At 63.3% G+C, this 57,369-nt stretch carries 51 protein-coding genes, 2 tRNA genes, 1 pseudogene and 1 riboswitch (1 of these 55 only partly in view); of the genes and pseudogenes, 26 read left to right on the top strand and 28 right to left on the bottom strand.

The window, feature by feature from the left end:
- Positions 1-2,001, bottom strand: the 5' portion of a protein-coding gene (dnaE, locus tag P9228_RS14925; protein WP_278054135.1) for a DNA polymerase III subunit alpha. The gene continues 1,527 nt to the left of window position 1, outside the view; 2,001 of the gene's 3,528 nt are visible here — the first part of the coding sequence; its start codon is at positions 1,999-2,001; its stop codon lies beyond the left edge, outside the window.
- A gap of 116 nt (positions 2,002-2,117) precedes the next feature.
- Positions 2,118-4,130 (bottom strand): acetyl/propionyl/methylcrotonyl-CoA carboxylase subunit alpha, encoded by a 2,013-nt coding sequence (locus P9228_RS14920; RefSeq protein WP_278054133.1) that lies wholly within the window; start codon positions 4,128-4,130, stop codon positions 2,118-2,120.
- Positions 4,131-4,396: 266 nt separating this feature from the next.
- Between P9228_RS14920 and P9228_RS14915 the strand changes: the two genes are divergently transcribed.
- The 9 genes from P9228_RS14915 to gcvP all read left to right on the top strand — a co-directional run bounded on the left by P9228_RS14915 (position 4,397) and on the right by gcvP (position 13,978).
- A complete protein-coding gene (locus P9228_RS14915) occupies positions 4,397-5,524 on the top strand; it encodes an S-(hydroxymethyl)glutathione dehydrogenase/class III alcohol dehydrogenase (protein WP_067328090.1) in 1,128 nt (375 codons plus the stop codon).
- Positions 5,525-5,591: 67 nt separating this feature from the next.
- Positions 5,592-6,161, top strand: coding sequence for an S-(hydroxymethyl)glutathione synthase (gene gfa, locus P9228_RS14910; RefSeq protein ID WP_067000227.1), 570 nt, complete (start codon positions 5,592-5,594; stop codon positions 6,159-6,161).
- A gap of 62 nt (positions 6,162-6,223) precedes the next feature.
- The gene (locus P9228_RS14905; protein ID WP_127217010.1) at positions 6,224-6,691 is read left to right on the top strand and encodes a YaiI/YqxD family protein; all 468 of its coding nucleotides are present in this window, start codon (positions 6,224-6,226) and stop codon (positions 6,689-6,691) included.
- 24 nt (positions 6,692-6,715) lie between these two features.
- Complete coding sequence (locus P9228_RS14900; protein ID WP_278054131.1) at positions 6,716-7,393, top strand: DUF1345 domain-containing protein; 678 nt, start codon at positions 6,716-6,718, stop codon at positions 7,391-7,393.
- Positions 7,394-7,496: 103 nt separating this feature from the next.
- Entirely contained in the window at positions 7,497-8,378 is an 882-nt protein-coding gene (locus tag P9228_RS14895; protein WP_278054130.1) for a cytochrome b/b6 domain-containing protein, read from the top strand.
- Between the two features lies 1 nt (position 8,379).
- Positions 8,380-9,171: a molybdopterin-binding protein gene (locus P9228_RS14890; protein WP_278054129.1), complete on the top strand. Its 792-nt coding sequence runs from the start codon at positions 8,380-8,382 to the stop codon at positions 9,169-9,171.
- A gap of 267 nt (positions 9,172-9,438) precedes the next feature.
- A riboswitch (glycine riboswitch) is annotated at positions 9,439-9,525 on the top strand.
- Positions 9,526-9,674: 149 nt separating this feature from the next.
- The gene (gcvT, locus tag P9228_RS14885) at positions 9,675-10,775 is read left to right on the top strand and encodes a glycine cleavage system aminomethyltransferase GcvT (RefSeq protein WP_278054128.1); all 1,101 of its coding nucleotides are present in this window, start codon (positions 9,675-9,677) and stop codon (positions 10,773-10,775) included.
- A gap of 7 nt (positions 10,776-10,782) precedes the next feature.
- The gene (gene gcvH, locus P9228_RS14880; protein WP_095802178.1) at positions 10,783-11,151 is read left to right on the top strand and encodes a glycine cleavage system protein GcvH; all 369 of its coding nucleotides are present in this window, start codon (positions 10,783-10,785) and stop codon (positions 11,149-11,151) included.
- Between the two features lie 16 nt (positions 11,152-11,167).
- Positions 11,168-13,978: an aminomethyl-transferring glycine dehydrogenase gene (gene gcvP / locus P9228_RS14875; RefSeq protein ID WP_278054127.1), complete on the top strand. Its 2,811-nt coding sequence runs from the start codon at positions 11,168-11,170 to the stop codon at positions 13,976-13,978.
- Between the two features lie 13 nt (positions 13,979-13,991).
- On the opposite strand, the gene P9228_RS14870 is transcribed toward gcvP, so the two are convergent.
- The 9 genes from P9228_RS14870 to cpaB form a co-directional block, all read right to left on the bottom strand.
- The gene (locus tag P9228_RS14870; protein WP_067328074.1) at positions 13,992-15,164 is read right to left on the bottom strand and encodes a GGDEF domain-containing protein; all 1,173 of its coding nucleotides are present in this window, start codon (positions 15,162-15,164) and stop codon (positions 13,992-13,994) included.
- A gap of 174 nt (positions 15,165-15,338) precedes the next feature.
- The gene (locus tag P9228_RS14865; protein WP_278054125.1) at positions 15,339-15,812 is read right to left on the bottom strand and encodes a hypothetical protein; all 474 of its coding nucleotides are present in this window, start codon (positions 15,810-15,812) and stop codon (positions 15,339-15,341) included.
- Between the two features lie 133 nt (positions 15,813-15,945).
- Positions 15,946-16,908, bottom strand: a complete 963-nt coding sequence (locus P9228_RS14860; RefSeq protein WP_067328072.1) for a type II secretion system F family protein — start codon at positions 16,906-16,908, stop codon at positions 15,946-15,948.
- A gap of 1 nt (position 16,909) precedes the next feature.
- A complete protein-coding gene (locus tag P9228_RS14855; RefSeq protein WP_278054124.1) occupies positions 16,910-17,875 on the bottom strand; it encodes a type II secretion system F family protein in 966 nt (321 codons plus the stop codon).
- Positions 17,876-17,878: 3 nt separating this feature from the next.
- On the bottom strand, positions 17,879-19,300 hold the full coding sequence (locus P9228_RS14850) for a CpaF family protein (RefSeq protein WP_095802174.1): 1,422 nt from the start codon (positions 19,298-19,300) through the stop codon (positions 17,879-17,881).
- Positions 19,297-20,511, bottom strand: coding sequence for a response regulator/pilus assembly protein (locus P9228_RS14845; RefSeq protein ID WP_278054123.1), 1,215 nt, complete (start codon positions 20,509-20,511; stop codon positions 19,297-19,299). The genes P9228_RS14850 and P9228_RS14845 overlap by 4 nt, the downstream gene beginning before the upstream one ends.
- Before the next feature lie 13 nt (positions 20,512-20,524).
- A complete protein-coding gene (locus tag P9228_RS14840) occupies positions 20,525-20,800 on the bottom strand; it encodes a hypothetical protein (RefSeq protein WP_067328063.1) in 276 nt (91 codons plus the stop codon).
- Positions 20,801-20,804: 4 nt separating this feature from the next.
- Positions 20,805-22,166: a type II and III secretion system protein family protein gene (locus tag P9228_RS14835; RefSeq protein ID WP_245307654.1), complete on the bottom strand. Its 1,362-nt coding sequence runs from the start codon at positions 22,164-22,166 to the stop codon at positions 20,805-20,807.
- 115 nt (positions 22,167-22,281) lie between these two features.
- Positions 22,282-23,220, bottom strand: coding sequence for a Flp pilus assembly protein CpaB (gene cpaB, locus P9228_RS14830; RefSeq protein WP_067328058.1), 939 nt, complete (start codon positions 23,218-23,220; stop codon positions 22,282-22,284).
- Between the two features lie 254 nt (positions 23,221-23,474).
- On the opposite strand from cpaB, the gene parE reads away from it, so the two are divergent.
- Positions 23,475-25,529 (top strand): DNA topoisomerase IV subunit B, encoded by a 2,055-nt coding sequence (gene parE / locus P9228_RS14825; RefSeq protein ID WP_067000178.1) that lies wholly within the window; start codon positions 23,475-23,477, stop codon positions 25,527-25,529.
- A 43-nt stretch (positions 25,530-25,572) separates the two neighbouring features.
- Complete coding sequence (locus P9228_RS14820) at positions 25,573-27,636, top strand: FUSC family protein (RefSeq protein ID WP_278054121.1); 2,064 nt, start codon at positions 25,573-25,575, stop codon at positions 27,634-27,636.
- 72 nt (positions 27,637-27,708) lie between these two features.
- On the opposite strand, the gene P9228_RS14815 is transcribed toward P9228_RS14820, so the two are convergent.
- Entirely contained in the window at positions 27,709-28,830 is a 1,122-nt protein-coding gene (locus P9228_RS14815; RefSeq protein WP_278054119.1) for a DUF2336 domain-containing protein, read from the bottom strand.
- A 150-nt stretch (positions 28,831-28,980) separates the two neighbouring features.
- Between P9228_RS14815 and P9228_RS14810 the strand changes: the two genes are divergently transcribed.
- Both P9228_RS14810 and P9228_RS14805 read left to right on the top strand, forming a co-directional pair.
- The gene (locus tag P9228_RS14810; RefSeq protein ID WP_095826116.1) at positions 28,981-29,433 is read left to right on the top strand and encodes a MaoC family dehydratase; all 453 of its coding nucleotides are present in this window, start codon (positions 28,981-28,983) and stop codon (positions 29,431-29,433) included.
- A complete protein-coding gene (locus tag P9228_RS14805; protein ID WP_278054117.1) occupies positions 29,433-30,314 on the top strand; it encodes a CoA ester lyase in 882 nt (293 codons plus the stop codon). The genes P9228_RS14810 and P9228_RS14805 overlap by 1 nt, the downstream gene beginning before the upstream one ends.
- Before the next feature lie 63 nt (positions 30,315-30,377).
- Here P9228_RS14805 and P9228_RS14800 read toward each other — a convergent pair whose 3' ends face one another.
- Positions 30,378-30,986 (bottom strand): flavin reductase family protein, encoded by a 609-nt coding sequence (locus P9228_RS14800; RefSeq protein ID WP_278054932.1) that lies wholly within the window; start codon positions 30,984-30,986, stop codon positions 30,378-30,380.
- Between the two features lies 1 nt (position 30,987).
- Entirely contained in the window at positions 30,988-31,572 is a 585-nt protein-coding gene (locus P9228_RS14795) for a nitroreductase (protein ID WP_067328052.1), read from the bottom strand.
- 163 nt (positions 31,573-31,735) lie between these two features.
- Here P9228_RS14795 and P9228_RS14790 point away from each other — a divergent pair, with 163 nt between their 5' ends.
- Complete coding sequence (locus tag P9228_RS14790; protein ID WP_278054116.1) at positions 31,736-32,701, top strand: hypothetical protein; 966 nt, start codon at positions 31,736-31,738, stop codon at positions 32,699-32,701.
- Positions 32,702-32,705: 4 nt separating this feature from the next.
- Here P9228_RS14790 and P9228_RS14785 read toward each other — a convergent pair whose 3' ends face one another.
- The 5 genes and pseudogenes from P9228_RS14785 to P9228_RS14765 all read right to left on the bottom strand — a co-directional run bounded on the left by P9228_RS14785 (position 32,706) and on the right by P9228_RS14765 (position 37,280).
- A complete protein-coding gene (locus P9228_RS14785) occupies positions 32,706-33,647 on the bottom strand; it encodes a 1-acyl-sn-glycerol-3-phosphate acyltransferase (RefSeq protein ID WP_128203021.1) in 942 nt (313 codons plus the stop codon).
- Positions 33,648-33,742: 95 nt separating this feature from the next.
- Positions 33,743-35,716 (bottom strand): threonine--tRNA ligase, encoded by a 1,974-nt coding sequence (gene thrS / locus P9228_RS14780; protein WP_278054115.1) that lies wholly within the window; start codon positions 35,714-35,716, stop codon positions 33,743-33,745.
- A gap of 229 nt (positions 35,717-35,945) precedes the next feature.
- Positions 35,946-36,137 (bottom strand): annotated as a pseudogene (locus P9228_RS14775) (class D beta-lactamase); the annotation flags it as partial.
- 142 nt (positions 36,138-36,279) lie between these two features.
- Positions 36,280-36,654, bottom strand: coding sequence for a membrane protein insertion efficiency factor YidD (yidD, locus tag P9228_RS14770; protein ID WP_127324127.1), 375 nt, complete (start codon positions 36,652-36,654; stop codon positions 36,280-36,282).
- Between the two features lie 179 nt (positions 36,655-36,833).
- Entirely contained in the window at positions 36,834-37,280 is a 447-nt protein-coding gene (locus tag P9228_RS14765) for an iron-sulfur cluster assembly scaffold protein (RefSeq protein WP_127324128.1), read from the bottom strand.
- Positions 37,281-37,515: 235 nt separating this feature from the next.
- Here P9228_RS14765 and folE point away from each other — a divergent pair, with 235 nt between their 5' ends.
- The 3 genes from folE (at position 37,516) to P9228_RS14750 (ending at position 39,750) form a co-directional block, all read left to right on the top strand.
- Complete coding sequence (gene folE / locus P9228_RS14760; RefSeq protein ID WP_278054111.1) at positions 37,516-38,142, top strand: GTP cyclohydrolase I FolE; 627 nt, start codon at positions 37,516-37,518, stop codon at positions 38,140-38,142.
- 93 nt (positions 38,143-38,235) lie between these two features.
- On the top strand, positions 38,236-38,694 hold the full coding sequence (hisI, locus tag P9228_RS14755; RefSeq protein WP_278054931.1) for a phosphoribosyl-AMP cyclohydrolase: 459 nt from the start codon (positions 38,236-38,238) through the stop codon (positions 38,692-38,694).
- 84 nt (positions 38,695-38,778) lie between these two features.
- Positions 38,779-39,750 (top strand): patatin family protein, encoded by a 972-nt coding sequence (locus P9228_RS14750; protein WP_067000906.1) that lies wholly within the window; start codon positions 38,779-38,781, stop codon positions 39,748-39,750.
- 13 nt (positions 39,751-39,763) lie between these two features.
- Here the strand turns inward: P9228_RS14750 and recJ are convergent, their stop codons facing one another.
- From recJ to P9228_RS14725, 5 genes are all read right to left on the bottom strand, one after another.
- Positions 39,764-41,548, bottom strand: coding sequence for a single-stranded-DNA-specific exonuclease RecJ (recJ, locus tag P9228_RS14745; protein ID WP_278054110.1), 1,785 nt, complete (start codon positions 41,546-41,548; stop codon positions 39,764-39,766).
- A 140-nt stretch (positions 41,549-41,688) separates the two neighbouring features.
- Positions 41,689-42,672 (bottom strand): class II fructose-bisphosphatase, encoded by a 984-nt coding sequence (gene glpX, locus P9228_RS14740; protein WP_095830154.1) that lies wholly within the window; start codon positions 42,670-42,672, stop codon positions 41,689-41,691.
- A 148-nt stretch (positions 42,673-42,820) separates the two neighbouring features.
- Positions 42,821-44,134 carry a homoserine dehydrogenase gene (locus P9228_RS14735; RefSeq protein WP_278054109.1) on the bottom strand — a complete coding sequence of 438 codons (1,314 nt, stop codon included), beginning with the start codon at positions 44,132-44,134 and terminating at the stop codon, positions 42,821-42,823.
- A gap of 47 nt (positions 44,135-44,181) precedes the next feature.
- Positions 44,182-45,399 carry an LL-diaminopimelate aminotransferase gene (locus P9228_RS14730; protein ID WP_067000132.1) on the bottom strand — a complete coding sequence of 406 codons (1,218 nt, stop codon included), beginning with the start codon at positions 45,397-45,399 and terminating at the stop codon, positions 44,182-44,184.
- A 49-nt stretch (positions 45,400-45,448) separates the two neighbouring features.
- Positions 45,449-45,859: a hypothetical protein gene (locus P9228_RS14725; RefSeq protein ID WP_164750703.1), complete on the bottom strand. Its 411-nt coding sequence runs from the start codon at positions 45,857-45,859 to the stop codon at positions 45,449-45,451.
- A 97-nt stretch (positions 45,860-45,956) separates the two neighbouring features.
- Between P9228_RS14725 and phaC the strand changes: the two genes are divergently transcribed.
- The 4 genes from phaC to P9228_RS14705 all read left to right on the top strand — a co-directional run bounded on the left by phaC (position 45,957) and on the right by P9228_RS14705 (position 50,278).
- Positions 45,957-47,798, top strand: coding sequence for a class I poly(R)-hydroxyalkanoic acid synthase (gene phaC, locus P9228_RS14720; protein ID WP_278054108.1), 1,842 nt, complete (start codon positions 45,957-45,959; stop codon positions 47,796-47,798).
- Positions 47,799-48,068: 270 nt separating this feature from the next.
- Entirely contained in the window at positions 48,069-49,295 is a 1,227-nt protein-coding gene (locus tag P9228_RS14715) for a YcbK family protein (protein ID WP_278054107.1), read from the top strand.
- A gap of 138 nt (positions 49,296-49,433) precedes the next feature.
- Positions 49,434-49,508: transfer RNA gene (locus P9228_RS14710), tRNA-Glu, on the top strand.
- 128 nt (positions 49,509-49,636) lie between these two features.
- On the top strand, positions 49,637-50,278 hold the full coding sequence (locus tag P9228_RS14705; RefSeq protein WP_278054104.1) for a hypothetical protein: 642 nt from the start codon (positions 49,637-49,639) through the stop codon (positions 50,276-50,278).
- On the opposite strand, the gene P9228_RS14700 is transcribed toward P9228_RS14705, so the two are convergent.
- A complete protein-coding gene (locus P9228_RS14700; RefSeq protein WP_278054103.1) occupies positions 50,251-51,171 on the bottom strand; it encodes a DUF4238 domain-containing protein in 921 nt (306 codons plus the stop codon). The genes P9228_RS14705 and P9228_RS14700 overlap by 28 nt on opposite strands.
- A gap of 1,005 nt (positions 51,172-52,176) precedes the next feature.
- On the opposite strand from P9228_RS14700, the gene P9228_RS14695 reads away from it, so the two are divergent.
- Entirely contained in the window at positions 52,177-52,713 is a 537-nt protein-coding gene (locus P9228_RS14695) for a hypothetical protein (RefSeq protein WP_278054102.1), read from the top strand.
- On the opposite strand, the gene P9228_RS14690 is transcribed toward P9228_RS14695, so the two are convergent.
- Positions 52,615-53,274: a hypothetical protein gene (locus P9228_RS14690; RefSeq protein WP_278054100.1), complete on the bottom strand. Its 660-nt coding sequence runs from the start codon at positions 53,272-53,274 to the stop codon at positions 52,615-52,617. The genes P9228_RS14695 and P9228_RS14690 overlap by 99 nt on opposite strands.
- 838 nt (positions 53,275-54,112) lie before the next feature.
- Positions 54,113-54,397 (bottom strand): hypothetical protein, encoded by a 285-nt coding sequence (locus tag P9228_RS14685; protein WP_278054098.1) that lies wholly within the window; start codon positions 54,395-54,397, stop codon positions 54,113-54,115.
- Between the two features lie 171 nt (positions 54,398-54,568).
- On the opposite strand from P9228_RS14685, the gene P9228_RS14680 reads away from it, so the two are divergent.
- Complete coding sequence (locus P9228_RS14680; RefSeq protein WP_278054097.1) at positions 54,569-54,835, top strand: hypothetical protein; 267 nt, start codon at positions 54,569-54,571, stop codon at positions 54,833-54,835.
- A gap of 350 nt (positions 54,836-55,185) precedes the next feature.
- Complete coding sequence (locus tag P9228_RS14675; protein ID WP_278054096.1) at positions 55,186-55,416, top strand: RNA-binding protein; 231 nt, start codon at positions 55,186-55,188, stop codon at positions 55,414-55,416.
- On the opposite strand, the gene P9228_RS14670 is transcribed toward P9228_RS14675, so the two are convergent.
- On the bottom strand, positions 55,382-56,179 hold the full coding sequence (locus P9228_RS14670) for a hypothetical protein (protein WP_278054094.1): 798 nt from the start codon (positions 56,177-56,179) through the stop codon (positions 55,382-55,384). The two genes, P9228_RS14675 and P9228_RS14670, sit on opposite strands and share 35 nt — an antisense overlap.
- A gap of 302 nt (positions 56,180-56,481) precedes the next feature.
- On the opposite strand from P9228_RS14670, the gene P9228_RS14665 reads away from it, so the two are divergent.
- Together P9228_RS14665 and P9228_RS14660 are read left to right on the top strand one after the other, a co-directional pair.
- A tRNA-Thr gene (locus P9228_RS14665) sits at positions 56,482-56,558 on the top strand.
- 110 nt (positions 56,559-56,668) lie between these two features.
- On the top strand, positions 56,669-57,369 hold a 701-nt coding region (locus P9228_RS14660), incomplete at its 3' end, for an IS1 family transposase (protein ID WP_278054093.1).

Here is a 57,369-nt window from a genome sequence, read left to right as displayed (position 1 = left end):
CGCGATGATGTCCTCGATGCAGTCCGGCCGCATGCCGATCAGCGCCTTGCGCATGCCCGCGCTTTCAACCTGGAACACGCCGACCACCTCGCCGCGCGACAGCATGGCGTAAGTCTCGGGGTCGTCGAGCGGGATGCGGGCAAGATCGATATCCACACCGCGCCGCCGGATCAGCTTCACCGCCGTTTCCAGCACCGTCAGCGTCTTCAGGCCGAGGAAGTCGAATTTCACCAGCCCGGCCTGCTCCACATATTTCATGTTGAACTGGGTGACCGGCATGTCCGAGCGCGGATCGCGGTACATCGGGACCAATTCCGACAACGGCCGGTCGCCGATGACGATGCCGGCGGCATGCGTCGAGGCATGGCGGTAGAGGCCCTCGAGCTTCTGCGCGGTGTCGAGCAGCGTCTGCACGATCGGCTCCTTTTCCGCCTCCTCGGCGAAGCGCGGCTCGTTGGCGATAGCGTCCGCCAGCTTGACCGGGTTGGCCGGGTTCTGCGGCACCATCTTGGAGAGCTTGTCGACCTGGCCATACGGCATCTGCAGGACGCGGCCGACGTCGCGCAGCACCGCACGCGCCTGCAACGTTCCGAAGGTGATGATCTGCCCGACCTGGTCGCGGCCGTATTTCTGCTGGACGTATCGGATGACCTCCTCGCGCCGGTCCTGGCAGAAGTCGATGTCGAAGTCCGGCATCGAGACGCGGTCCGGGTTGAGGAAGCGCTCGAACAGCAGCGAGAAGCGCAGTGGGTCGATGTCGGTGATGGTGGTCGAATAGGCGACAAGCGAGCCGGCGCCCGAACCGCGCCCCGGTCCGACCGGGATGCCTTGCGCCTTCGCCCATTTGATGAAGTCGGCAACGATCAGGAAGTAGCCGGGGAACTTCATCTTCTCGATGATGCCGAGCTCGAATTCGAGCCGCTCGCGATATTGCTCGACCGTGTAGCCGGGCGTCGGTCCGTGCGCGGCAAGTCGCGCCTCCAGGCCCTCGCGCGCCTGGCGCGCGAGCTCGGCGGCTTCCGCCTTCTCGGCGGCGTCCTTGTCGGCGGAGTCGGCGCCGGTGAAACGCGGCAGGATCGGGCTGCGGTTCTTCGGATAATAGGAGCAGCGCATGGCGATCTCGACCGTGTTGTCGATCGCTTCCGGCAGGTCGGAGAACAGCCGCGCCACCTCGGCCTGGCCGCGCAGAAAATTGTCAGGCGAAAGCCGCCGGCGATTGTCTGCGGCCACCACCGAGCCTTCGGCGATCGCAATCAGCGCGTCATGCGCCTCATAGTCTTCACGCTTGGAGAAGAAGGCCTCGTTTGTGGCGACCAGCGGCAGTTCGTGGGTATAGGCAAGGTCGAGCGTCGACTTTTCGACCATGCGGTCATAGCCGGCGACCCGTTCCAGCTCGACATAGAGACGGTCGCCGAAAAGCTCTTTGAGGAACAGCAGCCGCTGTTCGGCAAGGTCGCGGCGGTCCGCCTTCAGCGCGCTGCCGATCGGGCCACGCGGGCCGCCGGTCAGGCATAGCAGGCCATCGCAATGGCTCTCCAGCATGGCGCTCGTCATGTGCACCGGCTCGCCGGGCGGCGTTTCCAGATAAACCTTGCTGATCAGCCGGACCAGATTGGCATAGCCGGCCTCGCTGGCGGCGATCAGCACGATCGGCGACATCTCGGGACCGTGCCGGCGGCGGTCGCGTTGGGCGTCGCTCGTTTCGCCGGAAAAGACGAGGTCGACCTGGCAGCCGATGATCGGCTGGACGCCGTCCTTGACCGCTTTCTGGGCGAATTCGAGCGCGCCGAACAGATTGTTGGTGTCGGTCACTGCGATCGCCGGCGCTTCATCCTTGACCGCGTGGCCGACGATGGCGCCGAGCTGCAGGGCGCCCTCGAGCAGCGAATAGGCTGAATGCACGCGCAGATGGATGAACCTCCGTGCAGGCGTCTCCGGCTGCGTGGCCTTCACGAGAGCTTCGCGCTGCAAAGGGTCGCGTGGAAGTCGTTCATCCGCCATGTTTTTTCGCGCTATCTCAAGGACTCATCCGTGCAGATGTATTGTCCCGGACGCCGCGATGCCAGTCCAGTACAATCGATCGCGAACCACAAGCTTGCGGCCTATGTCGCCCTGGCTCAGGCGAACTCCATGATCACAGCGTCGACCGCCAGGCTGTCGCCCGGTTTGGCGTTTAGCTTCGCCACGGTGAGGTCGCGCTCCGCGCGCAGCACGTTCTCCATCTTCATCGCCTCGACCACGGCCAGCGTCTCGCCGGCCTTGACTTCTTGGCCCTCGGCGACGGCGATCGACACCACCAGTCCTGGCATCGGGCAAAGCAGCATTTTCGAGGTATCCGGCGGCAGCTTTTCCGGCATCAGCCTTTCCAGCTCCGCCGTCCGCGGCAGCATGGCTTGAGCCGTCACCGACATGCCCTTCCAGGCGATACAAAGGCCGTTCAGCACCGGCCGGACCTGCGCCGCGATCCGGTTGCCGCCGACCCTGCCGCGCCAGATCGCGTCGCCCGGCCGCCAGTCGGAAGCGACCGTCAGCGGCTCGCTGCCATCGATCGACAGATCGATCTCCATCGGGATCGAGACCATGCCGTCGAGGATGCCGGCGCAAAGATAGTCCGAGCCGATCTTCACCACCCAGTCGCGCTTGAGATGGCCCGAATGCGGTGCCAACCGGCCGCTGAGCCGGTCGAGCCGGTCCCGTCGCAGCAGCTCGATTGCGGTGGCGATCGCGGCAAACACCGCCATCTCCTCACCGTCCGGTTCGACCGGCGCGAAACCGTCCGGATACTCCTCGGCGATAAAGCCGGTGGAAAGCCGCCCCTCGCGCCAGCGCGGATGCTGCATCAACGCAGCGAGGAACGGAATGTTGTGCTCTATGCCGTCGACGACAAAACCGTCCAGTGCTTCGGACATGGCATCGATAGCCTCGAGCCGCGTCGGCGCCCAGGTGCAGAGCTTTGCCACCATCGGGTCGTAGAACATCGATATCTCGGCGCCTTCGGCAACGCCGGTGTCGTTGCGGATCACCACATCGCCGAACATGCCCTCTTGCGGCGGCCGGTAGCGCGTCAGCCGGCCGATCGAGGGCAGGAAATTGCGGAACGGGTCCTCGGCATAGAGACGGCTTTCCACCGCCCAGCCGTTCAGCTTCACCTCGTTTTGCCTGATGCCGAGCTTTTCGCCGGCGGCGATGCGGATCATCTGCTCGACCAGATCGATGCCGGTGACGAGCTCCGTCACCGGATGCTCGACCTGTAATCGCGTGTTCATTTCAAGGAAATAGAAGTTCCTGTCCTTGTCGACGATGAACTCGACCGTGCCGGCGCTCTGGTAATCGACGGCTTTCGCCAACGCCACAGCCTGCTCGCCCATGGCCTTGCGCGTCTTGGCGTCGAGGAACGGCGACGGCGCTTCCTCGACCACCTTCTGGTTGCGGCGCTGGATCGAGCATTCGCGCTCACCCAGATAGAGCGCATTGCCATGCGCGTCGGCCAGCACCTGGATCTCGATATGGCGCGGGTCAACGACGAATTTCTCGATGAAGACGCGGTCATCGCCGAAGGAGCTTTTCGCTTCCGAACGCGCGCGCTCGAAGCCGTCGCGCACTTCCGCGCTGCTCCAGGCGATGCGCATGCCCTTGCCGCCGCCGCCGGCCGAGGCCTTGATCATCACCGGATAGCCGATCTCGCCGGCAATCCTTTCGGCGTGGTCGGCATTTTCGATGACGCCCAGCCAGCCGGGCACGGTCGAAACCTTGGCCTGGCTGGCGAACTTCTTCGATTCGATCTTGTCGCCCATTGCGCGGATCGCCTTGGGCTTCGGTCCGATGAAGATGATGCCTTCCTTTTCCAGCGCTTCGCAGAAAGAGGCGCGTTCCGACAGGAAACCATAACCCGGGTGCACCGCTTTGGCGCAGGTTTCCTTGCAGGCGGCGATGATCTTCTCAGGCACTAGATAGCTCTGCGCCGCCGGCGACGGGCCGATATGCACGGCCTCGTCGGCCATTTCGACATGCACGGCGTCGCGGTCGGCATCCGAATAAACCGCGACCGTGGCGATCCCCATCTTGCGCGCCGTCTTGATCACGCGGCAGGCGATCTCGCCGCGATTGGCGATCAGGATCTTCTTGAACATTCGGATGTCGTTCCTCCGGCGAAGCCGTCCAGTTCTATGGACAATCCCGACGCGCCTCAAGTGTCTGCAGCCCCTGCCCTTCGGCGCTCGATGCTTTTGCAGAAGCGGCGTCGAAAAACGTCGCAACAGACGTTGGCCGCCACCTTCGAACCCGGTAAGGTGGTGGCGAGCGCAAGAAAATGGCAGGCGGTATTCGCCTCGCCGGGCAGGCTCGACGGCCTGCCATAAAGCTGAGACTTTTAAGATTGCCTTGGGAGGAATGCCTCATGAAAACGCGTGCCGCAGTTGCCGTTGGTGCCAGAAAGCCGCTGGAGATCATGGAGGTGGATCTTGAGGGGCCGCGCGAGGGCGAGGTGCTGGTCGAGGTCAAGGCGACCGGCATCTGCCACACCGACGAGTTCACGCTCTCGGGCGCCGATCCGGAAGGCATCTTTCCGGCGATCCTCGGCCATGAGGGCGCCGGCATCGTCGTCGATGTCGGCAAGGGCGTGACCTCGGTCAGGAAGGGCGACCATGTCATCCCGCTCTACACGCCCGAATGCCGGCAGTGCCCGTCCTGCCTGTCGCGCAAGACCAATCTCTGCACCGCCATCCGCGCCACGCAGGGACAGGGCCTGATGCCCGACGGCACCTCGCGCTTTTCGGTCGGCGGTGAAAAGCTGTTCCACTATATGGGCTGCTCGACCTTCTCCAACTTCACCGTGCTGCCGGAGATCGCGATCGCCAAGGTCAATCCCGACGCCCCCTTCGACAAGATCTGCTATATCGGCTGCGGCGTGACCACCGGCATCGGCGCTGTCATCAACACCGCCAAGGTCGAGCAGGGCGCTACGGCCGTCGTCTTCGGCCTCGGCGGCATTGGCCTCAACGTCATCCAGGGCCTTCGCCTGGCCGGCGCCGACATGATCATCGGCGTCGACTTGAACAACGACAAGAAGGCCTGGGGCGAGAAGTTCGGCATGACGCATTTCGTCAATCCGCAGGAGATCGACGGCGACATCGTGCCTTACCTGGTCAACCTGACCAAGCGCGGCGCCGACCAGATCGGCGGCGCCGACTACACTTTCGACTGCACCGGCAACACCAAGGTGATGCGCCAGGCGCTGGAAGCCTCGCATCGCGGCTGGGGCAAGTCGGTCATCATTGGCGTTGCCGGCGCCGGCCAGGAGATTGCGACGCGGCCCTTCCAACTGGTCACCGGCCGCACCTGGATGGGCACCGCCTTCGGCGGCGCGCGCGGCCGCACCGACGTGCCGAAGATCGTCGACTGGTACATGGAGAAAAAGATCCAGATCGATCCGATGATCACCCATACGCTGACGCTCGACGACATCAACAAGGGTTTTGACCTCATGCATGAGGGCAAGTCGATCCGCAGCGTCGTGGTTTACTGAAGCAATGCCGCATCGGTCGTGGGCTGGAGCCCGCAACCTTTGCGGCTCAACATGGGAGGAAGGACGAATGGCGGAAAAATTGCATCCGAAGATCGACAACGGGCTGCCGAAGGAAAGTGCTGCCTTTTCCGGCGGCACGCTGGTCTGTCTCTGCACCAGCAACCCGGTGAAGGTGAAGGTCAAGGGCCAGATCGCCCACAACCATGCCTGCGGCTGCACCAAATGCTGGAAGCCGGAAGGCGCGGTGTTCTCGGTCGTGGCCGTTGCCGGCACCGGCGACGTCACTGTGGCCGAGAATGGCGACAAGCTGAAGGTGGTCGACCCGGCAGCGCTGATCCAGCGCCATGCCTGCACCAGCTGCGGCGTGCACATGTACGGCCCGGTCGAGCGCGACCATCCCTTCAAGGGTCTGTCCTTCATCCATCCCGAGCGTTTCGAGGAGGACGGCTGGTCGCCGCCCGGCTTTGCCGCCTTTGTCTCCTCCATCATCGAAGCCGGCGTCGACCCGAGCCGCATGGACGGCATCCGCGGCCAGCTGAAGTCGATCGGGCTCGAACCCTATGACTGCCTCAACCCCGCCCTGATGGACTACATCGCCACCTGGACGGCGAAGAAGTCGGGAGCCTTGGCGGCCTGACGATTGCGGGATTTCTGGTAAAGGGCCGGCCAACGCCGGCCCTTTGCACATTTGGAGAGACGATGCCAGCACCCATCATCTATGTCGATGCCGATGCCTGTCCGGTGAAGGCCGAGGTCGAGAAGGTGGCGGAGCGGCACGGCGTCGTGGTTACCTATGTCTCCAATGGCGGCCTGCGCCCGTCGCGCGATCCGATGATCCGCAATGTCGTAGTCTCCAAGGGCGCGGACGCTGCGGACGACTGGATCGTCGAGAACGCCAAACTCAACGATGTCGTGGTGACGGCCGATATCCCGCTTGCCGCGCGCACGGTGGCGCTCGGCGCGCATGTGCTGGGACCCACGGGCCGTCCCCTCACGCCCGAGACCATCGGCATGGCGGTGGCGATGCGGGATTTGAAGCAGCATCTGCGCGAGACCGGCGAAAGCCGCGGCTTGAACGCCGCCTTCACGGCGAAGGACAGGTCAAACTTTCTCGGCGAGCTCGACCGCATCTTGCGGCGGGCGCTCAAATCCGCCACACCCGGCTGACCCGAAGCCCTTTGAGAACCGGCCATGGGCGACGACATATCCCTCAACACGCCGATCCACCGGCACGTGCAGTTCGCTTTGGCTGCGCCCATCGGCATTGTCGCGCTGCTTCTCGCCCTGATGCTGGGGGCGCCGCTGCCCTACTCCATCGGCGCCAACCTCTTCTTCGCCGCTTACACTCTTCTGGTGCTGGTCGCGATGCCGAGGCTCACCGTCCGTTACCTGAGCAAGAACGCGCGTGCCACGGACCTGCCGGTGCTGCTGATTTTTGCGGTCACGCTCCTGGTCGTCGGCCTCGCCATCGGCTCGCTGTTTCAACTCATCAACCAAAAGGCTGCCGCGCATCCGCTGGAGGTTCTGTTCGCGATGCTGTCGATCCCGCTTGGCTGGTTCACAATCCATGCCATGGCGGCGCTGCATTATGCGCATGTCTACTGGATGGACGGCGACGAGATCGACGAGAAAACCAGGAAGAAGAATCCGGTCGGCGGCCTCGATTTTCCCGGCGGCAAACGCCCGGAAGGCTGGGATTTCCTGTATTTCGCGACCGTCATCGGCATGACTGCGCAAACCGCCGACACTGGGATCACGACCTCGCGCATGCGCCAGGTCGTGCTCGTCCATTCGATCCTGAGCTTTTTCTTCAACACGGTGATCGTCGCCGCCGCGGTCAATCTCGCGGTCAGCCTGGGCAGTCCATAATAAATCCGTGATCGGATGAAACAACGCTTGGGCCGGAGACGTATTGGGAGGAGAACAAGGCTCTGAGAGGCCGCAGACGAGCGAGCCGGGAGGACACCAAGATATGGAGACCGTCGCCAGAAGCGAACCCTCCGCCGAGGTGGAAGCATCCGCGCCGAAGGACCCGACGCTGATTTACCGGCAATCGCGCTGGACGCGCCTGACCCATTGGCTCTGGGCGTTCTCGCTGTTCTTCATGCTGCTTTCGGGCCTGCAGATCTTCAACGCGCGCCCGCAACTCTACATCGGCAAGGAATCGGGCTTCCAATACAACAATACGATCCTCGAGATCGGCGCCGAAAACACAGACGGCGGACCGCGCGGCTTTACCAAAATCTTCGGGCATCGCTTCGACACCACCGGCGTGCTCGGCTGGTCCGGCCCTCCCGGACAGGAAACGCCGCGCGCCTTTCCGTCCTGGGCGACGATCCCGTCCTACTACGACCTCGGCACGGCCCGCGTCGTGCATTTCTTCTTCGCCTGGGTGCTGAGCGCAACCCTGCTCATTTGGCTGGTCGCGAGCCTGATCAACGGCCATATCCGCCGCGATCTTGCCCCTCGCCTGGATGACTTGCGCAAGCTGCCGCGCGACATCCTCGACCATGCGAGGCTGAAATTCCACCATGCCCGCGAGTACAACACGCTGCAGAAAATGGCCTATGGCGGCGTGCTCTTCGTGCTGTTGCCGCTGATGATCATCACCGGGCTTGCGATGTCGCCGAGCATGAACTCGGTGCTTCCCTGGCTCAATGAAATCCTGGGCGGTCGGCAGACGGCTCGCACCATCCACTTCATTGTCATGGTGTTGCTCGTGCTCTTCTTCGTCGTCCATATGCTGATGATCGTGGCTGCCGGTCCGATCAACGAGCTGCGCTCGATCATCACCGGCTGGTATCGCACCGACCCGCCCGCAAAGCACGACCAGGCAACCGAGAGGAGCGCCTGACATGGCAAAATTCCAGATTAGCCGCCGGAAGTTCTTGACCTCCGCCAGCCTCGGTCTGTCAGGCATCGCGCTGTCCGGCTGCGATGGCTTCGACAGCGGTCTGGGCGTCGGCAGCGGGCTGCGCAGCTTCCTCGAAAACGCCAACGGGCTGACATACCGCGCGCAGCGCCTGCTTGCCGGCCGGGACGCGCTGGCACCGGAATTCAGCGAGGCCGACATCCGCCAGCCGCAGCGGCCGAACGGCGTCACCGCGCCTGACGACGACACCTATAAGGGTCTTCTCGCCAACAATTTCGCCGACTGGCGCCTGGAGGTGACCGGCCTCGTCGAAAAACCGCTGTCGCTCACCCGCGAGCAGTTGCAGAACATGCCGAGCCGCACCCAGATCACCCGCCACGACTGCGTTGAAGGCTGGAGCTGCATCGCCAAATGGACCGGCACGCGGCTCTCGCTGGTGCTCGATCAGGCCATCGTCAAGCCGCAGGCGAGCTACGTCATGTTCCATTGCCTCGACACGATCGACCAAAGCCTGTCTGGCGACATCAAATATTACGGCAGCATCGACCTGATCGATGCCCGCCATCCGCAAACGATCCTGGCCTACGGCTTGAACGGCAAGCCGCTGCCGGTCGAGAACGGCGCGCCGCTGCGGGTGCGGGTCGAGCGCCAGCTCGGCTACAAGATGCCGAAATATCTCTACAAGATCGAGCTGGTCGACGGCTTCGCCAATGTCGGCGGCGGTCGCGGCGGCTATTGGGAAGACAATGGCTACGACTGGTATGCCGGTATTTGATGGCGCTTCGCCTGCAGGCCGAGCACGATCTTGCGTCAGCCGAGTTCAACGCGATTGAGAAAAGACTCACGGCGACAATCGGCCATTCCAACATCATCCTTTGCAAGACGATGGCCTCGGGCGACTAGGCCGCCTTGCTGGGCCGCCGTTCAGACCAGATCGGGTGTTGTCATCGGCGTCGGCTGCCGAGAGATATGTCGCTGGGAGGTGACAAGCTGTCGCCGACGGGCTATGGATGGCGCGTCGAGGGCTCAGGTGACTGAGTCCTACCTGTTTGCGGGAGAGAACAGCGCAAGCTGTCGCCGAAGGGGAAATCGCCCGAAATCTCTCAGGCAAAAGAACCGTGGACGGGAAAGACAACTCTGGAAAGTCGGGAATCTTCCCGCGCCGAAGGTGTAAGCGCTGCCGACAGAGTTACGGGGCGCGAGTCTCTCAGGCTTCAGACAGAGGGGCACGGACTAGACCGCTAATGGCGGTCGATTGCGTGCGACTCTGGAGAAGACATGACCGGCGAAGACACCAAACATCTACCCCTCGAGGATTTGCATAGCGCCGCGGGCGCGCGTTTCGGCGCTTTTGCCGGCTGGTCGATGCCGCTGACCTATCCGGCCGGCGTGATGAAGGAGCACCTCCACACGCGCGAGCATGCCGGCCTGTTCGACATCTCGCATATGAAGCTGTTCGAGGTCGGCGGCCCGGGCGTCGCCGCCCTACTCAACCGCGCCTGCCCGCTCGACGCCGGCGCGATGGAAATTGCCCAATCCAAATATACCTTCTTCCTGAACGAGGCCGCCGGCGTCATCGACGACTTGATCGTCACGCGTCTTGACGATGGCCGATTCATGGTGGTGGCCAACGCCGGCAATGCGGCCGAGGATGAAAGGCATCTGCGTGCGTTGGCCGCGGATTTCGATGCCAAGGTCGAGCCGCTCGACCGCGTCTTCCTGGCGATCCAGGGCCCGGATGCCTGGGCGGCCCTTTCGCGAGCCGGTATCGAAACGGGCTCGCTGCTGTTCATGCATGGTGTCGAGCCCCGGCAACACTGGTTCATGAGCCGCTCCGGCTATACCGGCGAGGATGGATTCGAGATCGGGCTGCCGGAAGCGGATGCCCGCGATCTCGTCGGCAACCTGCTGCAGGACGAGCGCGTGCAATGGATCGGCCTTGCCGCCCGCGACAGCCTGCGGCTTGAGGCAGGGCTCTGCCTGCATGGCCAGGATCTGACACCCGAGACCGATCCGGCGAGCGCCACTTTGATGTGGGCGATCCCTAAGGAGCTCCGCGCTTCCGGTCACTTCATCGGCGCCGACGCGCTGCGCTCGATCCTCGAGCGTGGGCCGTCTCAGAAGCGCGTTGGCCTAAAACCCGATGGTCGTCAGCCGGTGCGCGCCGGCGCCGCGCTTGTCGATGCCGACGGCAATGCGGCCGGCCACGTGACTTCGGGCGGCTTCGGCCCGTCGACGGGCCACCCGGTCGCCATGGGCTATGTCGACAATGCGCTGGCCAAGCCCGGCATCAGACTATTCGCCGACGTCCGCGGGACCAGCATCCCGATCGATGTCACTTCGCTGCCCTTCACGCCACATCGCTACCGCAAAGGATGATATTCCGATGGCAAATACCTATTTCACCGAGGATCATGAATGGCTGCGCGTCGAAGGCGGCGTCGCCACCGTCGGCATCACCGACTATGCGCAGGAGCAGCTCGGCGATCTCGTCTTCGTCGAACTGCCGGAAATCGGCCGCAAGCTCGCCAAGGGCGACACTGCCGTAGTCGTCGAATCCGTCAAGGCGGCCTCTGACGTCTACGCGCCGGTCGACGGCGAGATCACCGAAGCCAACACAGCACTGTCGTCGGACCCTTCATTGGTCAATTCGGCGGCGACCGGCGATGGCTGGCTCTGGAAGATGAAGCTTTCCAACGCAAGCCAACTCGACAGCCTCATGGACGAGGCCGCCTACAAAGCCCATGTCGGCTGATACCAGGATCTTGGAAATGACCGCAGCACCCATTCCTTTCTCGGCCCGTCACATCGGCCCCAGTGTCAACGATGTCAGGGCCATGCTTGCCACCATCGGCGTTCCGTCCGTCGAAACGCTGATCAGCCAGGCCGTGCCGAGATCGATCCGCCTCGACCTGCCGCTCAACCTGCCCACTCCGGCCAGCGAGGCCGAAGCACTGGCCGAATTGTCGGCGATGATGGCGAAGAACACGGTGCTGAAGAGCTTCATCGGCGCCGGTTATCACGGCGTCCATGTGCCGCCGGTCATCCAGCGCAACATGTTCGAGAACCCGGCCTGGTACACGGCCTACACGCCTTACCAAGCCGAGATCAGTCAGGGCCGGCTGGAGATGCTGTTCAATTTCCAGACCCTGGTTGCCGAGCTGACGGGCCTGCCGGTGGCGTCGGCATCGCTGCTCGACGAGGCCACCGCCGTTGCCGAAGCGGTCGGCATCGCACTGCGCCATCACCGCGACAAGCGCACCAAGGTGGCGCTTGCCGGCACGCCGCATCCGCAGACGCTCGATGTCGTGCGCACCCGCGCCGAACCGCTCGGCACCGAGGTCGACGGCGAGACCATCGACGACAACACCGCCGCCCTGCTCGTCTCCTGGCCGGACACTTTCGGCGTCTATGGCGATCACAAGGCGGCGATCGAGAAGGCCCGCGCCGCTGGCGCTCTGGTCGTCTTCATCGCCGACCCGCTCGCGCTTACGTTGACGGATGCGCCGGCCAAGCTCGGTGCCGACATCGCCGTCGGTCCGATGCAGCGCTTCGGCGTGCCGATGGGCTTTGGCGGCCCGCACGCAGCCTATTGCGCCGTCTCCGACAAGCTCACACGTCTGATGCCCGGCCGCCTCGTCGGCCAGTCGACCGACAGCAAGGGCCGCCCAGGCTATCGCCTGGCGCTGCAGACGCGCGAGCAGCACATTCGCCGCGACAAGGCGACCTCCAATATCTGCACCGCGCAGGCGCTGCTCGCCAACACGGCGACGGCCTATGCGATCTGGCACGGTCCCGCCGGTTTGCAAGCGATCGCGGAGCGCGTCCACACTCTCGCCAACCGCCTTGCGGCGGGGCTGAAGACAGCGGGCGTGGCCGTTCTCGGAGCACATCGCTTCGACACTGTGACGGCGGAAGTGAAGGGCAAGGCAGCGGCAATAGCCGCAGCCGCCGAGAAGACTGGCCGGCTGCTGCGCGTCATCGATGCCGACCACGTCGGCATCGCCTTCGACGAGACCTCGACCGAAGCCGACCTCGAAGCGATCGCGGCGCTATTCGGCGCCAAGCCCGGCACGGTGGCAGCCGGCTCGATGCCCGGTAAGCGGCGCGGCAAGGAGTTCCTCACCCAGCCGGTTTTCCACGAGAACCACTCCGAGACCGAGATGATGCGCTTCCTGCGGCGGCTGGCCGACAAGGACCTCGCGCTGGACCGCGCCATGATCCCGCTCGGATCCTGCACCATGAAGCTCAACGCCGCCGCCGAGATGATGCCCGTGAGTTGGGTGAATGTCGCCAACCTGCATCCCTTCGTGCCGGCCAGCCATTCGGCCGGCTATCGGGCCATGGTCGGCGACCTGGAGGCCTGGCTGTCGGAGATCACCGGTTTCGACGCGGTCAGCCTGCAGCCCAATGCCGGCAGCCAGGGCGAATATGCCGGCCTGCTCGCCATCCGCGCCTATCACCGCGCGCGCGGCGAAGGCCACCGCACCGTGTGCCTTATCCCGTCCTCCGCGCATGGCACCAATCCGGCGAGCGCGGCGATGGCGGGAATGAGCGTCGTCGTCGTGCGCTGCGCCGAGGACGGCAGCATCGACATGGATGACATGCGGGCCAAGGCCAACGAGCATTCCAAGAACCTCGCGGCGCTGATGTTCACCTATCCCTCGACGCATGGCGTCTACGAGGAAGGCGCGCGTCATCTCTGCGCCCTCATCCACGAGCATGGCGGCCAGGTCTATTTCGACGGCGCCAACCTCAACGCCCTGGTCGGTCTCGCCCGCCCCGGCGATATCGGCGCCGACGTCTGCCACATGAATCTGCACAAGACCTTCTGCATCCCGCATGGCGGCGGTGGCCCGGGCGTCGGCCCGATCGGCGTCAGGGCGCATCTGAAACCCTATCTGCCGGGCCATGTCATGGAAGGTTCGGCGCATGCCGTCGCCGCCGCGCCCTTCGGCAGCGCTTCGATCCTGCCGATCACCTGGATGTATATCCGCATGATGGGCGGCTCCGGGCTGAAGCAGGCCACCGAGACGGCGATCGTTTCGGCCAACTATGTGGCGACGCGGCTCGCGCCGCATTTCCCCCTCCTCTACAAGGGCAGGAGCGATCGCATCGCCCATGAGTGCATTCTCGACACGCGCGTGCTCAAGGAGAGCGCCGGCATCAGCGTCGACGACATCGCCAAGCGCCTCATTGACTACGGCTTCCACGCCCCGACCATGTCGTTTCCGGTTGCCGGCACGCTGATGGTCGAGCCGACGGAATCCGAGCCCAAGCGCGAGCTCGATCGATTCTGCGAGGCGATGATTGCGATCGCCGGCGAGGCGGCGAAGGTGGCAAAGGGCGAATGGCCGCTCGACGACAACCCGCTGGTCAACGCCCCGCACACTGCCGCCGAGGCATTGGCAGGCGCATGGCCGCATCCATACTCGCGGATGGAAGCAGCCTACCCAGCGGGTGACGTCGATCTGGCAGCAAAATACTGGCCGCCGGTTTCGCGCATCGACAATGTCGCCGGCGACCGCAACCTGGTCTGCTCCTGCCCGCCGCTGTCGGAATATCTCGGCGCCGCAGAGTAGACGGTAGGGCAAGTTAGGCCGAGCGCAGGGCTGGCCCACTATCGGGCTGGTCCTCCTGGCGTTGGGCGATCACGCGGTTTCGCCCGGCGCGCTTTGCGGCGTAGAGCGCGGCGTCCGCCTCAGCCAGCACCTCGTCCAGGGTCCGGCCATCGGGGGCGCCAAATCCCATGCCGCCGCTGACGCTGCTGCGCAACGGACCACGTTGAGTCGGAACGATTTCGGTGCCGAAAGCGACCCCGATCCTGCTTGCCATATCGTGCGCCTTTTCCGGCGTCATGCGCGATAGGACGAGCGCGAACTCCTCACCGCCTAGCCGGAAGGCATCGACCCCGGCCCTGCCATATTTCTTGATCACCGCCGCGAAGCGGCAAAGCACCTGATCGCCGACGGGATGGCCGAAGACATCGTTTGTGGTCTTGAAATGGTCGAGGTCGAACATCGCGATCGCCATGAACGGACCGAAGCTGCGACCGCCGTAAAGCTCGTTGAGCGCCCTGCGGTTCATCAGGCCGGTCAGCGGATCGGTCATCGTCGCGGCCTTGAGCTCGATCTGCGCCTGCAGATGGTGCAGCGAAAGCGTCAGCGCGCCGAAGCCGGTCATGCAGGCGACCGCGACGACGGAGTTCAACCGCTCCGCCCAGTTGTCGGGCGCGGCGCCTAGGACCCATTGCCCTTGCACCAGCAGCACCAGGCCGCACAGCGCGAAGGATATCCCGCAGGCGCCGCTGAGAAACGAAACGACGAGCAGTATCCGGCGGTCGTGATCGCCCTTCATCCAGAACATCGTTCCGATCGCGCCGAGCAGCGCCGTCACCGTCGAATAGGTGATCAGAAAGCCGACGCCATCGAAGCCGAAATAGGTGACGAGGGCGCAGGCCGCCATCGCTGCCAGCGCCGGCACGATGGCGCGGCGATAACTGCGGATGCCGAGATACTGCATCGCCGACAAACAGATGACGAGGAACCCCAGGCTGAGCAGGGCAAGCACCATCTGGCAGAGCCACGGGTTGGCGTCCTTGGTATAGCGCCAGAACAGGACGACATGGGCAACGAGCACGAGTATGCCGCAGGCGACCGTAAGCACGAAACGCGCCTGCGGCGCGGTGAGCCAGATCGCGAGCATCGTGACGCTGAGGCATGTGCCCGACAGCGCCGCCGCGAGCAGGAGCGAGCTGAAATCCAACATCTCTGAAGATCTGCCGTTGGGGAGACTCGTTGCTTCCTCAATGTAGGTTGTAGAGGCGTGGCGCAAACCCTTTTCGGCCGGTGTCCGCTGCTCGCTCGACAAAGGGTTTACAAAGCGTCGACATGTCCGCTGAAACTACGGCCCGGTTCCGCTGCGGGACGAGCCGGAAGCGGATCAGTTCTTGTCGAGCAGCGCCAGGTTGGCGTTGACCACGGTCTGGTCGGCGAGACCGGCCTTGGCTTCGAGCAGCAGCGCCCTTGCCTTCTTCTTGTTGCCGCGCAGGAGCTGGGAATAGCCCATATTGTTGACGATCTGCGGCTTGCGCCCGGCGACCCTCAGCAATTGCGCATAGGCGCGGTCGGCGAAGTCGAAGCGGCCGAGCTCGTCATAGGAGGCGGCAAGCCCCATCCAGGCTTCGGCATTGTCTGCCTTGAGCTCCACCGCTTTGCGGAAATGCTGTTCTGCGAGACCGAAATTCGCCTCCCGGAATTGCGCCTTGCCCTCCGTCAGGTCGGCGGCGCTGATATCCTTGGCCGTCGCCTGGATTGCGGTGGTCTTGGTCGTGTCGACGCTGCTGTTCGTAGTACAGCCGGTGATCATCAAGACGGCCGCCAATACCGCCGCTGCCGTGGAAAGTCTGTGACGCATGCCCTGCCCCGTCGCCCGATTTGCCGGGTCGTTCTTCAGCAAGGACCATACAGGAGAGCGATTAAGCTTCGGTGCCGAAATGCGCCTAAATTTCAGTTGCTTGCAAAGGATGCGTTAACCAGCACCGCCGGCCTCAGTGCGACGTCAGCCTTACCACGATCGGGATGATGGCGACCATCAGCACCACCGGCAGGATGCACACCGTCACCGGGACCGACATCTTGGCCGGCAAGGCATGCGCCTTCTCCTCGGCAAGCGACATGCGCTTGTGGCGCATTTCGTCGGAAAAGACACGCAGCGCTCCCGACAGGCTGGTGCCGAGCTCCTTGGACTGCTGCAGGAGCGTCGCGAAGGAGCGCACTTCGTCGAGGCTGAGGCGATCGGCGAGCGCTTTCAGCGCATCGTCTAGGCTGCGGCCGGCCCTCAACTCCAGCGACACCAGCTGCAGGTTTTGGCTGAGCGACGGATAGGTCCTGGCGAGTTCCTTCGAGACCCGCTCGATGCCGGCCTCCATGCTCATGCCCGCGTCGGAGCAGACGATCATCAAATCCATGAAGTCGGGAAAGCCATTGCGGTATTCGCGCATCTTTTCCCGCACCTTCTGCGTCAGCACCAGGCCGGGCAGGAAATAGCCGGCCGCTCCCGACAGGATGATGAAGGTCCAGCGGCTGGTCACGGTCGATTCGGCGCTGGCCGCCCAATGGTTGACCAGGAACGCCCCAAGCGCCATTCCGACCAGCGCGGCAAAACGGATCAGGAAGAACGTACCGACGGCGCGCGGCTCCATGTAACCGGCCTGGATGAGCTTCATGCGCAGTCGCGCGACATTCTCCGGATCGCTCTTGGCATAGAATTCCTGCGCCCGCCTCACCGCCTTCTCGCGCACGGCGTTCGCGTTTTTCCTGGGTGCCGGCTCGTGCTGCTCGATCGGCTGCGCCGCCTCGACCTTCAGCCGGCGCTTGACCTCGTTGCGGTCGCCCTGCGCGACGACCAGCGGCCAGGCCACCGCGCCGCCGCCCATCACCAGCAGCAGCACAGCCACCGGCATCAGCGATGTCGGCGCTAGCGAGGCAAGGAAGCGGATGACCTCGTCCATTTCAGAACCTGAAATTCGACATCTTGAACATGATGGTATTGCCGAGCAGGAGCCACAGGATCGAGCCGCCCAGCATGTACCAGGTCTTCGGTATCCCCCACACCTCGCGATAGAATTGCGGCATCAGCACCATGATGGCGGTGAACAGAAGCACCGGCACGGCGGTCAGGATATAGGCCGACATGCGGCCTTCGGTCGAAATGGCGCGCACCTTGCGCCGCAGCTTGCCGCGCTCGCGGATGGTCGACGACAGGCCGTCGAGGATCTCGCGCAGATTGCCGCCGGAGCTGCTCTGGATCGAGACTGCGGTGACGAACAGCGGCAGGTCCTCATGGCCGACGCGATCGAACAGGTTGTTGAGCGCTGAAACCAGGTCCGAGCCATAAGTCACTTCGTCGGCCACGACGCCGAACTCGGTGCCGATCGGATCGCCCATCTCGCGCGCCACCATCGCGATCGCCACCGGCACCGGGTGGCCGGCCTTGAGGCCGCGCGTGATCAGCTCCAGCGCTTCCGGCAATTGCATGCCGAAGCGCTTAAGCCGGCGCTTGCGCAGAAAACGCATCGCCATAACCGGCAAGACCGGCACCAGCACAGGAAGCAGGACCAGCCCGAACAGCAAAGGCAGGCCGTACCAGACGGCGAAAAGCGCCAGAGTGAACGCTGTCCCCGACGTGATCGTGAGGAATTTGGGCATCGGCATGATCATGCCGGACTGCGTGCGCAAGGCGCGAAAGCGATCGAAAGAAAGAAGGGGCGTGCCCTCTTCCATGCCGCGCTCCTTGCGCAGCTGGATCAGCACCTGCTCCTGGCTGATCTTGTTCTCCGCCAGCTTCATGCGGCGATTGATCGCCGTGCGCTTGTCGCTGCGGCCGGCATAGAGCAGGTAGCAGCCTTCGGCGATCATGATGCCGGTGAGCGCCGCCGCCGCGTAGACGGCATAGATCGGGCTGAATCCCTCGAGCACCGGCTACTCCTGCGGCCGGCCGGGTTCGAAATACTTGCCCGGAAATTCAATGCCCATGTTGCGCAGGTCCTCGAGGAAGCGCGGTCGGATGCCCGTTGCCTCGAAATGGCCGACGATCTTGCCGTCCGCCTCCATGCCGGTGCGAACGAAGCGGAAGATCTCCTGCATCTGGATGACGTCGCCTTCCATGCCCGTCACCTCGGCGACGCTGGTCACCTTGCGCTTGCCGTCGGACAGGCGTGTCAGCTGCACGATGATGTCGATGGCGCTCGCAATCTGGCTGCGGATCGACTGCACCGTCATCGGCATGCCGGTCATGCCGAGCATTTGTTCGAGGCGCGATATTGCGTCGCGCGGCGTGTTGGCGTGGATGGTCGCCATCGACCCTTCATGGCCGGTGTTCATAGCCTGCAGCATGTCGAAGGCTTCCTCGCCACGGCACTCGCCAAGGATGACGCGGTCGGGCCGCATGCGCAGCGCGTTCTTGACCAGATCGCGCTGCTTCAGCTCGCCATGACCCTCGATGTTTGCTGGGCGCGTTTCCATGCGCGCGACATGCGGCTGCTGCAGCTGCAATTCGGCGGCGTCCTCGATGGTGATCAGGCGCTCGTCCTCGGGAATGAAGGCCGACAAGGCATTGAGCATCGTCGTCTTGCCGGTGCCGGTGCCGCCGGAGATGATCGTCGTCTTGCGCGCATGCACGGCCGCCGCCAGCACCTCGGCCATGTTCTGGGTGATGGCGCCGAACTCTACCAGTTTGTGCAGGCCGAGCTTGTTCTTGGAGAATTTGCGGATCGATACCAGCGGCCCGTCGACGCCGACCGGCCTGATCGCGGCGTTGAAACGCGATCCGTCGAGCATGCGGGCGTCGACCATCGGCTGCGATTCATCGACGCGGCGGCCGACTGCCGCGACGATTTTATTAATGATCCGAAGCAGATGCGCCTCGTCCTTGAACGGGATATGGACCTGCTGCAGCTTGCCTCGCTTTTCGACGAAGCAGTTCTGATGGCCGTTGATCAGGATATCGTTGATCTCCGGATCCTTGAGCAGCGGCTCCAGCGGGCCGAGGCCCACCATCTCGTCGACGATGTCGTCCACCAGCGCGTCCAGCTCGGCGGTGTTGATCGCCATTCGCTCCTGACGCGTCTTTTCCGAGACGAACTCATGCACCTGGCGGCGCATTTCGTCCTTGGGCAGCCGCTCCAGAGCGACGAGGTTGATTTCTTCGAGCAGCATGCGGTGGATGCGCACGCGCGCGTCGAGCACCTTGTTGGCGCTCTTTGCGGGTGCTGCTTCCAGCTTCGGCGGCGCCGGCTTGCGGGTCGTCGGAATGACCACGGCGTGATGCGCAACGGGCGCGGGTTCGGGCGCCCGCAGCGGACGGACATCGCGATTCTGCAGGTTGGAGAAGCGACTGCTCATCCTGATTTCCTCTTCAAGAGGCCCTTGCCGAGGCCGAACAGCGACTTCGATTTTGCCGTCGTCGCCACGGCCTCCTCGGGCAGGATGATTTTCTTCAGGTCATTCACGACATTGGCGTTCGCATCGATGTCGTGCAGCGGCACGCCGCGGTCGACGGCCTCGCGCACCAGCCGGTAGTTGTTGGAGATACCGCCGACGAAGTGCTCGCCGAGGATATCCTGGACGTCGGCCTGCTTGATGCCGCTGTCGAACATCTTCTGCTCGAAACGGTTGACGATGACGTTCGGCTTCACTTCCTTGCCGGCCGTCTCGTAGATGGCCTGGATGAGACGCTGCGTGTGGCGCAGGCAAGGCACCGTCATCTCGGCCACGATATAGAGCTTGTTGGAGCCGAGCAGCACCGTCTCGGTCCACGGGAACCAGGTGCGCGGCATGTCGATGACGACATTGTCGAAATAGGCCGAGACGAGGTCGAGCATGCGCACCACGACATCGGTCTTGAACGAGCGCATTTCCGAAGGGCGCGTCGGCGCCGCCAGCACGCAGAGCCCGCTTGCATGCTTGGACAGCATGACGTCCAGCAGCTGCCGGTCGAGACGTTCGGGCTGGTTCTCGATTTCGGTGATGTCGAAGCGCGGCTCGAGGTCGAGATATTCGGCGCAGGCGCCTTGCTGGAAATTGAGGTCGACCACGCAGGTCGAGGCGCCGCGCGTCACCGAATGGTGCAGCTGGAAGGCGGTCTGCAGGGCAAGCGTGGTGGTGCCGACACCGCCGGCGGCCGGCATGAAGGTGTAGATTTGCGATTCAGTGTTTTCCTCCCGCCCCGGCCCTTGAAGCGCGCGAATGACGGAACGCACCAGATCGGCGGTCGTGATCGGCTTTACCAGGAAGTCGGCGACTTGGAGCTGCACCAGGATGCGCACCGCCGCCGCATTGAATTCCTGCGTGACGACGACCACCGGGACGCGGCCTTCGATTCGGCGCATGATGCGCTGCAGCGACTCGATCTCTTCGAGCTTGGCCGCGTCCATGTCGACAATGACGGCGCCGAAATCGGTCTCCTGGATCTCGCCGCGCAGTTCGTTGACGCTTTTCTCGACCGTCAAAAGCTCGATGACCTCCGATGCAGCGAAAGCCGTCCGCGTATCCTGCGAAAACGCCCGATCGGTCGAAACGAGCAGGATCTTCTTGGTCTTGGTGCCCGATGCCATGGTCGTCAGCCCATCAGTCTGCTGTCGTTGATACCGATGTCGTTGAAGCCGGCGCCGCGCCGGCCTTCGCGCCCGCGGCATTGGCCGTGGAGCTCGTGCTCGGAGCCGGCACCAGGAGCCTGGTGTTCTGGACGCCGTACTGCCAGGGGTCGACCATCTGCATGGCTGTGTTGGACGCCTGGGCGTTGCCGGCGGCCGGAGACACGCCTTCGGTGCGCACATAGTCGTCGCTGGTGCAGCCGGAGAGCGCGCCGGCGAGCAGCAGAGCGATGCAAGGAGCCAGACGCATGGCTTCAGTCCTTCGGCAGATCGAGGAAATGGCCCGACGTGGTCGCCGTCACCGGACGGGCCCCGCTGCCGTCGGCCAGTGCCAAGGGGCGCTTGGGAGCGGAAGCGTCGACTTCCTCGGTGTTGTTCAGGAAGTAGTCGGCATTGCTTGGCGGCCGCGTTCCGTCGGTGGGCTCGACCATCTTCTTCGACGGGTCAACCGGTTTGACCAGGTAGGGCGTGACGATGATCACCAGATCGGTCTCGCGCCGCTGATAGGATTTCGAGGAGAACAGCGGACCGAGAACCGGCAGCTTGCCGAGCCCCGGCAGGCGCGAGGTGGTGATGTCGTTCTGCGACTGCAGAAGGCCCGCGATCATGAAGCTCTGGCCGTTTTTCAAGTCGACCGACGTCTTGGCGCGACGCACGATGAAGGCAGGAATGGAAATGCCGCTGCTGACTTCGATCGACGCGGAGGGATCGATCGACGAAACTTCGGGCGCGATATCGAGGCTGACCAGTCCACCCTTGAGCACGGTCGGCGTGAAATCAAGACCGACGCCGTATTTCTTATAGCTGACGCTGATCTTGCCGTTGTCCTCGGACACCGGGATCGGGAACTCGCCGCCGGCAAGGAAGCTCGCGGTCTGGCCCGAGCGGGCGATCAGGTTGGGCTCGGCCAGCCGCCGGGCGAGACCGCGCTCTTCCAGCGCCTTGATGGCGATGTCGATCGAAACCCCGTTGGAAAGCAACCGGCCGATGATCTCGCCGGTCCCGGCGGTCGGTACCGTGCCCGGGTCGATGATGACGTCGCGACCGCCGACGCCGAAGGCAAAGTTGGCCCCGTATTTGGCGCCGAGATCCTGTCCCGCCTGCCGGTTGATCTCGACGAAACGGACATTGAGCTGAACCTGCTGCGAGGACGAGATGTTGACCGAGTTGATCACTTCCTCATTGCCGGAGAAGCGCGACGCGATCTTGCTCGCCTTGTCGGCCGCGACCGCGTCTTCCGCCTCGCCCGAAAGCACCACGCGGCCGTTGGCCGAACCGACCTTGATCTTGGCATCCGGCACGCTGGCGCGGATGGTGTTGGCCAGTTGGTCGGTGTCCAGCGTCACCTCGATGTCGATGGTGCCGACGAGCTGCTTGTTCTGATCGAACAGCGCGATGCCGGTGGTGCCGAGATTGTTGCCCAGCACATAGAAGGACTTGTCGGTCAGCGGATTGACGTTGGCGATCTCCGGATCGCCGATGACGATCTGATAGAAGGCCGCGTTCGTCATGATCGTCTTGGGCTTGCCCTTGGCGACTTTGATCGAGGCGTTCTTGGTCGCCGAGACGTATACGACGTCGTTGTTTGCCTGGGCCGGCGCTCCAAAGGCCAGCATTCCGGCGGCTGCCAGAAAGGCGCCCGCCACCATAGCACGCAGAAGGCGCCGCCCTCTCGTCGTCCGTTCTTTGTTCAACACAGGCATTGTCCCGTTCCCGGCCGGTCCCCACCGGCTATTGTTCTTGTTCCTTGGAAGGAACGACGTCTCCGTCGGCGGGCTTGGATGGAACCTTGTATTCCTCCACCTTCGTGCCACGGGACACGATCACCGTCTTGAATTTTGGCTCCTCCGGCTCCTTCGCCACCGCCTTGACCAGCGAGGCGGCGCTTGCCTCGGCGCTCGCGGCAACCGAACCGCCGAAGGAAGAGATGGTGGTAAGCCCGTTGCCGCTGGCGCTGGCATCGGCGGCGGACCGCAAAGACAGCGACAAGGAGCCGACGGTGCGGGCGAGCGCTACCTTCTGCGCCCCTTCGTTGGTGACCTCGAGGGTCACGGAATTGGCGACCTGCGGCTCGGTCTTGCGCTCGTCCGCGCCCTGCCCGACCGAAAGCACCTTGGCGTCGGACACGACGATTTCGGACGTGACCGTCGAGCCGGCTGCCCCTTGCGCGTTCTTGGACACTTCCTGGATTTCGCCGGCATCGCGCGTCAGCACGACGTCGACCCGGTCGCCCGGCGTGATGAAGCCGCCGACGCCGGCGATCTCGTCGGTGCGGATGGTGACTGCCCGCATGCCCCGCGACAGCATGTTGGAAAGTGTGGCGCGGCCATTCGGTCCCGACAGCTTGGCGAGCAGCACCGGCTCGTTGACCTCGATCGGCGACAGCACGACGCGGCTGCCTTCGGCCAGCAGCTTGTCGACGGTCGGGAAGGCGCCTTGCGGCAGAGAATCCTGCGGCCACGGAATTTCGGTGAGTTGCGACCGGTCGAGCTGCATGCCGTAGCGCAGCGGCGCATTCGCCACGACGATGGTCTTGAACTCGACTTTGGGCTCGTGCGGCACCACGATCGATGCCGTCTTCTGCTCGGACTGGGCCCTCGCCTGGCTTTTGACCCAGAAGTCCGCGGCAAAGATCGAGATCGCGCCGAAAACGGCTGCGATGCCGATCATGGTTATGGCCCTGCCCTTCACAACGAAACCCCTGACGCCCCGTGGTCTTTTGCCGTTGAGGCTCACGCTAGGCGTTAATGTTAAAGAATCAGGAATCCGAAGGGGTGGAGCCCGCCCTATTTCCGGCGGCTTGGTTATCGAATGGTTTTGGAATAAGAGACAGTTTGATCCCTGAACGGAACAGGAACTCGTTCGCCCGCCAAAAGCGTGGCAGTATCGAGGAGTGATTCGCAGTACCGGACTTAATGGCTAGCATGGACGACACCAGCGATCTTTTCGGCAACCCGGAAAAGCAGCCCCAGCAAGTACGCGCGCCCTCGCGGCCGGCCGATCCGCTGGTGCAGGCCGCGAAGCGCTCGGCCGCCGCCCGCGACGGCAGCGAGAGCTACAGCGCCGCCGACATCGAGGTTCTGGAGGGGCTGGAGCCGGTGCGGCGGCGCCCAGGCATGTATATCGGCGGCACCGACGACAAGGCGATGCATCATCTCTTCGCCGAGGTGATCGACAATTCGATGGACGAGGCGGTGGCCGGCCACGCGACCTTCATCGACGTCGAGCTTTCGGCGGACGGATTTCTTACCGTCACCGACAATGGCCGCGGCATTCCGATCGACCCGCATCCGAAGTTCAAGAAGCCTGCGCTCGAAGTCATCATGACGACGCTGCATTCGGGCGGCAAGTTCGACTCCAAGGTCTATGAGACCTCCGGCGGTCTGCACGGCGTCGGCGTATCCGTCGTCAACGCGCTGTCCGATCACCTCGAGGTCGAGGTCGCGCGCGGGCGCCAGCTCTATCGCCAGCGCTTCTCGCGCGGCGTTCCGGTGAGCGGGCTGGAGCACCTCGGCGAGGTGCACAACCGCCGCGGCACCAGGACCCGCTTCCATCCCGACGAGCAGATCTTCGGCAAGGGCGCCGCCTTCGAGCCGGCCCGGCTCTACCGCATGACTCGCTCGAAGGCCTATCTGTTCGGCGGCGTCGAGATCCGCTGGACCTGCGATCCCTCGCTGATCAAGGAAAAGGATCAAACTCCGGCCAAAGCCGAGTTCCATTTCCCGGGCGGCCTCAAAGACTACCTCAAGGCCACCCTCGGCGACGAATTCCAGGTCACGCGCGAAGTCTTCGCGGGCAAAAGCGACAAGCAGGGCGGCCACGGCTCGCTGGAGTGGGCGGTGACCTGGTTCGGCGGCGACGGCTTCCTCAACTCCTACTGCAATACGATTCCCACTCCCGAGGGCGGCACGCATGAGGCGGGCTTCCGCAACGTGCTGACGCGCGGGCTTCGCGCTTATGCCGACCTCATCGGCAACAAGCGCGCCTCGATCATCACGACCGAGGACGTCATGATCTCGGCCGCCGGCATGCTGTCGGTATTCATCCGAGAGCCGGAATTCGTCGGCCAGACCAAGGACAGGCTGGCCACCATCGAGGCGATGCGCATCGTCGAAACCGCCATCCGCGACCCGTTCGACCACTGGCTGGCCGACAACCCGCAGGAAGCCTCGAAGCTTCTCGAATGGGTGATCGCGCGCGCCGACGAGCGTGTGCGCCGGCGCCAGGAAAAGGAAGTCTCGCGCAAGAGCGCGGTACGCAAGCTGCGCCTGCCGGGCAAGCTCGCCGACTGCACGCAGAACGCCGCGGCCGGCGCCGAGATCTTCATCGTCGAGGGCGACTCGGCCGGAGGCTCGGCCAAGCAGGCGCGCGACCGCGCCAGCCAGGCGGTGCTGCCGCTGCGCGGCAAGATCCTCAACGTCGCCAGCGCCGGCAACGACAAGCTTGCCGCCAACCAGCAGATTTCCGACCTGATCCAGGCGCTCGGCTGCGGCACCCGCTCGAAATATCGCGACGAGGACCTGCGCTACGACCGCGTGATCATCATGACCGACGCCGACGTTGACGGCGCGCATATCGCTTCGCTTTTGATCACCTTCTTCTACCAGGAGATGCCGAACCTGATCCGCGGTGGCCACCTCTATATGGCCGTGCCGCCGCTCTATTCGATCCGTCAGGGCGGTAAGGTGGCCTATGCGCGTGACGACGCGCACAAGGACGAATTGCTGCGCACCGAATTCACCGGGCGCGGCAAGGTCGAGATCGGCCGCTTCAAGGGCCTTGGCGAGATGATGGCCTCGCAGCTCAAGGAAACCACGATGGACCCGAGGAAGCGCACGCTTCTCAGGGTCGACGTGATCGATGCCGAGCAGGCGACCAAGGACGCCGTCGACGCGCTGATGGGCACCAAGCCCGAGGCCCGCTTCCGCTTCATCCAGGAACGTGCCGAATTCGCCGAGGCCGACGTGCTGGATATCTGAACGCGGACTGGTCCATAACAGGCTCCGGCACGGAGACTTGCATGTGACCTGGACGCGGCTGAAGGATCTAGCCGGGACACCGTTAAGTGAGTTGACCCAGCCGACGCGTTCGGACTGGATCTTCGCGCTGCGAACGGTTTCTGCCGGGCTGATCGCGCTGCTTGCCGCTTACGCCTTAAAGCTCGATCATCCGCAGTGGGCGATGATGACCGTGTTCATCGTCGCGCAGCCGGTCGCCGGCATGGTGCTGGCGAAAGGCTTCTACCGCCTGCTCGGTACGCTGGCCGGCGGCCTGGCGGCGATCGGCATCACATCGCTGTTCGGCACCAATCCCTGGCTCTTGGTGACGGTGCTGGCACTATGGATCGGCGTCAGCACCCTCGTTTCCTCGCTGCTGCGCAATCCGGAAGCCTATGGCGCCGCCCTTGCCGGCTATACAGCGATGATCATCAGCCTGCCGGCATTCGGGCAGGCGCATCTCGTCGTCGATCTCGCTGTCGCGCGCTGCGCGGAAATTGTGCTCGGCATCGTCTGCGCCGGCGTCACCAGCCGGCTGATCCTGCCGAAGCTCGCGGCGGACGCCATCATCTCCAGGCTGAAACGCAGCATTCTCGATCTCGCCGACTACGCCTCAGGCGCCTTTTCCGACGGCGATCCGGCCGGTCTTGCCGCTCTCCAGCGCAAGCTGATCACCGATGCCCAGACACTTGCCGAAATGCGCACCTATGCGCGCCTCGAAGCGCCGAGCTTCGCGACCCGCGCCCATCCGGTCCGGCGCACGATCGGACAGCTCCTGTGGGCGCTCTCGGCGGCCCGCGCGCTGCATACCCATGTCGCGCCGGAGAATGCGACGCTCATCCCTGTTCGCAGCGAGTTGAAGGCAATCGTCGGGGAACTCGCTACGACGCGCGACGCGTTGGACGACACCGGCCCATGGGTGGCCCGGCTCGAGGCAATCGCGATCAGGGCAAGAGAAATGGCGCCGGTGGCCACCGATCCCGGTGAAGACAAGGTCGGCACCATCACCCGCCTCACCATTGCCGCCGATTTCGCGGAGGCGCTGAAGCAGGTGATGCGCGGCTTGGATGCGCTTCGCTCGCCGGTTTCCCGAACGTCTCGTGAGCGGCAGCAACCGGCCCTGGTCGTGCACCGCGACTATCATGCGGCCTGGCGCAATGCGGTGCGCGCCGCGCTCGCCACGCTTCTGGTGGCCGCCTTCTGGCTGACCACCAAATGGTCGGAGGCGGCGGGCACCGTCATTCTCGTCGCCGTCGTCTCCAGCCTGTTCGCGGCGCGTCCCGATCCGGTTCAGTCGGCCTGGGGCTTCTTCACCGGAACGCTCCTCGCTTTGCCTTTCGCTTTCCTCGGCCAGATCGCAATGCCGGCGCTGCCCGGCTTCGGCTGGTTCACCCTCTTTGTCGTGCCGATCCTGGTGCCGGCAGCGCTCGGCATGGCCAATCCGCGGCATGTCGGCGTGGCCACCGCCTTCGCCATCAATTTCTTGGCTTTCCTCAGCCCGCACCAGATGATGACCTATGATCCCGGCCCGTTCTTCGCCGGATCGGCATCGATCCTGGTCGGCATCCTGATCGCCATCGGCGTCTTCATCGTCGTTCTGCCGGCCAATCCCTGGGCCACTGTTGAGCGCATCTCGAAGGCGATGCGCGAGGACCTGGCGCGCCTTTGCCTGCATGAGCGCGTCCCCAGGCGTTCGGCCTTCGAAAGCCTGGCCTATGACCGGATGAACCAGTTGATGCCGCAACTGCAGCAGACCGGGAGGAAAGGCGACCCTATTCTTGGCGGCAGCATTGCCGCCGTGACCGTCGGCCTCGAAGTGCTCCGGCTGCGCCAGGCGCAACTGAACTCCACCGTGCCACGCGAGACGGTCGAGTCGATCGGCAACTTCCTGCGCGGCCTGGCGCGGGAATTGCTGTTCAGGAGGCATGGCGAGCCGCAGACCTCGACCATCGCCGTGGCGCGGGAATATGCGGCGAGCATCGCCGGTCGCAGCGACCGGCCGGAAATGCTTCAGGTCGCGGCCTCACTGCGCATCATCGCTGCCGCGATGCAGGATTATCCGGATTTTTTCGCGAAGGGGCACCCTTAGACGGGCCGGGCCGGGATACGTGAGCATCGAGCAGGAAGCCGCCAGGCCGGCCACACCTGGCACCGACGTGCGCTAGGCGGCGGCAATTGCCAGCGCATGCCCGCGCGCGTTCTCGCGCAGCGCGTCGAGATGGATCGACTTCACCAGTCCAGCGAGATCGCCCTCGGCCGATTGCCCGCCGAGTTCCTTCAGCATCAGCCAACTCACCTCCTGCACGCCGGCGACACGCTTGCCGTTGGCGACCTCGCGCCAGATCTTCAGCGCGCGCAGGATGATGCCGTGCGTGGCGGCGGCGAGGCCTGCGCTGCGGAACAGCGCCTGCAGCGCAACGTCGTGCCCGCCGGCCAGCGACGCCCTCACCCGCTGCTCGGATTGTTGGGCAAGCGCCACCAGGGCCGAGCCGAAGAAGTCGACCTTGCCATGCGCGACGGTGCGGATGATGAAGCTCGCGGTGAGATCGCCGCGCAGTCTGAGATGCTCGATCAGCGCGGCGTGCTCCTCGGCGCGGGTGCCCTCGATCAGCGTCACCGAAGCCTTCACGCAGGCGTCGCGCATCACGCGGTCTGCCCGTGCCGCTCCCATCAGTGCCAGTACCAGCGGCGATCCCTTCAGCGTCTCGCCGAGCTTGACCAGAAGCATGTGCCGGCAGTCCGCGGGAAGCCGCGCGTCGGCGATCAGCGCCTCGCGCACCAGCGGCAGGTGGCCGTGCCGTTCGGCCATCCGGCGGAAACTCAGCGATGCAATATCGGCGCCGCTGTTGGCGATCAGCGTGGCGCAGGCTTCCGGCTCGCCGATCTCGGCGATGGCTGCCGCCAGCGACATCGACACGACGGGACGGTTGGCTATCAGCTTTTGGGTGGCCTTCTGGCCGCAGGCGACGCGGTCGATGAGATCGGCATCGGTAAGCAAAGGCGAACGCGCCAGCACCAGCGCCGCCACTTCCGGCTGGTCGGAAGCGAGTGCTGCGATCACCTGCGGCGGGGCGTGATGGCTCATCGACAGCGCTTCGGCGAGCGCCTGCCGGACCTTGGCGGAAACGTCGTCGAGCAGCAGCGTGAGCGCCGCCTCGGCGGCGCAGCGATCCTCGAACGGCAGGTCGGAGTTGATGTAGGCGCGGGCCAGCGCGCTCGCGGCGGCGGCGCGCTCTGAAACCCTTGCCTTATCGATCCACTTTAGAAAATGCGAAACAACCATGCCGATCAGCTACGCCCTTGCCGAAACGTTTCGGCCCCGTTGGGAACGGTAAGCTGAAAATGGTTTACGAACGGTTCACCATGTTTCTTAACCGGCTTGATGGCTTTGCAACCAACGCCTATCAAACAGGAATAGCGGAGGAGATCGACCATGGCCGGGCTTTATCTGGAGGAGTTCGTCGCCGGCCGCGTCTTCCGGCACACGCTGCGCAAGACCGTCACCGAAAGCGACAACATGCTGTTCTCGGTGATGACGCTGAACCCGCAGCCGCTCCACATCGACTTCGACTTCGCCGCGAAGAGCGAATGGGGCAAGCCCTTGGTCAATTCGCTGTTCACGCTCGGCCTGATGATCGGCATCTCGGTGAACGATATCACCGTCGGCACCACTGTCGCCAATCTCGGCATGAAGGAGACCGTCTTCCCGCACCCGGTTTTCCACGGCGACACCATTCGCGTCGAGACGACGGTCGTTTCGGTGCGCGAGTCCAGGTCGAAGCCCGATCGCGGCATCGTCGAATTCGAGCACCGCGCCTATAATCAGAACGATGTTCTTGTCGCCAAATGCACGAGGCAGGCGATGATGATGAAGAAGGCGTCCTGATGCGCTCGCTGCTCTTCGTGCCGGGCGATTCCGAGCGCAAGCTGGAAAAGGGCTTTGGCGCCGGCGCCGACGTGGTCATCGTCGACCTTGAGGATTCGGTCGCTGCCGGCAACAAGGCGGCCGCCCGCAAAGTCGCGGCGAACCTCATCGCCGGCCACCGACAGCAGACCAGCTCCGACATCTACGTACGCGTCAACGATCTGTCGACCGGCCTGACCGACGATGATCTTGCGGCGCTCGTCCCGGTGAAACCCGACGGCATCATGCTGCCGAAGTCGAACAGCGGACAGGATGTCCAGCAGCTCGCGGCCAAGCTTCGGGTGCACGAGGCCGAAAGCGGCTTGCCGGATGGCGGCATAAAGATCCTGCCGATCATCACCGAAACCGCATCCGGCCTGCTGGCTGCCGCGAGCTACGCCGGAGCAAGCAGCCGGCTTGCCGGACTTACCTGGGGCGCAGAAGATCTGTCGGCCGCAATCGGCGCGCGTTCGGCGCGCGACGAGAGCGGCCGCTACACCGACGTCTTCCGCCTGGCGCGCGCGACGACCATCCTGGCGGCCGGAGCGGCGGAAATCGCCGCGATCGATACCGTCTTTCCGGATTTCCGCGACATGGCCGGTTTCGAAGCCGAATGCAGAGAAGCCGAGCGCGACGGCTTTACCGGCAAGATGGCGATCCATCCAGCGCAGGTGCCGGTCATCAACACCGCCTTCACGCCGTTGCCGGAAGCGGTCGAACGATCGCGGGCGATCGTCGACGCCTTCGCGGCGGCGGGAAATCCGGGCGTCGTCGGCATCGACGGCAAGATGTATGATCGGCCGCACCTGCGGCTTGCGGAGCGGCTGCTGGCGCGCGCGAGGGCGGCGGGACTTTCAGCCTGAACCGCCAATCACCAGACCATGGGGATCAGCTTGCAGCGGACGTGAGCCGTGTACCCCTCCCAGTTAATCCTTGCTCCAGCGCGGCCGCCGCATCGAGAAAATCTCGTTCACGCTGGCATAGTCCATATAGCCGAGCCTGGCGACATTGCCGGCCCTGATGATGTCGAACAGGCCGTCCCTGAGATAAGCATCGTCGATGTGGACCCCGACGACCTCGCCGGCGACGACGATGGCGCTGGTCTCGGCGCCGTCCAGCGCCCGCGGCCGAAATATCTCGGTCACCTTGCATTCGAGGGCGGCGGGCGCTTCCGCCACGCGCGGCGGCGCGACGAGGCGCGACGGCGCCATGGCGAGATCGGCATAGGCGAACTCGCTGACGCCGCGCGGTGCATCGACGGCGGTGCGGTTCATTTTCTCGGCAAGCTCGCGGCTGACGAGATTGGCGACGAATTCGCCGGTTTCTTCAGCGAAGGTGGCGCTGTCCTTCGCGCCTTCGGATGAGAACCAGACGATGAAAGGACGCGTCGAAACGGCATTGAAGAAGGAATAGGGCGCCAGGTTGATCTCACCGGCCTTGTTCAATGTCGAGATCCATCCGATCGGGCGGGGTGCAACGATCGCCTTCGACGGATCGTGCGGCAGGCCGTGCCCCTTGGATGGCTCGTAGAACATCTCAGCCGGCCCACGGCCCGGCATAATCGGCATAGAGCTTCGCCGGATCGGGTCGGGGCCGCTCCGGCGCCGGTCCCTGGTACGAGCCGATATGGACGAAGCCAATGACGCGCTCCTGCGGCGACAGCCCGAGGATCGCCCTGCCTTCCGCAACGTCGGAATACCAGTTGCTGATCATGTTGGTGCCATAGCCCAGCGCGTTGGCCGCGATCATCAGATTCATAGCCGCCATTCCGCCCGACAGGAACATCTCCCATTGCGGGATCTTTGGGTTCTCCCGCGGCACGGAGACGACGCCGATCACCAGCGGGGCGCGCGAGAAGCGCGCCAGTTCCTGGTTGCGGCGCCCCTCCGGCAACGGTCCTTCGCGCTGCTCGGCAAGCGCCGCGAGCTTCTTGCCAATCTCGACCCGCGCCTCGCCGCGGTAGACGATAAACCGCCACGGCTCGAGGCGGCCATGGTCTGGCACCCGCGACGCCGCGGCGATCATCGTGGCGATTTCCGCATCGCTCGGCGCCGGCTCCTTGAGGTCGGGAATCGGCGCTGAATTGCGGGTCAGCAGGAAGTCGATGATCGGCGACGCCATGGGCGCAAGTCTCCTAGCATTTCAATTTTGAGCTGAAGCGCGCCATCGGGAGGTCGGGCGGCTCGGGCAATGGCGCAATTATACGCCGGATAAAGAGCCCTGGCGGAGGGCGGCAGGCTCTTGAGCCTTGAAATTGCCACCGCCTTGGGCTTCAACGCAAGGCATGTTTGAGGGGACTCTGCGCCTTTTCGTGATCGGGCTCGTCGCCGCGTTGTTTGCGGTGCCGGTTTCGTTCGCGCTGGCCCAGAACGCCAACGATGTCGGCAATATCAAGTTGCCGGGCATTTCGAGCTATGCGACGCCGAAGAGCGAGCGGTCGCTGGCGCTTGGCAGCGGCGGAGCGATCACCCTTTCTGCGCAACTGACCGACAAGGGCGCCGACATCACCCGCGGCATCGTCTGGCGCGTCTTCAAGCCGGAACCGGCCAGCGACGGCAAGCTGCCGATGGTGGCGTCCGCGCATGGCGGCACGGCGGTGTTCCAGCTCGACCCCGGCAGCTACCTGGTCCACGCCTCTTACGGACGGGCCGGCGCCACCAAGCGCATCACCGTCGGCAAGGACGCAAAGCGAGAGAGCCTCGTTCTCGATGCCGGCGGCTTGAAGCTCGATGCGGTGACGTCCGGCGGCGCGCACATCGCGCCAAAGAAGCTCCGCTTCGCGATCTATGAGGGCCAGGCCGAGACCAATGGCGACCGCGCGCTGATCGCCCCCGATGTGGAGCCGAACACGGTGGTGCGGCTGAATGCAGGCACCTACCATGTCGTCTCCACCTATGGCGCGGTCAACGCCGTGATCCGCTCCGATATCCGCGTCGAGGCCGGCAAGCTGACCGAGGCCACCGTCGAGCACCGCGCAGCCGAGATGACGATGAAGCTGGTGCGCGAACCCGGTGGCGAAGCCATTGCCGACACCTCTTGGTCGCTGCTCAATGAATCGGGCGATCCGATCAAGGAAGCCGTCGGCGCCTTCGCCTCGATGGTGCTGGCCGAAGGCCAATACACCATCATCGCCAAGAACCGCGACCGTATCTACCAGAAGGATTTCACCGTCGTCGCCGGCCAGAACCAGGAAATCGAGGTCGTGGCCAACGAATCGTCCGCAATCGATCCCGAGGAGGGCGCGGACTAGCTGCTCAGGCGGCTTTGCGCATCCGCTTGCTTAGAAACGGTACGCGTCCGCGCCGCGCAGCCGCCGGAGCGAGATCGAAAACCGCTTGGTAGAGCTGGTCGAGCAGCGCCTTGCGGTCGCGCAACGGTTCGAGCTCGCTCCACTTCAGCACATCGCCGATGCGCACCTCGATCGCCTTGCCCGACAGCCGGGCGAATTCGCGGATTAATAGGGAGGTGCGCAGCGTCAGCGACGCCTTGCCGACGAATTTCGCCACGCGGTTGTCGCGCTCGGCCATGTTCATCGGCCCACTGACGAGATGGAACAGACGGCCGTTCTGGCCGGAGAAATGCAAAGGGATGACCGAGGCCTTGGCCTCCTGGATGAGCTTGGCCGGAAACATCTTCCACGGCAGGTCGATCGCCCGGCCGAACCCCTTCGGCGCCGTGGCGACGCCGCCGGCCGGAAAAACGACGATGGTGACGCCTGCCTTCAACAGCCGCACCGCCTCGTGGCGCACGGCCATGTTGTTCTTCAGCGCTTCCTTGGTCTCGGAAAAATCGATCGGCAGCGAATAGGCTTCCATCTCGCGGATCCTGAGCAGGTCCTTGTGGATCATGACCCGGAACGGACGGCCGAGCTGCTCGGCGAGCGACAGCACTGCAATGCCGTCGCCGATGCCGAAGGGATGGTTGGCGACGATCACCAGCGGACTAGCCGGCACATTTGCCGGCGGCCAACGGCCGGCGTGGTGCACCCTGACGTCGATCAAGTCCAGCATGCGGCTGAACACACGTTCGCCCGTTGGAGCGACCTGGCGCCGCCACAAGTCGTAGAGCACGGCAAAGCGGTCGCGGCCCGACAGGCCTTCGACGGAATGGATGAACCACCGCGTCAGCGCCGGCTGATGCCGGTTGGCGTAGGAGAGCTCGGGAAACGGCCTTCCCCGCGGTTTCAGCTTGAGCATGGCGGCTCGGTTACAAGGTTGGCGTGACAGGCGTGTGAAGATGGCGGTGGACTATGTGCCACCGCCATTCGAGAAGCGATTGGAGATTAACGATTTTAGGCCGCGCGGCGCTTGCGGTCCGGAGAGACGGCCTCGTCCGCCAGCAATTTCACGGCGTCGCCGAGCTTCAGCGATTCCTGGTCGCGGGAGCCGAGACGGCGGACATTGACGGTTTCCTCTTCCGCCTCCCGCTTGCCGCAAACGAGAATGACCGGAACCTTGGCCAGGCTGTGCTCGCGCACCTTGTAGTTGATCTTCTCGTTGCGCAGATCGGTTTCGGCGAGCAGCCCCGCAGCCTTCAGCCGCTCGACCACTGTCGTGGCATACTCATCCGCGTCGGAGGTGATCGTCGCCACCACCACCTGCAGCGGCGCGAACCACAGCGGGAAATGGCCGGAATAGTTCTCGATCAGGATGCCGAGGAAGCGTTCCATCGAGCCGCACACCGCGCGATGCACCATGACCGGCTGCTTCTTCTCCGAATCCGAGCCGATATAGAAGGCGCCGAAGCGTTCCGGCAGGTTGAAGTCGACCTGGGTGGTGCCGCACTGCCATTCGCGGCCGATGGCGTCCTTCAGCACATATTCGAACTTCGGCCCGTAGAAGGCACCCTCGCCCGGATTGACCGAGGTCTTGATGCGATTGCCGGAGCGCGTGCGGATCGTCTCCAGCACATTGCTCATGATCGCCTCGGCATGATCCCAGGCCTCGTCTGTGCCGACGCGCTTGTCGGGCCGCGTCGACAGCTTCACCGCGACCTCGTCGAAGCCGAAATCGGCATAGGTCGACAAGATTAGATCGTTGATGCGCAGGCATTCCGCGGCGAGTTGCTCCTCGGTGCAGAAGATATGCGCATCGTCCTGCGTGAAGCCGCGCACACGCATCAGCCCATGCAGTGCGCCCGACGGTTCGTAGCGATGCACATTGCCGAACTCCGCAAGCTTTACGGGCAGTTCGCGGTAAGACTTCAACCCATGCTTGAAGATCTGCACATGGCCGGGGCAGTTCATCGGCTTCAGCGCGAAGACGCGGTCGTCGTCGGTGTCGTCACCGGCGACGGTCACCTTGAACATCGCGTCGCGATACCAGCCCCAGTGGCCGGACGTCTCCCACAGGCTCTTGTCCAGCACCTGCGGCGCGTTGACTTCCTGGTAGCCGTGCTCGTCGAGGCGGCGGCGCATGTAGTTGACCAGGTTCTGGAACATCTTCCAGCCCTTGGCGTGCCAGAAGACGACGCCCGGTCCCTCCTCCTGAAAATGGAACAAATCCATCTCGCGGCCGAGCTTGCGATGATCGCGCTTCTCGGCTTCCTCCAGCAGCATCTGGTATGCCTCGAGCTGCGCCTGGTCGGCAAAGGCGGTGCCGTAGATGCGCGTCAGCATCGGGTTGTTGGAATCGCCGCGCCAATAGGCGCCCGCCACCTTCATCAACTTGAAGGCGTTGCCGATCTGCCCGGTCGAAGCCATGTGCGGACCGCGGCAGAGATCGAACCAGTCGCCCTGCGCGTAGATCTTGATATCCTGATCCTCGGGGATAGCGTCGATCAGCTCGACCTTGTAGCGCTCGCCCTTGTCGGCAAAGACCTTCTTCGCCTTCTCGCGCGACCACACTTCCTTGGTGAACGGCCTGTTGCGGGCGATGATCTCGCGCATCTTCTTCTCGATCACCGGGAAATCGTCCGGGGTGAACGGCTCGTTGCGCGCGAAGTCGTAATAGAACCCGTTCTCGATCACCGGCCCGATGGTCACCTGCGTTCCTGGCCAAAGTTCCTGCACCGCCTCGGCCAGCACGTGCGCCGCGTCGTGGCGGACGAGTTCCAGCGCGCGCGGATCCTCGCGGGTGATGATCTCGACCTTGCCGGACCCGCCGAGCGGATCGGAAAGATCGCGGACGGTGCCGTCGAGGCTATAGGCAACAGCCTTTTTCGCCAGCGATTTGGAGATCGATTCGGCAAGGGCGGCGCCGGTCATGGCCGCGTCGTACTCGCGGACGGAACCATCGGGAAATGTCAGGGACACGGAATTCAGCATCAGAGTTGTCCTATCCAGTCCCGCAAACGAGCGCGGGTGGTGAATGCATGTCGCAGGAAGTGTGCTGGAGCATGCAGGGTTGGCCGGAGGCGCCAATCACTTGGACGCTGGCGGGCGGCAGTCTTTTATGAGGAGTTTCCGCCGCCGTAAAGCCGCAAGCCGTTCTATTTGATGAGCCCGGGAAGATCGTTCAGGAAGCCGCCCGCGTCGCGAGCCCCTTCGGCAAGATCGAAGCCGGGCTGACGCGCTCGTCGCGGAAGCCATCCTGGCAAAGCGTCGAGCCGCTCGCCGAGTCCTCGATCAAAGTGCAGTGGATGTCTTTGAGCGGCGCCGACTGCGCCCGCATCGGCAGGCCGAGAATCCAGGCCAGCAGGAACAGAATAATGGCAATGAAGAACGGATAGCGGTCCATATGGCGCATCGAAGCTCACTCCGGGAAAGGGATTACGCGGAGCGGCTTAGCGAGGCCTCTTGTCTCGATTTTGTCTCAAATTGGCAGTGTTTGTGCAGGCTGACGTTAACCCTACCGGATCGTAAACACGGGCTGCGAAGCGCTGACATAGTCAGCCATCTGCGTCGCCGTGCTTCCTGCCGATCTGCCAATAGCGCCACGGCATGAACCAGACATAGCGCGGCGCAAGCGTCTCCGGCACGCGGTCGATGCCATGCGTCCCGAACGGCCCACAACGCGAGACCCGGAACAGCGCCAGCCAGCCCCCGGTCCACAATCCATGGCGGGCGATTGCCTCATGCGCGTATTCGGAACAGGTCGGCAGATGCCGGCAGCTATTGCCGACGAAGCCGGAAAGCGTCAACTGGTAGAGGCGCACGAGCGACGTGCCGAGGACGCGGCCCGGCGTCTTGCGCCAGGGTCCCTGCCAGTTTCGCCCATGCCGGACCGGCCGGACACCATGGATATGTCCTGGATGGTCTCCCATCCGCACTTCTCCGCAGCCAGCTTCCTTGTGCGTTAGATGTGGGTTTCGAGCCGGGAACGCAACGACCTTTTATCGGTCATCGCCGGGAAGGCCGGACGGGACGCCGGTCGGTCCACTCGACATGGCGCCGGGATACCAAGCGAGTTCGCCATAACAGGCAAGCAGCCAGGAGATCGCCCTCAAGCCGCCTCGCTGGCGCGCTTCTTCTCGATCTGGCCGATCGCGTCGACCACTGCATCGAAGGTCAGCATGGTCGAGGCGTGACGTGCCTTGTAGTCGCGCACCGGCTCCAGATATTTCAGATCGGCGAACCGGCCTTCCGGCGGCGCGCCGTTTTCCTTGAGCATCTTCAGCATGGTTTCGCGCACCGCGCGCAGCTCGTCGGCATTCGCGCCGATGACATGCTGGGCCATGATCGAGGAGGATGCCTGACCAAGCGCGCAGGCCTTCACGTCATGAGCGAAATCGGTCACCACGTCGCCATTCATTTTGAGGTCGACGGTAACGGTCGAGCCGCACAGTTTGGAATGCGCTCTGGCGGTCGCATCGGGGTGGTCGAGCCGGCCGATCTTGGCGATGTTTCCGGCGAAGCTCAGGATTTTCGCATTGTAGACGTCGTCGATCATCTTTTTCCAATCCGTCGCCGCCAAGCGAACAGGCTTTGCCGCTGTTGCGTCTTCCTTTCGCTGTGCACGACCATATATAATGATGGCAGCCGGGCATCGACAAGGCAACTCAAGCCATTGTCATTGCTCATCTGTTCACGCCGCTTACGGGCTGGAAACCGGGCGAGTTTCACCCGAAAGGTCGTGGTCCGTTCAACTCGTCCCACCTCTGAGTGGGACTACGGGAGACGCCTTTATGGATGCCGTCATCAAGAAACTCATGCCCCCTTCCTCCTTTATGGAGAAGCCTGTCACCGATCGCCCAAGCGAGGCCGAGGTCGAAGCCGCCGTGCGCACGCTTTTGCGCTGGACCGGCGACAACCCTGATCGCGAGGGCCTTGTCGACACGCCGAAGCGCGTCACCAAGGCTTTTCGCGAGATGTTCAACGGCTATGACATGTGCCCGGCCGAGGAGCTTGGCCGCACTTTCGAGGAAGTGGCCGGCTATGACGATCTCGTCATCGTCAGGGACATCAAGTTCCACTCCCATTGCGAGCACCACATGGTGCCGATCATCGGCAAGGCGCATGTCGGCTACCTGCCGGACGGCAAGGTCGTGGGTCTGTCCAAGATCGCGCGCGTCGTCGACATCTTCGCCCATCGCCTGCAGACGCAGGAAGCAATGACGGCGCAAATCGCAGGCGTCATCCAGGACGTGCTCAACCCGCGCGGCGTCGCCGTCATGATCGAGGCCGAGCATATGTGCATGGCCATGCGCGGCATCCGCAAGCAGGACTCGACCACGCTCACCTCTACCTTCACCGGCGTCTTCAAGGACACGCCCGAAGAACAGGTGCGTTTCGTCACCATGGTGCGTGCCTGATCGCCGGCTGCTGCCGGCCTTCAGACCATGGTCCCGAAAAGTGGGACCCGGTTTTCGGATAAGATCATGGTCCAACAAAAAGACGAACCGGCAATGTCGGCACTGCAATTTCCCAAAGCCCCGGCAGACAAGAAGGCGCTGGAGGAAGGCACCGTCCTTTCTCCGCGCTTCGATGCTGCCGGCCTCGTGACCGTCGTCGTCACCGACGCCGGCGACGGCATCCTTTTGATGGTCGCGCATATGAATGCCGAGGCGCTGGCGCTGACGCTCGAAACCGGCATCGCCCACTACTGGTCGCGTTCCCGCAACGCGCTGTGGAAAAAGGGCGAGACCTCGGGCAACGTCCAGCGCGTCCTCGAGATGCGCACGGATTGTGACCAAGACGCGATATGGTTGCGCGTCAAAGTATTGGGCCAGGACGCAACTTGTCACACCGGTAGGCGTTCCTGCTTTTATCGGACGGTGGGGCTCAGCGACGGCAAGGCGGTGCTTGCCGACGATGGCAGCAAGCCGCTGTTCGATCCGCAAGAAACGTATCGGAAGCCGGCGTGAACCATTCGATATTCACAAACCACTCATATTCACTATTCTCAAACATCCTTGTGATAGAAGGGACACGGGACAAGGGAGATCATGATGCTCGAATGGGCGTCATTGCGCAGCAGACCTGACGTTCAGGAGGCCAACGGCCTTGCATCGTCCGGCGGCGTGCTCGATCCGAAATCGGCGAAGAAGATGGGCATCTCGCTGGCGCTCGGCGGCGGCTGTGCTCGCGGCTGGGCCCATATCGGCGTGCTGCGCGCGCTGGACGAAGCCGGCATCGAAGTTTCGATGATAGCAGGCACCTCGATCGGCGCGCTGGTCGGCGGCTGCTATCTCGCCGGCAAATTGGACGAACTGGAAGAGTTCGCCAGAAGCCTGACCAAGCGGCGCCTCTTCGGACTGCTCGATCTCAATCTGCGCGGCAGCGGCCTGTTCGGCGGCATGAAGCTCGATGCGCGGCTGCGCGAACACGTGGACGGTATCCGTTTTGAGGAACTGTCGAAGCCCTTCGTCGCCGTCGCTTCCGAAATCCGCACCGGCCACGAAATCTGGCTGTCGAAAGGTTCGCTCATCACCGCCATGCGCGCGTCCTACGCGTTGCCCGGCGTCTTCGAGCCCGTGAACTGCAACGGGCGCGTGCTGGTCGACGGCGCGCTGGTCAATCCGGTGCCGGTCTCGGTCTGCCGTGCTTACGAGCAGCCGCTGGTCGTTGCCGTCAACCTCCACTACGATCTGTTTGGGCGTGCCGCGGTGATCAAGCACAGCGCGGGCGAACTCGTCATCGAGAACGACGCGCCGCGTCCCGGTCAGGTCAATCCCCAGCACCCGCCGCACCAGACCCGCCTCGGCATCACCGGCGTCATGGTCGAGGCCTTCAACATCATCCAGGACCGGATCTCGCGCGCCAGGCTCGCCGGCGATCCGCCCGACATGTCGCTGCAGCCGAAGCTCAGCCATATCGGACTGACCGAGTTCCATCGCGCCGACGAGGCGATCCGCATCGGCTATCAGGCGACCATGTCCCAGATCAGCGAATTGCGGCGGCTGCAGACGGTGCTCGCCTGATCCGAAGCGTCAGTCAAGCAATCGCGGCATCTGTGATGCGGAATTGCACTGAGCGGTTGCCGTTCCAGTAATTGCCCGACAGCGAACCGGCTATGTGCACGGTCTTGCCCCTGTTCTTGAACAGGAATTCGCCGAGCGCGGTGTCGACGGCGCGGAACGCGATCGCCTGGAGGTTGCCGCCGCTTTGCGACTGCAGGTCGGCGCGGATGTGGTTGGTGCCGATCGGCCGCGCATCGATAAGTCTGTGGCGCGGCAGCACAAACACCGGCGCGATGTGACCGGCGCCGAACGGGCCGGCTTTCTCCAGCGCGTCGAGAAGCGCCAGCGTCGCGCCCTCGGCGGCTAAGGCGCCGTCAATCGCCAGGCTTTCCTCGCTCTGCAGCCGGAACACATCCGCCGCAGCGCGCTCCTCGAAGAAAGCCCGAAGCGCGCCGAGCTTGGCACGTTCCACGGTGATGCCTGCCGCCATGCCGTGACCGCCGCCCTTGGCGATCAGGCCGGCCTGCGCCGCCTCGCGCACCAGCCGGCCGAGATCGAAACCGGAGACCGAGCGCCCCGAGCCGGTGCCGATCCCATTGGCATTGAAGGCGATGGCGAAAGCGGGACGGCGCGCATGTTCCTTGAGCCGCGAGGCCAGCAGCCCGACGATGCCGGGATGCCAGCTGTTGCTGGCGGTCACGACGATGCCAGGGCCGGTGCCGCCGGCAAGCTCCGCGTCGGCCTCGGCGCGCGCCTGCGCCAGCATCTCCAGTTCCATCTGCTGCCGTTCCTGGTTCAGCCGGTCGAGCGTCTCGGCAATGCTTGCGGCTTCAACGGGATCCTCGGTGGCAAGCAGCCTGCTGCCGAGCGCGGCATCGCCGATGCGCCCGCCGGCATTGATGCGCGGCCCGATCAGATAGGCGAGATGGAAGGTATTTATCGGCTCGCCGATGCGCGAGACCCGCGCAAGCGCCGCCAGCCCCTCATTCTTCTGCTGGCGCGCCACCTGCAGGCCCTTGACTACGAAAGCGCGGTTGACGCCGGTGAGCGGCACCACGTCGCAAACGGTCGCCAGCGCGGCGAGGTCGAGCAGCGAAAGCAGATCGACCGGCGCGACGTTTGGTAACCGTTCGCGAAGCACCTTCGCCGTCTGCACCAGGCACAGGAAGACCACACCGGCGGCGCAGAGATGCCCCTGCCCCGAAAGGTCGTCCTCCCGGTTCGGATTGACCACCGCATCCGCCGCCGGCAGCGGTCCGCCGACCTGGTGATGGTCGAGCACCACGACATCCGCGCTGGCTTCTTTCGCTGCCTCGATCGACACGGCGCTGTTGGTGCCGCAGTCGACGGTGACGATCAGCTTCGCGCCGCGCGAGATCAGTTCGCGCATGGCTTCCGGATTCGGGCCGTAGCCTTCGAAGATGCGGTCGGGGATATAGATCTCGGACGGCACCGAAAAATGCGCCAGAAAGCGCTTCAGCAGCGCCGACGACGCGGCGCCGTCGACATCGTAGTCGCCGAAGATCGCCACCCTCTCGCCGGCCACGACCGCATCCGCGATGCGCGCCGCCGCCTTCTCCATGTCGGTCAGCGAGGCAGGGTTCGGCAAAAGCTCGCGAATCGTCGGATCGAGGAAGCGCTCGGTCTGCTCGACCGTCACGCCGCGCCCAGCCAGCACCCTTGCGACGATGTCCGGCACGCCATGACCCTGCGCGATGGCCAAAGCGGCCATGTCCTGCCGCTCGGTCAGCCGGTGCTCCCACGAAACACCGGTCGCCGACTGCCTGACATCGAGGAAGAAGCGTCTCTCGCCCATCATGAGACGCGCCGTCTGCACACCATCCTTCGGCAGATATCAAGATGCGACAGCCCTAGCAATTCCGGGAAAGCGAACCACCCCGGAAAACTGTGGAAGGTCGCTCCGACCGTAATTGCGCGAAAGTGTCTACAAGGACGAAATCAGAACTTTTCCAGATCCTGGTGACGCGCCTTGATCTCGCGCACTGTGCGCGAGGACGAGCGCAGCACGATGGTGTGAGTGGTGATGAAGGTGCGCCCGAACTTCACCCCGCCGAGCAGATTGCCGTCGGTGACGCCGGTCGCCGCGAACAGCACGTCGCCGCGCGCCATGTCCTGCGCGCGATAGACCCGCTTCGGATCCGAAATGCCCATCTTTTCGGCCCGTGCAATCTTCTCCGGCGTGTCGAGGATCAGCCGGCCCTGCATCTGTCCGCCCGTGCAGCGAAGCGCCGCCGCGGCCAGCACCCCTTCCGGCGCGCCGCCGGTGCCGAGATAAATGTCGATGCCGGTCTCTTCCGGATCGGTGGTGTGGATGACGCCGGCGACGTCGCCGTCGCCGATCAGCCGGATGGCGGCGCCCGTGGCCCGCACCGCGTCGATCAGCTTGGCATGGCGCGGCCGGTCGAGGATGCAGGCGGTGATGTCGGGCACCGCCACGCCCTTGGCCTTGGCGAGATTGGCGATGTTCTCGGCCGGCGGCGCGTCGATGTCGATCAGGCTGTCCGGGTATCCCGGCCCGATGGCGATCTTGTCCATGTAGACGTCGGGCGCGAACAGCAGGCTGCCCTTTTCCGCGATCGCGATGACGGCAAGCGCGTTGGGAAGGTTCTTGGCGCAGATCGTCGTGCCTTCGAGCGGATCGAGCGCGATGTCGACCGCCGGGCCTTTGCCGGTGCCGACCTCTTCGCCGATATAGAGCATCGGCGCCTCGTCGCGCTCGCCCTCGCCGATGACCACGGTACCCTTGATGGCCAACCGGTTGAGTTCCTGGCGCATCGCATCGACCGCGACCTGGTCGGCCGCCTTCTCATCGCCGCGACCGCGCAGCCTGGCAGCGGCGACCGCGGCCCTTTCGGTCACACGCACCACTTCCATGGTGAGGATACGATCGAGGCCGGCTGCGATGTTTTGGGCCATGTTCATGGATGGGCATTCCTCGTTGAAACTGCGCGTTGCCTCCCGCCAGAAGCGCGCTTCTTCTGGCAAAGCTCCATGACAACGGCAAGACTTGCCATGTCAATTTTTGAAATGGCAGCAATATCAATCGATTAAAGGTGAAGTATGACTCGAACTATTCCGCCCGCTCGATACGGATCACCTGCGGCTTGTCGGTGAGATGGCCGTCCTTGGTGACGCCTTCGACCGCCTTGCGCACCGCCGCTTCCGTTGTCTCGTGGGTGACGAGGATGACCGTCTTTTGCTCTTCGGTTGCCGGCCCGGCGGCCTGCTGGACGATCGATTCCAGTGAAATATCGTTGTCGGCCATGCGCTTGGCGATCGCCGCGAAGACGCCGATGCGGTCGTGCACGGTGAGCCGGATGAAATAGCCGCCGGCATGGCTGCGCATCTGCGCTTTCCTGTAGGGCTTCAATTCCTTCGCCGGCCAGCCGAAGACCGGCCCGTGCTGGAAGCCCGGCCGGCTCTTGGCGATATCGGCAATGTCGCCGACCACCGCCGAGGCGGTGGCATTGCCGCCGGCGCCGGGGCCGGAGAGCAAAAGCTCGCCCAGGATGTCGGTCTCGATCGCCACGGCATTGGTGACGCCATGCACCTGCGCGATGACCGAGGCCGTCGGCACCATGGTCGGATGCACGCGCTGCTCGATGCCGCTGTCGGTGCGCTGCGCGACGCCGAGCAGCTTGATGCGATAGCCGAGCTCGGCTGCGGCGCGAATGTCGGCCTGGGTGATGTTGGAGATGCCCTCCATGTAGATGTCGTTGGCGGCGATCTTCGTGCCGAACGCAAGGCTGGTCAGGATCGACAGCTTGTGCGCCGTGTCATGGCCTTCGATGTCGAAGGTCGGGTCGGCTTCGGCATAGCCGAGGCGCTGCGCGTCCTTGAGGCAGGCATCGAAAGAGATGCCTTCGGCCTCCATGCGGGTCAGAATGTAGTTGCAGGTGCCGTTAAGGATGCCGAAGACGCGGCTGACTTGGTTGCCGGCCATCGCCTCGCGCATCGTCTTGATGACCGGGATGCCGCCGGCCACCGCAGCCTCGTAGTTGAGCAGCACGCCCTTCTTCTCGGCGATCTCGGCGAGTTGCACGCCGTGCTTGGCCAACAGCGCCTTGTTGGCCGTCACGACATGGCGGCCGGCCTCGAGCGCCGCCTTCACCGATGCACGCGCTGGCCCTTCGTCGCCGCCGATCAGCTCGACGAAGACATCGATGTCGGCCTTCTCGGCCATCTTCGCGGCATCGTCGAACCATTTGGTGTCGCCCAGATCGACACCGCGGTCCCGCTTCGGATCGCGCGCCGAAACCGCTGTGACGACAATGTCGCGACCGCACTGGCGGGTGAGCTCGGCGGCCTTGTCGTTGAGCACGCGCGCCACCGAGGCGCCCACCGTGCCAAGGCCGGCAATTCCAACACGCAACGCTTCAGCCATGTCCGGCGACGCCCCTCAAAGATTGGTCGGTGTGATGTGCGGTGAATTCAGCGGCGCGCGGTGAGCGGCACAACATTGTTGGGCTGCTTGGCGGTCGAGGCCAGGAAGCGCTTGATGTTGCGCGCCGCCTGGCGGATCCGGTGCTCGTTCTCGACCAGCGCCACACGAACGAAATCGTCGCCGTGCTCACCGAAGCCGATGCCCGGCGCTACCGCGACGTCGGCGTGCTCGATGAGCAGCTTGGAGAATTCGAGCGAGCCGAGCTGGCGGAACTGTTCCGGAATCGGCGCCCAGGCGAACATCGAGGCAGCCGGCGCCGGAATGGTCCAGCCGGCACGGCCGAAGGAATCGACCATCACATCGCGCCGCTTGTGATAGACCTCACGCACCTCGGCGATGTCGGCACCGTCGCCGTTGAGCGCATGCGCCGCCGCCACCTGGATCGGCGTGAAGGCGCCGTAGTCGAGATAGGATTTGACGCGCGTCAGCGCCGCGATCAGCCGCTCGTTGCCGACCGCGAAGCCCATACGCCAGCCGGGCATGGAAAAAGTCTTCGACATCGAGGTGAACTCGACGCAGACATCCATCGCCCCTGGAACCTGGAGCACCGAAGGCGGCGGATTGCCGTCGAAATAGATCTCGGAATAGGCAAGGTCCGACAGGATGATGATGTCGTTCTTCTTCGCGAAGGCGACCACGTCCTTGTAGAAATCGAGCGAGGCGACAAGCGCCGTCGGGTTCGAAGGATAGTTGAGGATCAGCGCCAGCGGCCTCGGAATCGAATGGCGGATGCCACGCTCGACCGCCGGGATGAAGCCGTCATCCGGTTCCACCTGCAGCGAGCGGATGACGCCGCCCGACATGATGAAGCCGAAGGCGTGGATCGGATAGGTCGGATTGGGGCACAGGATGACGTCGCCGGGCGCGGTGATCGCCTGCGCCATGTTGGCAAAGCCCTCCTTCGAGCCGAGCGTCGCCACCACTTGCGTGTCGGGATTGAGCTTCACGCCGAAGCGGCGGGCATAGTAGTTCGCCTGGGCGCGGCGGAGGCCCGGAATGCCGCGCGAGGACGAATAGCGATGCGTGCGCGGATCGCGCACCACTTCGCATAATTTGTCGACGATGGCCTTCGGCGTCGGCAGGTCCGGATTGCCCATGCCAAGGTCGATAATGTCGGCACCGCGCGAGCGGGCGCTGGCCTTCAGCCGATTGACCTGCTCGAACACGTAAGGCGGAAGCCGGCGGACCTTGTGAAATTCTTCCATTGGAGTTCCAGACGATCAAAGGGGGCGCTTTTCGGCGCGCGATATAGACCTAATTGCAGTTAGGGTCGAGGGCGGGATCGCATTTGCCTTCGATCTGCTTCAGCGCATCGTCCCCATGCGTCCTGGCGAGCGTGTTCAGCGCCGCCGTATTGGCGGCTGGCTTCGCGCGGCCGCCCTTGGCAAGCTGCGCCTGCTGCTCGGCCTTGAGCTGGGCAAGCTTGGCGGCAGTCTCTTCCTTCGTCAGCTGCTTGGCGGCTACCGGCGGCGGAATGTTAAGGTTCGGATAGGAGCCGGTGTCCTTCGGCCCCTCGGTCACCGCGGTCGGCCTCGCATTGCTGGCGTTGCTGCTGGTCTCGCAGCCGCCCGCGAGCAACGGCGTGCACAGCACCGCGGCTGCGGTGGCGATGCGGCAAATCGAACCGGCGCCGAGAAAATAAGTCCCGCCAACATTAATCGTCATATTGTTTTCCTGGCAGCCGGGTTAGAGCGTGTTGGACCCGGTCAGATGTCCCATGGTAATATGTCAAGAAAACGCTCCGGGAGGAACCCCGCGAACCATGTCCAAAGCGCCCGATTCGGACAAAGCGGAAAATGGCGGACCTTCGACCGTCGAACAGTATCTGGTGAAAGATCCCGAACGCTTCGCGTTGAACATGGCGCGCATGATCGAGCAGGCCGGCAAGGCGGCCTCCGCCTGGGCCGAGCCGCGCGAAAAGGGTGAAGTGCGCGACCACGTCGCCGAACCCGTGGTCGACATGGTCAAGACCTTCTCCAAGCTCTCGGAATACTGGCTGGCCGACCCGCAGCGCGCGCTTGAAGCGCAGACGCGTCTGTTCGCCGGCTACATGACGGTCTGGGCGAACGCCATTCAGAAGGTCAGCCCCAGCCCCAACGCCGAAGCCCCCGAGGACGCGGTCAAGCCCGAGCGCGGCGACAAGCGCTTCCAGGATCCGGAATGGGGCCGCAATGCCTTCTTCGACTTCCTGAAACAGGCCTATCTCGTCACCTCGCGCTGGGCCTCCGATCTCGTCGATCATGCCGAGGGCCTGGACGAGCACACCCGCCACAAGGCGAGCTTCTACGTCAAGCAAGTGTCCAACGCCATCGCGCCGTCGAATTTCATTCTGACCAATCCCGAGCTGTTTCGCGAGACCGTCGCCTCCAACGGCGAGAATTTGGTGCGCGGCATGAAGATGCTGGCCGAGGACATCGCCGCCGGCAGGGGCGACCTGAAGCTGCGCCAGGCGGACTACGCGCCGTTCGAGATCGGCAAGAACATCGCCACGACACCCGGCAAGGTGATCGGCCGCAGCGATGTCGCCGAGATCATCCAATACGATCCGACGACGGAGACGGTGCTGAAGCGCCCCCTGCTCATTTGCCCGCCCTGGATCAATAAATACTATATCCTCGACCTCAACCCGCAGAAGTCCTTCATCCGCTGGGCCATCGAGCAGGGCCACACGGTCTTCGTCATCTCCTGGATCAACCCGGACGAGCGCCACGGCGCCAAAGGCTGGGAGGCCTATATCCGCGAGGGCCTGCAATATGGCCTCGACATGGTCGAGAAGGCGACCGGCGAGAAGGAGGTCAACGCTATCGGCTATTGCGTCGGCGGCACGCTATTGGCCGCGGCGCTCGCGCTGTTGGCGCAGGAAGGCGACCACCGCATCAGGTCGGCGACCTTCTTCACCACCCAGGTCGACTTCACCTATGCCGGCGATCTCAAGGTCTTCGTCGACGAGGACCAGGTTGCCGCGGTCGAGCGATCGATGAACGAAAAGGGCTATCTCGACGGCACCAAGATGGCGACCGCCTTCAACATGCTGCGCTCGGGCGACCTGATCTGGCCTTATGTCATCAACAACTATATGCGCGGCAAGGACCCGCTGCCCTTCGACCTGCTCTACTGGAATGCCGATTCGACCCGCATGGCGGCGGCCAACCATTCCTTCTATCTGCGCAATTGCTATCTCGAGAACAATCTCTCCCGCGGCACGATGGAGCTTGCCGGCCGCACCGTCTCGCTGGCCGACATCACGATCCCCGTCTACAACCTCGCCACGAAGGAAGACCACATCGCGCCGGCGCTCTCGGTGTTCCTCGGCTCGCGCTATTTCGGTGGCGACGTCGAATATGTCATGGCGGGCTCCGGCCACATCGCCGGCGTCGTCAATCCGCCGGCGGCGCACAAGTACCAGTACTGGACCGGCGGCAAGCCGGTGGGGGATTTCAGCACCTGGTTCGCCGGCGCGCACGAGCATGCCGGCTCATGGTGGACGCACTGGCAGCACTGGATCGAAAGCCAGGACAACATCCATGTGCCCGCCCGCAAACCGGGCAAGCGTATGAAAACCTTGGGGGACGCGCCGGGCACCTATGTCAAGGTGCGTGTGTAACCGGCTGTAATGTCTGGTGAGTTGACGGGCCGCCCAAACAGGGCGAAATGGTGCTGTTAATCGTTTTCGTAGCCTCAGCTCGCCTGCAGACAAACAATAAATCCGAGGCTTTGCAGATCGATACAGATCCCGTTTCCGGTTCGGGAACAGGAGGTCGCCGCCAGAGGCACTGGAGTGCTGCGGCGACGATGTACGGACCGGATGCCGAGGGGGAATTTTATTTTGAAATCAGCAGGTTGGCGCCTCGCACGAAGGGAAAGCCGCAGCATCGTGGCAGCGCTCTTATCCGTGCTTCTGGCCTCTTGCACCTCGACCGGCGACCCGACGATGTCGGTCGTCACGCCCGCCTACAATTCAACCGCCACCGAGATGAGCGCGGCTTCCAGCGCCCAGTCCGAGGCGTCGGCCGATTCGACCTCGCAGGCGGCGTCGACCTCCCCGGCATCCCCAGAGGCGGCATCGACCGTGATGGGCGAAGACGACAAACCGTTGCCGGAAAAAGTTGCCTATGTGCCGGAAACCCGGCCCGGAGCAGCCTTCCCCGCGGTAGCGGTTCCTGCTGACGCCGGCTCGATCGCAGGCAACACGCCGCAACCGCTGGTACAGCCGCCGCAGACGGCAGAGGAGACGAAAGCGGCCGCCACCAAGGTCGCTGCCGGCGATGCCGCCGCGGTCGCATCGCAAGCGCAGGCGACCGTGCAGGCGATGAGCAAAGGCGTCTACGTGACAGCGGGCGAGCCCCAGCAGCAGCCGATCGCCGCGCCGAAGAAGGGGCTGTTTGCTTCTCTGTTCAGCACCAAGCCGGCCTCGGCCGCGCCTGCCCCGCTGATCAACACGCGCTCCAGCGACCAGCCCGCCGCCCAGGCCAAGACAACGTGGCCGGCGACAAAGCCGATCGTCACCCTCGCCTCCGCGACCCCGGGCGACAAGCCGGTGCAACTGGCTTCCCTCGGTGACGACAGCAGCAACCACATCACCGGCGCCGATGCCTTGCCCGGCGTGCGCCAGACGGCGCTGTTCGAGATCAAGCGCAAGTCCGGCATCGACGACGAGAGCGACGTCGATCTCAACGAGGACGAAGGCGGTGGCTCCTACCAGGTGGCGTCGGCCGCCGGTATGGCAAGGCTCGCGCCCAACGGCCTCTTGAGACAGAACGAAAGCGTCGACGTCGCCTGCCTGAAGCCTTCGCTGGTGCGCGTGCTGAAGACGATCGAGGATCATTTCGGCCGCAAGATGATCGTCACCTCCGGCTATCGCGACCCTGCCCGCAACCGCCGCGCCAACGGCGCCAAGAACTCGCTGCACATGTATTGCGCTGCCGCCGACATCCAGGTTCCCGGCGTCTCCAAGTGGGAGCTGGCGAGCTATGTGCGTTCGATGCCGGGCCGCGGCGGCGTCGGAACCTACTGCCACACCGAATCCGTCCATGTCGACGTCGGCCCCGAGCGCGACTGGAACTGGCGCTGCCGCCGGCGCGGCGGCGGTGGCGACAACTAAGCGGCTTACCTGCTTCGGTCGAACTGTTTTCCGGTTGCCAAACATGCGTTTTGCAGGCTCGCGAAAAAAGTTGTCGCATGTGGCGGCAGATGGGTTGCCGGTTGCGAACAACGCAATTATAAGCCGCTTCGTCTGAGCGCGCCCATCGTCTAGCGGTTAGGACACCGCCCTTTCACGGCGGTAACAGGGGTTCGATTCCCCTTGGGCGTACCAGTCTTTCCAAGCACTTAGCGGATCTTTGCCCGGGCGCGTCGAATATCCATCGAATAAACACCTGCGAACCAAGGTGAACAAATGGCATTGCGGACCGCCGACACCGAACTCTCATCCCAGGGGTTTCCGTGGGGATAAAGCGACAAGGCGGCCCTGAACGCAGAGGCGCCCACCAGTCTAAGCCGAACGAGACACCCACACCCAAAAAGGGCATCATCGACCATCTGGGGCGCTATTTCGGCGCTATCGTGGCGGCAGTAGGCGGACTGGCCGTCATCCTTGGCGGAATAGCGGCCGTCTACTCACACCGCGCCCTATTTGGTTTTGCGTCATCGCATGTAACGGTACGCCCCATCGCTTCGACCAAGGACTACATACGCTTCCTGGCCGAAAACGACGGCAACCGTCCAGCTTCGATAGGCAGAGTGAGCGGGGAGTTCCGTTTCTCAGGGACGGTCCGGTCTGCGTTTAGCGGAAACTTACGGCTCGATCTCGAACAGGACGATACCGTCGTCCCCGCTGGAGGATCTCAGACATTGCGCGCGCACTTCGCCGATCGCGCGCGATGGCACACGCTGGAGAGCTATCTTTCCAGCGTCGGCGAGCTGAAAGCGTCCGAGTGCACGTTTGGCTTTGACATCGTCAACTATGACGGCAACCGTGAGCGCCTTCAGGCGGCGTTCGACTGCGGGCAATTCCTCGGGCAATACTTGAACATTGGCAACGGCAACCTTCCGCTCCGCTATCCAGCAGGTGAGCCACCGCTCTGAGGAAGTGGTCCACCTCTACTCTCAATTTGCCTCCCAACACAGCTGGCAAGCGATGCCGTAAGCTGGGGCGAGCGGGAGGCGATCATGTTCGCTTTCGCCGCGGCTGCCTTGTTCAGCTTTCTGATCTCGACGCCATCGAAAAGCGGCTTGAAAAGGGTGTCGCCGCCCAGACCTACCCAGACAAGCGACACCTCGGAGGCGATGGGAAACCACATCTCAAGTTCAGGATCGTCGAGGTTGGCTCTTCCAGGATGGTGCAGTTTGTAAACCGGGTAACTCGAAATGATGAAGGCATGTGCCGGGTTTGAGGTGCGGACGATGCAAAGCCTCTTGTTATTGATGGCTTCGACAATGGCCGGGTTGCCCCTCGCAATTACATCCCTCCGGACATTTTGGAGCATGCGGCGCCAAGTCTCGTCCTTCTGGAAATGCTCTCTCTCTTGGTCATTGAGCGCCCCGAATTCCGCCTCGAACTTGCGGAGGGCTTTCTCGCCGTCCTCCCGGATCGTTCCTACGCTCGCATATTGCTTGAAATTGTCCGGCACGCGCTTCCACTGGAAGTAGGTATACAGCGCCAGCAACTGGCGCTCGCCAGGATGAGGAGCCACGTCCTGGCCCTGCCTTGCTCCCTGGACGATTCGGTCAACCACAGGAGCGAGAACGCCTTCTAGGTTAGCAAACGCTAGCTCAAGATCCACGTTCTTCGACAGGTCTTTCTCATATGCGGTGTAAAGCTGGCTTTCGAAGAACACCTTCTCAGGTGAGTTGTTGAACACACCCCGTTGTGAGGTCCGCCGGTCATAGACGTGCAACTCGCCCGCCGCGTCGACAAAATTTCGGAGAAGGAACTGCGGCACGAAGTGATGGTCGGCCGGCGGCTTGTTCTTGACCATGGCGTTAGATAGCAGGCCAACGAAAAGCCTGCCACCGTGAGGCAACGGGGCACTGTTGTTCGCCGTAACAAAACTCAGCCGGCGAGGAGGCCTGTGCCAGCCAGCCGGCGAGCACGGTCCCGAGGAACATGATGTCGCGTTTCTGTTCGCTGAAATCCTCAAGCCGCTCCCCATACAGGCATGGTTGCGTTATCCTGCTTTTTGATGGGGCGGATTCCGGGGATGTTCACGATACGCGGCGTTTGCATGCTCTCGGCATTCGGCATTCTCGCTGGCTGTAACACCAGCCCATCAAGCGAGTGGAGGCCAATCGCCACTGGAAGCTATGAGGCGCGGTTCGAGCGAGCGAAAGCAATCTGCAATGGTCGCGCGGCCGAGACGCAAGTTGCTGCAGGTCGACTATGGATTGCCGGCGCGGTTGCATCAGGCAGCACCTTCCGCGCATGCATGGCCGAACAGGGCTTTGAGCCGAAACGTTAGGCAAAGCAGCTTCCTTGTAATTACTCTAACCGCAGAAGAGATCGGGCGCGCTACTTCAGTCCGTACCGGGGCCTGGTCGGCCATTCCCTCGGTCAGCCGGACGCCCTTCGAGGAAGTGAACAGCAGCCCGGATGATGTTCGGCAGCATGTCGGACGCGCTACCAAACTGTTCGCATTCCTCAGGGGCAAAACGAAGGCGACGGCCCCTCCAAGCGAGATCGCCGGCGCATCCCGCGACATTAAAGGGCCTGCTCGCGCAATGTCTTTTGCCAACGTGGGAATAAAAGAAAATCCAAGCAATCAGCCAGCAAGTTTCGGTAAAGGTTTGTGGGCCACTATAGGGAAATGGAGATTCGCATGCAGAATACTTCACATGCGGTCATGGCTCAGCGGCGAGAAGCAGCCGACAGTGCCGACGACTTTCCAACCCCGCCATGGGCAACTAGAGCACTCGTTGAACACGTTATAGGACGCGATGAGGTTCGAGGACTCACGTGCCTCGAGCCGGCGTGCGGACGCGGGTATATGGCGAGGGCCCTCGCCGAATTTTTTCGATCGGTCGAAGCGGCCGATGCCTATTCCTATGGATTCGGCAAAGTTAGGGACTTCCTTAGCTTTCCCTATGAAGCGCAGTCCCACGACTGGGTGATCACTAACCCGCCATTTCGGCTGGCCGAGGACTTCATAGAAAGAGCGTTCATTGTGGCCCGTAAAGGCGTGGCCATCCTTGCACGAACCGTGTTCCTCGAGAGCGTGGGACGATATGAAAACATCTTTACCGCGAACCCGCCGGTGAAGTTCGCACAGTTTACCGAGCGCGTTCCGATGGTGAAAGGAAGGCTTGACGCCAAGGCGAGCACGGCTACCGGGTACGGCTGGTTTGTCTGGGAAAAGGGGGGACTGTCTCTCTGCCGCGACTTATGTGGGTTCCACCTTGTCGCAAGGCACTGGAAAAGCCTCGGACTACGGCTTTGCTTCAAGCAAGGCGTGAAGCCGGTCCTTGAAGTAGTCATTCGCCTTCTCGACAAGCTCGATGATAGGGAAACCGAAGTGCTGGTCTAGCTCAGACTTATCCAGCGACCAGGGGCGAGGCAGCGATCGCATTCCGTAATAGAAGATGATCCTAGATTCAGCGCTCATGGGCTGAAACTTGCAGAACTCCCCATAGCTTCTCAGAAGCACCTGAATGCACATGAGATCGCGGCGGATCGACCGAATCTTGCCAGCGTCAAAATGCCCGTTGCCTCGTTTAATCTCGTAAGCTCGCATGGTCCTGTCGGCGTTGTCGAACGCCAGCAGGTCGATCTGGAGCGTTCGAACCGCGTCCCCGTAGGAAAGAACGCTCTTGGCGCACTCATCCAGGCTGAGAGAGCTTGCCAGCCCGTCAGCCGCACGAGACACCCGGAAAATGTCATCCTGCCAAACGCTGTGTCGGTTGCTCTCGCGCAAGCCTTCTCGGGTGGCGGTCTCCAGGATCTTACCGTGGCGCTTATAGGCGGAGCTGATGATGCTTGTCGCGCGAGAGTATTTCACCCCGGCGATTGGGTCTTCAACAAACTTGGTCCTCGCCAGCGTTGCTATCGTCTCGTCGACCACAGGAGCAACGCGGTCCATAAAACCCATGACAATCCCCGCCTCTGCCGCAACTATTGTCGCAGGAATTATTTAAATCCATGTGGACGGAGATGGTGAGTGATTGCTTAAGAAAGGCTAGGTCCATGTGACCCACGAATTACCGGTTTAACATCCTTGCTGCCCGGTGCACTTGAGTATACCGTATCTTCTTCCTCGCGGGCTTTGTGCATTCCGCCCTATCTTCTCGCTGAGCCTTAACCATCTACTTGTCCTCTTGTTTCGATCGGCCCCAACCCCGCAGGCCTGCGCATTTGTTCTCCGGCCCGAGCGGTTTAAGGCACCGGTCTTGAAAATTCGCTCGCTCCCGTCCCTACCCTTCCCGCTTCGTCACGGCAAATCCTTGCCTGTCAAGGCTTTCAGCGGTTCCGGCGGGTGCCTTGTCCCCAACGGTCCCTGCCCATACCGTAGCATTTAGTTGCAAAAAGCGTAGCAGCGTATTCCCGGCACGTTGCTTGAAATAGCGGACACTAAAAAGGCCCGGCAAGCCGAAGAAAGCCGCCGGGCCGGTCCCATGGAGTAATTTAGGTGACGCAGGTCACTCTAACCCGCAATCCGGTTCAAATGCACATCACACATTCGCGATTGCTAAAAAGCCCGGCCACCGGAGCAGCCGGGCCAAAAGAGAACCCCAACTTGGAGAGTTCAGGTGTGTGGCGTCATTGTATGCTGGAAGCTGGTTGTGCGCCACAAACGCGGGGTTGCCGCGCCCATTAGAACCCTTCGCTGCCCAGTAGTGCGCGCGGAGGTCCATCGCGTCGGGATCGAGCGGCGGGCTCGACGGCGGGTCCAATTTCAACTCTCCGGCGCGGCGGGCGCCCGCGCCTTCTTACAGCTTTTCAGCGATGGCACGGCCGGAGCCGTCACCGTAGGTGATAGGGTCGTCTTCACCTGTCGGCTCCCGCTCGTCGTCATCGTGAGGCCTGTCCTGGATGTCTTCCTCTAGATCTCCTTCGCTGCCGTAGCAGCCCAGGTTGCCGGTTAGCGAGGCGACTTCCGTCCAGCCGAGTGAGTGCTCGTCGTCGCTATCGTCTGCCTGCGGCTCGTCGTTGCTGTCGCCGCCGTGCTCGTCTTCAGCCTCTCGATCGTCATAGGCGCTGCCACGTCCATCCATGAACATGTTGCTGCTGGCTTGCGGCCCGCGATCGGTCCAGCCTTGGCGACACCCCCACCTTCTCGGGAAGACGCGGCTGGTCAGATTGAGGGGTCGCGAGAAGGGGCGGCCACCAGCCCAAACATTAGCGGATTCTTTCGAACCAATTTGCCGCGCCGGAGTTGTTGGCGCATGGCAAACGGCTCTTTGAAAGTCGGGGATGAGGTCGTGATAACAGCAACCGTGCGAAAGCGCGTGACGGAGGATCGCGTGGCCGTCCTCATTCCGTCCTACCATCAGCCGCATTCGATCGTGGATACCACTCCGAGCATTAGCAGCGGCCAGAAGATCGAGCTGATCGGCGAGGTGACGCGGGTTGACGAAAACACCGTTACCGTTAGCGGACAACATCTCGGGATAACGGTCAACCGGGACGCTGTCAGAAAGCGTTCTGGCTGATGATGCCGGTCCATCGCAGGGTCGCATTGCCGCAATCGGCATTGTGATGGTCGCCAGCGCGGTCTGGCGCTATCGGCAGCGAGATATGGTCGGGATGGTCGGTAGTGTCTCAGTTTGAAATTTGACCGGCTATCAACCGGCACCTCTCGCCTGTCGCGCCGGCCAGCGAACTCCTATATGCTTAGCGGAAAGCAACGGAGGTTTCATGCGCGGGCTTTATCGAGACGGACAGTGGGCGCAGATTTCGGACGGGAAGAACTCGATTCCGATACCAAGGGCGCGATACGAAGAACAGGCTTATTAGCCTCCCTTCGATAAACTGCCCACGAAAGAGCAGTACGAGGCAAAGAATGCCGGTAGGACCTAAAGGCCAGAAGCGCCCAGCCGACGTGATCGGCAACGCCGTCCGCGTCATGCGCATTGCCACTGGCGAGGAAGCCGAGGACACGCCGGACGACGGCAAGAGTGCCGCCGCCAAAGAGCTTGGTTCAAAGGGCGGAAAGAAGCGCGCCGCCAATATGACGCCAGAGCGGCGCGCCGAGATCGCTAAGAAGGCTGCTGCGAAGCGCTGGTCGAAATAACCGGCTTCACTGTGATTTCGATTTCGTCAGCAGCCCCGTAGGTCAATTGAAAGGCCATCTTCATTAAGTTGAGCCAAGCGACCCTCTGGACAGCATCCCAAGGGCCGCTTTGGGGTAGCTTCTGGATCAACGCAGCAATCAGCGGGTCTTTCGGGCCGCTTCCTCCACCGCTGCCGCCATTGCCCCCATTCTCAGCGGATGGCTGTTGCTGCGGCGTCTCGCCCGCAATAACGCCAGGTTGCACCAGCCGGTTTCGCCCATGTTCAAAAAAACCAGCCTGATCGGCGGATCGCTCAAAAGCTTGTCGGGCCCTGTCCCTCTGCTTTTCAGCAACGCCAAGCTGCACCATGTCGCGCTCTAGCGCTGCTGCTGGGGGAATGACGCCGCCCTTGTATTTATCGAACACCGCTCGGTAGAGCGGGACATTCAGGAAAGCCCTTGCCTTTGCGGCGCGCGCTTGGTTGGGGTCAACGACTTGCCGCCCCAATTCGGTTAGGCGGTGACGTGGCCCATCTCCTTCGAGGACACCGAACATCCTGGCTGTGTAAACCTGCACCCGGAATGTCGAACTCTTGGCGCTTTGGCTTGTCCATGCGGCCAACTGGTCGTCGTCGCATTCGCCCGTTCCGACATGAGCGTGGATAGCATCCGCAAATGCGACTGCTGACCTCAGGTCCATGTACGGAAATGAAATTGTAGAGCGTTGGCGAGTCCGCTGTTCTGGCTTCGACGCGCTGTCGATGGTTTCGGTCTGTCCGGTCATGTGGCTAGCTCCAGTCCATCCGCACGGATGGTCGCAATCCTCATTTAATGCCCATTCCCGCATTAGTCAATCACATAACACGGAATTTGGTTTCTAACCGTTGACTGCGGATAATGGCTCGCATATACCTGAGCCTCGTTTCGAAGGAGATTCGAATGTCCAGAAGAGTTCCGGGCCCCGCCAGTTCGCCGACCGGCGACCGGGGCCTGTGCAAATAGAAAAGCCGCCGCGCAACCGGATCAGGGAAACGCGGCGGCTCTAGGTCGGCAACGGCGGCGGCTGGTCGATAGGCCAGCCGCTCAGCGCTCGTAGCTCAGTTGGATAGAGCGAGTGGTTCGTACCCTCTAGGTCACCAGTTCGAGTCTGGTCGAGCGCTCCACCAAATCACTACAGCTGCCACTGTTAACATAGTGGCAGCTGTTTGTGAATCAATGATTGATGTGAAAACCTATGCTTGACACTAAGCATAAAAGTTCACATATTAGGGGCATGAACAAGCTGCCCCTCCAAACCCGCGTGCAAATCCTCACGATGCTTTGCGAGGGTTCTTCGATGCGGTCGATTTCCCGCGTTGCTGACGTGTCAATCAACACGGTTTCCAAGCTGTTGGTTGATGCCGGCAAGTTCTGTGCCGACCTTCACGATCGCGAAGTCCGCAATGTCACTTCCAAGCGCGTCCAGTGCGATGAAATCTGGTCGTTTGTCGGTGCCAAGGCCAAGAACGTTTCGACCATGAAGCAGCCGGTCGAAGGCGCTGGCGACGTATGGACGTGGACCGCCTTGGACAGCGACAGCAAGCTTATCATTTCCTGGCTGGTCGGCGGCCGTGACGGCGAATATGCACTGGCCTTCATGGATGACGTGAAGGACCGTCTTGCCAACCGCGTCCAGCTTACGACAGACGGCCACCGCGCCTATCTCAATGCGGTCGAGGAAGCCTTTGGAGCCGACATCGATTACGCCATGCTGGTGAAGCAGTATGGCGAGCCGGAAAGCAACAAGTCGCCGGAGCGCCGCTATAGCCCGGCCGTCTGCACTGGCGCGACCAAGACGCGGATCGAAGGCAACCCCGATCCGGTGCATGTCAGCACGTCGCATATCGAGCGCGCCAATCTCACCATGCGGATGGCAAACCGTCGTTTCACGCGCCTTACCAATGCGTTCTCAAAAAAGTTCGACAACCACGTCCA

This window comes from Mesorhizobium sp. WSM4898 (genome assembly GCF_029625845.1).
Classification (GTDB): domain Bacteria; phylum Pseudomonadota; class Alphaproteobacteria; order Rhizobiales; family Rhizobiaceae; genus Mesorhizobium.
This window is presented reverse-complemented; position numbering and strand designations above follow the sequence as displayed.

Coding starts and splice junctions, on each gene's coding strand:
- P9228_RS14675 (WP_278054096.1), top strand. CDS start 55,186: ATGCCGGTAGGACCTAAAGGCCAGAAGCGCCCAGCCGACGTGATCGGC.
- gfa (WP_067000227.1), top strand. CDS start 5,592: ATGGCGGAAAAATTGCATCCGAAGATCGACAACGGGCTGCCGAAGGAA.
- parE (WP_067000178.1), top strand. CDS start 23,475: ATGGACGACACCAGCGATCTTTTCGGCAACCCGGAAAAGCAGCCCCAG.
- P9228_RS14795 (WP_067328052.1), bottom strand. CDS start 31,572: ATGGCGTCGCCGATCATCGACTTCCTGCTGACCCGCAATTCAGCGCCG.
- P9228_RS14685 (WP_278054098.1), bottom strand. CDS start 54,397: ATGGATGGACGTGGCAGCGCCTATGACGATCGAGAGGCTGAAGACGAG.
- P9228_RS14845 (WP_278054123.1), bottom strand. CDS start 20,511: ATGGCATCGGGCACCAAGACCAAGAAGATCCTGCTCGTTTCGACCGAT.
- P9228_RS14730 (WP_067000132.1), bottom strand. CDS start 45,399: ATGGAAGAATTTCACAAGGTCCGCCGGCTTCCGCCTTACGTGTTCGAG.
- P9228_RS14915 (WP_067328090.1), top strand. CDS start 4,397: ATGAAAACGCGTGCCGCAGTTGCCGTTGGTGCCAGAAAGCCGCTGGAG.
- P9228_RS14700 (WP_278054103.1), bottom strand. CDS start 51,171: ATGGTCAAGAACAAGCCGCCGGCCGACCATCACTTCGTGCCGCAGTTC.
- P9228_RS14870 (WP_067328074.1), bottom strand. CDS start 15,164: ATGTTGGATTTCAGCTCGCTCCTGCTCGCGGCGGCGCTGTCGGGCACA.
- P9228_RS14790 (WP_278054116.1), top strand. CDS start 31,736: ATGTTTGAGGGGACTCTGCGCCTTTTCGTGATCGGGCTCGTCGCCGCG.
- P9228_RS14850 (WP_095802174.1), bottom strand. CDS start 19,300: ATGAGCAGTCGCTTCTCCAACCTGCAGAATCGCGATGTCCGTCCGCTG.
- P9228_RS14750 (WP_067000906.1), top strand. CDS start 38,779: ATGCTCGAATGGGCGTCATTGCGCAGCAGACCTGACGTTCAGGAGGCC.
- gcvP (WP_278054127.1), top strand. CDS start 11,168: ATGACCGCAGCACCCATTCCTTTCTCGGCCCGTCACATCGGCCCCAGT.
- phaC (WP_278054108.1), top strand. CDS start 45,957: ATGTCCAAAGCGCCCGATTCGGACAAAGCGGAAAATGGCGGACCTTCG.
- P9228_RS14765 (WP_127324128.1), bottom strand. CDS start 37,280: ATGATCGACGACGTCTACAATGCGAAAATCCTGAGCTTCGCCGGAAAC.
- P9228_RS14800 (WP_278054932.1), bottom strand. CDS start 30,986: ATGTTCTACGAGCCATCCAAGGGGCACGGCCTGCCGCACGATCCGTCG.
- cpaB (WP_067328058.1), bottom strand. CDS start 23,220: ATGATCGGCATCGCAGCCGTTTTCGGCGCGATCTCGATCTTTGCCGCG.
- P9228_RS14785 (WP_128203021.1), bottom strand. CDS start 33,647: ATGCTCAAGCTGAAACCGCGGGGAAGGCCGTTTCCCGAGCTCTCCTAC.
- P9228_RS14690 (WP_278054100.1), bottom strand. CDS start 53,274: ATGGGTTTTATGGACCGCGTTGCTCCTGTGGTCGACGAGACGATAGCA.
- P9228_RS14860 (WP_067328072.1), bottom strand. CDS start 16,908: ATGGACGAGGTCATCCGCTTCCTTGCCTCGCTAGCGCCGACATCGCTG.
- recJ (WP_278054110.1), bottom strand. CDS start 41,548: ATGATGGGCGAGAGACGCTTCTTCCTCGATGTCAGGCAGTCGGCGACC.
- glpX (WP_095830154.1), bottom strand. CDS start 42,672: ATGAACATGGCCCAAAACATCGCAGCCGGCCTCGATCGTATCCTCACC.
- gcvH (WP_095802178.1), top strand. CDS start 10,783: ATGGCAAATACCTATTTCACCGAGGATCATGAATGGCTGCGCGTCGAA.
- P9228_RS14865 (WP_278054125.1), bottom strand. CDS start 15,812: ATGCGTCACAGACTTTCCACGGCAGCGGCGGTATTGGCGGCCGTCTTG.
- P9228_RS14695 (WP_278054102.1), top strand. CDS start 52,177: ATGGCGAGGGCCCTCGCCGAATTTTTTCGATCGGTCGAAGCGGCCGAT.
- P9228_RS14900 (WP_278054131.1), top strand. CDS start 6,716: ATGGGCGACGACATATCCCTCAACACGCCGATCCACCGGCACGTGCAG.
- gcvT (WP_278054128.1), top strand. CDS start 9,675: ATGACCGGCGAAGACACCAAACATCTACCCCTCGAGGATTTGCATAGC.
- P9228_RS14805 (WP_278054117.1), top strand. CDS start 29,433: ATGCGCTCGCTGCTCTTCGTGCCGGGCGATTCCGAGCGCAAGCTGGAA.
- P9228_RS14895 (WP_278054130.1), top strand. CDS start 7,497: ATGGAGACCGTCGCCAGAAGCGAACCCTCCGCCGAGGTGGAAGCATCC.
- P9228_RS14905 (WP_127217010.1), top strand. CDS start 6,224: ATGCCAGCACCCATCATCTATGTCGATGCCGATGCCTGTCCGGTGAAG.
- hisI (WP_278054931.1), top strand. CDS start 38,236: ATGTCGGCACTGCAATTTCCCAAAGCCCCGGCAGACAAGAAGGCGCTG.
- P9228_RS14725 (WP_164750703.1), bottom strand. CDS start 45,859: ATGACGATTAATGTTGGCGGGACTTATTTTCTCGGCGCCGGTTCGATT.
- P9228_RS14735 (WP_278054109.1), bottom strand. CDS start 44,134: ATGGCTGAAGCGTTGCGTGTTGGAATTGCCGGCCTTGGCACGGTGGGC.
- P9228_RS14810 (WP_095826116.1), top strand. CDS start 28,981: ATGGCCGGGCTTTATCTGGAGGAGTTCGTCGCCGGCCGCGTCTTCCGG.
- P9228_RS14670 (WP_278054094.1), bottom strand. CDS start 56,179: ATGACCGGACAGACCGAAACCATCGACAGCGCGTCGAAGCCAGAACAG.
- thrS (WP_278054115.1), bottom strand. CDS start 35,716: ATGCTGAATTCCGTGTCCCTGACATTTCCCGATGGTTCCGTCCGCGAG.
- folE (WP_278054111.1), top strand. CDS start 37,516: ATGGATGCCGTCATCAAGAAACTCATGCCCCCTTCCTCCTTTATGGAG.
- P9228_RS14835 (WP_245307654.1), bottom strand. CDS start 22,166: ATGCTGGCCTTTGGAGCGCCGGCCCAGGCAAACAACGACGTCGTATAC.
- P9228_RS14890 (WP_278054129.1), top strand. CDS start 8,380: ATGGCAAAATTCCAGATTAGCCGCCGGAAGTTCTTGACCTCCGCCAGC.
- P9228_RS14920 (WP_278054133.1), bottom strand. CDS start 4,130: ATGTTCAAGAAGATCCTGATCGCCAATCGCGGCGAGATCGCCTGCCGC.
- yidD (WP_127324127.1), bottom strand. CDS start 36,654: ATGGGAGACCATCCAGGACATATCCATGGTGTCCGGCCGGTCCGGCAT.
- P9228_RS14840 (WP_067328063.1), bottom strand. CDS start 20,800: ATGCGTCTGGCTCCTTGCATCGCTCTGCTGCTCGCCGGCGCGCTCTCC.
- P9228_RS14680 (WP_278054097.1), top strand. CDS start 54,569: ATGGCAAACGGCTCTTTGAAAGTCGGGGATGAGGTCGTGATAACAGCA.
- P9228_RS14815 (WP_278054119.1), bottom strand. CDS start 28,830: ATGGTTGTTTCGCATTTTCTAAAGTGGATCGATAAGGCAAGGGTTTCA.